The sequence below is a fragment of the Mesorhizobium sp. ORS 3428 genome, from assembly GCF_001854785.1.
Lineage (GTDB): Bacteria > Pseudomonadota > Alphaproteobacteria > Rhizobiales > Rhizobiaceae > Mesorhizobium.
Genome location: NZ_MDFL01000003.1, coordinates 1 through 57,671, shown reverse-complemented (window position 1 = coordinate 57,671; position 57,671 = coordinate 1). Strand labels below are relative to the sequence as shown.

Below are 57,671 nucleotides of genomic sequence, written 5' to 3'. Positions count from 1 at the left end.
CTCCGCGATCAGGCCCTTCTGCATGCTCACCCTCAGCGTCGCTTCGTTCAGGTCGGCTTCAGCCTGCTGCCGGCTTGCAGCGAGGTTGGAGTTGAGCGTGTTGCGGGCATCGATGGCATCCTGCGTCGCTTTGCTGATCGACTGCTTGGCCGTGAGGATGGCCGTCTCATAATCCAGGATCTTGCCCTGCAGGTCGGCGACGGTTTGTTTCGAATCCAGCAGTCGCGCGTTGTTGACCAATCCCTTCTGCGCCAGCGGGCCGATGCTGCTGAGCTGCTGCTGCGCTAGGTCGACCTGCTGCTGCTGATTTTCGATCTTCTTCTGCAGCGATTCGATTTCGCCCTGAAGAACGCCTTTCAGGTCMTCGAGCGCATCGAGCTTCAGCTTCAGYGCCTTCTGGTCGGCAGCAAGGATCTGCATTTCGTCGGCAACGATGGCCTGCACTCTCGGATCGCCTTCGACCTCTTTCGGAACGTCGAAGCTCGTCTTGCCGGCGAGATCCGCGTCGATGCGGGCACGCTTGACGAGCAGCCGCACCCGCTGATCGTCATAGATATCGAAATTACCCTTGGCGGTGACCAGGTCCTTGCCGAGCTGCGGACCGTAGTCGGCGTTGCGCCGGATGCCGCCGGCGATGCTGACCGCCTTCAGCACGGTCAGGTCGGGCACGTAAGGAAACTGGCCCGGGTTCTGGACTTCGCCCGAAATGTAGAACGGCCGGAACTGCGCCATTTCCACCGAGGCTTCCGGCTTGTCGGGCAGCGCCAGCTTGCGCTGCAACGCGAGCCCGATCGCAGTCGCGATCTCCGACGTTGTCTTGCCGGCCGCCTGCATCTCGCCGACGAACGGCACCGAGAGCGTGCCGGCAGGGCCGATCGAATAGTTGCCGTTGATGGCCGACCAGTCGCGGAACGTGCCGTCGACCGTCTGCCATTCGGCGACCCGGATGTTGAGCTTGTCTTGCGGGCCGAGACGATAGTCATCGGCCATCGCCATGGCCGGAGCCGCAAGAGACATGACAAGCGCCACGGCCGCGAACCGGCTTGGCGCTTTGGAAAAGAGTCCGAAGGGGTGTTTTTTCAATGAACGTTTCCCGATCCGTTTGGCCCCATCCGCCCGATGAGATCACTGCCGGATGCCTGCCCGAGTTCGGCGGGGCRGGCCTGACGGTCAATAGCAGCCGCGCGACATCCACACGGCAGGCACGGTCTTTATGATGATACGAATGTCCTCGACCATCGACCAGTTCTCGACATAGTGGCGATCGAAGGCGACGCGCGTGTCGTAGGACACGTCGTTGCGTCCGCTCACCTGCCACAGCCCGGTGAGACCGGGCCGCGACTTCAGATAATAGACGGCGGCACTACCGTAGATTTCGAGCTCGTCACGCACGACCGGGCGCGGTCCGACCAGGCTCATGTCGCCCTGCAGGATGTTGATGATCTGCRGCAGCTCGTCGAGGCTCAGCTTCCGCARCACCTGGCCGACCCGCGTCACCCGCGGATCGTTCTTCAGCTTGCGCGTCGCGATCCATTCGGCGTTGGCTTCCGGATTGGCAGCCAGATGCGCCGCAAGCACCTTCTCGCCGTCCTGAACCATGGTGCGGAACTTGAGGCAGGCGAAAATCCTTCCGCCGCGACCGATCCGCTTGTGGCCGTAGAAGATCGGGCCGCCATCGGAAAGCTTGACCAGCAGCGCGACCATCAGGAAGAGCGGACTGAGCAGCACAAGGCCGGCGAGTGAGCCGGCGATATCGAAACTGCRCTTGAGCAGGCCGCCGATGGGGGGTGGAAAATCAACGCCGGCCTGCGAAAAACCCGCATTGGCCGACTTGGCGACGTCCCTCATGCAGAAGCTCCATACGTTGAACGAATGGTTTACGGCACGATACCAAAAAAATGTTGCAGCGCAACACACAATTTCCCATCATCGTGAAATGTTCGCGTCATGAATTGACCAAATAATAAGCCTGCCATGCCAAAATTTTGGCCATTGTGGCATGTTTATGACAAGATGTGAGAAATTTTAGGAAATGTAGTGTCGCTTTCAGACTGTTTTTGGTTAGTGCATTCTTTGCTGCAGAAGATCAGTGGTTGCGGAACATCAGAATCACTCGCTGCGGTAAGTTGTTCGTTTAAAATACTGAGTGATATTGCAGGCAGCGCTATCCGAGATTTCGCTCAAATGGATAGGAGGCGATGCCGCAGTGTGCGTCGCAGCATGGCAGAGTCGATCACGCAAAACCATTCGAAATCACCTGCGCTTGGCATCGCGGCAAAGGTCTTGCCTTAATAGAGTCGCAAACTGTTTCTGTGATAGTCTGTCAGAAAGGCCGAAAGCAAACCGGCCGGATTGGGCAGCCAGAAATAGCTCTTGGCGGAACGRGGAGTTGCGCGGGTGGGTAAGTCACAGCTTTTGCATGCCTGTGTCGGTTGACGGGCCGGCGAGCATGTCTTTGCCAAAATTCATCWTTGGGATGATGTTCGCCCTCGCGATCGTGATCGGCTGGTCTTTTGCCGATGGYGCATCGCCTGGCACCATTGTCATGCGGGCCGTCATCTGCGCCGTTGTCATTCAGCTGGGCTATTTCCTTCTGGTCTCAGCCATGATCGCCAGGAGCACRCCGACGCCCGCCGGCAAGATCCGGGGCCGCAGCATCRAGGTGGCCGAAGGCGAAAACCTAACCGCCCGGCGCGGCAGCCTCAACTGACCGTTCAGCYGGCGCCGGGTCCGGCGCATTGTCGGCCGGCGCTGCGGATTCCCGTTCGGCCCGTTCGCCCGCGAGCATCCTGGCCAGCCGGCTGCCGGATTTCGCTGTCAGCCGCTGATATTGCCCGACCTCGACGATGCGGCCGTTCTCGATGGCCACGACCCAGTCGGCGAAGGCGATCATCGACGGCCGGTGTGCAATGGTGAGGATCGTCATCTGGCCGCGCAGCCCGTCGATCGATTGGGCGATCAGTGATTGATTCTGCCAGTCGAGCGCGCTCGTCGCCTCATCGAGAATGAGCAGCGAGGGCTTGCGCAAGAGCGCCCGCGCCAGCGCGATGCGCTGGCGTTCGCCGCCCGAGAGTCGGACGCCGCGGTCGCCCACCACAGTGCACAGACCCAGCTCCAGCCGCTCGACGAAATCGGCCGCGTGCGCCTTCCGCAGCGCCGCCCAAAGCTCCTCGTCGCGGGCCTGCGGCGCGGCAAGGCGCAGATTGGCGGCGATCGTGTCGTGCAGCAGGAACACGTCCTGCGGCACATAGGCCACTTGATCGCGCCAGGCCCGGCGATTCGCGGCGGTGATCTCGACGCCGTCTGTCAGGATCCTGCCCTCGGTTGGCTCGAGCAGTCCCAGCAGCATGTCGGCGATCGTGCTCTTGCCCGAGCCCGACGGGCCGATCAGCGCCGTCACCTTGCCGGCGGGAAGGACGAACGTGATGCCGCTGACCACTGGCCTTCCATCGCCATAGGCGAACGAGACGTCGCCGAGGTTGAGGCCGGTATCGAGCGACAGCCTGGCGCCCTGCGCGCCATCGCTGAGCTCCGTCTCGCGCTCGGCGTCGAAGCGCGCCTGCAGGGCCTGCATGGCCGTATAGGCCGGCAGATTGATCAGCACCTGCTGCGCCTGCGTCTGCATGTCCATGAAGCGCGGCGCCACCCGCATGAAGACCAGAAGCAGCACGACGATCTCGGCGAGCGACAGATGAAAGCGCACCAGCGCGATATAGATGAAGAGGCTGAGCCCGACCACACTCGCCACTTGGAACAGCGCGGTGCCGATCGTGCTGTTGCGGACATAGGCGATGTTGTCAGCCTTCATCTTCTCCAGTGTAGCGCGAAGCTGCGCGAAATAGCTCGCCTCGACATTCAGGCTCTTGGCGACCTTGATGCCGCCCAGGAACTCGGAGACCGTGCGGTATTGGTCCTGGCGGCTCGTGGTAAGAACGCGGCCGTAGGCTGTTGCGCGCGCACGGAATGGCTGCAGCGCGATGAACAACAGCACGCCGATGAGGATGGCGAAGGACGTCATCACCGGCGAGATGAACAGCGAGACCWCGAGATAGCCCGCCAGCAGCAGCACCGTCTGGGCGAGCATCAGCAGCGAGAAGGCGGCCGCCTGCACCCTGTCGATGTCGCCGGTCAGCGCATGATCGAGATCGGAGCCGCGCATGCGGGTGAAGACACCCCAGCGCGCCTTGCCGATGCTCTCGAACAGGTTCATGCGCACGCGGTTGACGAAGTCGTAGAGCAGCCGCGCCATGTAGACGGATTTGAAGCGGTTGAACATCGCCTGCAGCGCCACCAGAACCACCAACAGGCAGAGCACCGTCGCTAGCGACAGGCTGCCGCCGGGGACAAGCCAGCGCAACGCGCTCGGCACCCGCACGGCAAAATCCTGGTCGGCATTGCCGATCAGATGCAGGAGGGGGATGAGCAGCAGGATCGAGAGGCCTTCGGTCAGGCTTCCCAGGATCAGGAAAGCCAGTGCCGTCACCGCGCGCCGCCCGCCGATATGCGCCATCATGCCGCCGAAGCCCGCGATGTCTCGCAAAAGCGACAGGCGAAGTTTTGAGGACCAGGCCATGTCGCTGCTCACCCTGCTTGCGCGCAGGCCGCCAGATCGCGCTCGATCAGGGCGACGGCCTCATCGATCCGCTCCAGGCCGGTCGGCACTTCGAGGCGGCAGACACCGATCCCGCCGGCGAGTTGCGCGCACTGGCGCAAATGGATGGACGCGAAATCGCCAACCAGCGCCGGCAGGCCGAACCGTGTGACGTAGGAGAACTTGATGATGGCCGGCAAGGTTGYGGCGCCCGGCAGCGGCGCAATCGCCGCTCGCCTGCCGCGCTCGAGCACATAGATCCGCGCGACGGGCACTGCTTCATCTGAAAATCCGTGATGCAGGCGGTGCTGCGCCTTGTCGATCTGCGGATGCACCTGCGGGCGCACCACCGCTTGCCCGATCCTGATGGCGTCGGCGGCATCCGTTGCGAGCTTGAGCTGCGGAAACCCGGGCAGGATCATCGGCCGGGCGGGATTGGACAGGTCCAGCGCCACGACATCGTCGGCAAGCAGAAGGTGGCCGGCGCGGATCATCGCGCCCGCCTTCGTCGACTTGCCGGYGCCCTTGTCACCCATGAAGATCACGCTACGGCCGCCCAGGGCGACGGCGCTGGCATGCAGGATTAGCAGGCCGCGCTGATGCAGGAGCAGCGCCAGCACCGGGCCCAGAAGCGGGAAGGCGAGCAGCGGATCATCGATGCCCGGCGCCGGATCGACATCGATCCTGGAGGCGTCGCTGATCAGGAAAGTGCCGACGGCTTGCCAGGAAAGGTACTGCCGCGCCGGCTCGAAACGGAAGGCAGTGCCTCCCTCTGTCGCGGGCCTCGGAAAGTCGACCGGGCCGACTGCGATCACGATGTCGGGCGCCGATGGCGCCGCCGGCTCCAGCTCCGGCAGCGCCACCTCCGAGCTGATCGTCAGTCCATAGGCGCTGTAGAAGCCGGGAACGCGCCCGCTGAGGCCTGCGAGCCCCATACCGGGTTCCGGTCTGCCGGCGAGGGGAGYGATTGATACACTCATGCCAGGCTCCCCGTCGGCTGGACCTGCCGCAGCCAGAGCGACAGCGAGATCGAACGCCAGACATATTGCACGTCGAGCGGCACGGCTTCGTCCGGCTTCCGCAGCAGCCGCGCATAGGCCGCGTTGACTGCGCCCAGGTTGACGTAGGGCGCGATGCGATCGCCGTCCGACACCAGCACCATGYCCAGCAGGTCGCGATGGTTGCGGAGCATGCCTTCGACCAGGTTGGCGGTGAAATCGATCTTGTCCCGCCRCCACTGCACCGCCGGCGGCAGCACGCCATCCATCGCCCGGCGCAGCACATGGCGGCCGAAGCCGTTATGCAGCTTTTCCTCGCCGGGCAGCGCCAGGCAGAACTCGACCAGCCGCTTGTCCCAGAACGGATAGCGTGCCTCGACGCCGAAATTGGCGGCGGCCTTGTCGAGCACCTCGAAAGCGTGCTGCACCAGCCCTGTCGAGAGCACCCAGCGATGCGTGAGCGCCTCGCTGGCGCTTACGTTGGAAGGCATGTAGCCGGCCCGGTGGAAGCGCTCGACGAGGTCGGTTCGCCGGGCAAGCTCGGCATTGACCAGGCCGCTCCAGGCGGGTCCGCGTATCTCTGGGGTGGGTCTCAGCCGCAATCGGGACAGAAGCCGAATCATCCGGCTTCTCCATCTGGCGATCCTCCATGCCGGTCCGTAGATGCTCAGGAACCGGAAATACATTGCGAGCATGCCGTCGCCGTAGGTGTTCGAGGCACCGCGGAGCTCGCGCCACAGCGCCAGCCATCGGCCCGCATGGGCGAGCTCATGCAGGAGCCCATACCCGTGCGAAACGACCTCGTCGCCGCCATGGCCGTCGAGAAGCACCTTCACCCCCTTGGCGCCAGCAGTCCGGTAAATGCCGCGGGTCAGCRACAGGCCGGGCGCCAGGAACGTCCCTTCCTGCTCTTGCAGGATGCGCTCGAACTCGGCGAAGGGCGCGTAGTTGCCGACGGCGATCAGCGTCGCTTCGAGCCGGTGGCGTTCCAGCACCGCATCGATGAACGGCTTCTCATCCATCGGMGAGCCCTTCTCGAAGACCAGCGAGAAGGTCCTGAGCTTCGGCCTGTGCTCCGCAGCCGCCTGCAGGCCGGCAACGCAGGCGATCGAGGATGAATCRAGGCCGCCGCTCAGCATCGCGCCTATGGCCGGTGTGCCGCGCATCCGGTTCCGCACCGACTGGGAGAAGAGATGCCTGAATTCTTCGGCCGCATCCGGGCGAAGCGGCCGTGGCGAAGGCTCGATCTGYCAGTAGCGGCGAAGCGTCACCTGGCTGTCCGTCACCRTGAGCGTGTGGCGGGCGGGCAAGCGGAAGATTTCGAGATACGGGGTCGACTGCGGGTCGTCGGGCAATCCGGCAAGGAAGCCCGAAATCTGATGCTCGCTGATGCGCGTGCCGACGCCGTCGAGAGCAAGGAGCGGTCCGATCTCCGAGGCAAAGGCGAAGCGCCTGGTGGTCGAGTGATAGTAGAATGGCTTGATGCCGAAATGGTCGCGCGCGCAAAACAGCGCCCGGCGCCCGGCATCCCAGATCGCGAAGGCGAAATCGCCTTGCAGATAGGTCGGGCAGGCCTCGCCCCATCTGAGATAGGCGCGCATCAGAAGCATCGCGTCGGCRACCGACCGGTCGCGTATGCCGAGCTGGGCCAAAAGCTCGTCGCGATTGTCCAGCCGGCAATCCGCCGTGACGGCGAGCTTGCCGCCTGCCATCGTCAGCGGGCCGGGGCCGTCTTCGCCCGTCGTGTCGAGCCAGGCATGGCCAAGTGCTGCGCTTTGGTCCGTCCACCACGAGCTGCCGTCGCGGGTGCGGTGGCGCATGCTCGAAAGCATCTGCTGGATGTCTGCTGCGGCGGGCTTGCCGTCCTGCCTCAGCAGAATTCCGGCAACGCCGCTCATGGCCTATTGCCCAAGATCGACGAGATGGGCGAAGCCGCTCATCGAGCCGCCAAGCACGATGCGGTTGCCGCTGATCAGCCAGGCATGCGCCTTGAGCTTCGCGCCGCTGTCACACTCGATGCCGATGCGGATTCTCGAGGCATTGCCCTGGCGGGCAAGCAGATAATGTCCGGCGAGCGCCTGGGTGAGGCAGCTGGCGCCAGGAACGAACCGCRCCGCGGCGCCGACGCCCCAGGCGATGCGCCGCAGGTCAGCGATACCGGCGTCATTTCCTGCATCCATCCGCGTCGTCAGGCTGCGGATACGGTTGTAGGAGGAGAGCGTCAGCCCGAGCCGCACAGCGGCAACAACCGCGACGCAGCGCATCAGAAAAAGCACCTCGACAGCGCTGAGCGAGCGGAGCCTAGACCAGTTCCTCATGGTGGAACCTCACAAGCCCGGCTTCGATCAGGCCGTTGAGCAAGCCTATGACATCGGCCTTGCAGCGTTCGGCGTCGACATCGTAGCGCGCGAGCACGGCGCTTCGTATGTCGAGCAACGATCGCGGCTCCTGGATCAGTTCCCAGATGTAAGCGCCAACGCCGTTCAGGCTATAGTAGATATTGGATTTGAGATGGAGCAGCGCCAGTCCGCTGCCGAATTCGCAAGCCACCGCATCGCCGGTTGCGACCACGCGGTCATGGTCCGATGGGTTCCAGTGCATCCTAAAACCTCGTTTGAACGCCACGCGTCTTCCGACCTGAGCCGGGACCGGTTGCCTGCGATCGCCCGGTCAGGAAGCCGGGGGGCATCRGCCCCCGGCTCACCTGTAAGAAGGGCGCCCCGGAGCTCATCTGCGACAACGCCGGGCGCCAGTAAGCTCAGGAGAAGGTGAGCTGGTCGAACGGCGTGCCGGCCGGGAAAGACGCATCAAGCGACGTCGTACCACCCCSGCCCCTCGTGATCGTTTCAATCGAACCGTGAACAGTCAGGCTGGGAGTCTCGTACTCTTGCTTCTCAACATTCTGTTCCATTCTACTCTCCGATTAAGGACTGGAAGCGGCATTCACGATACCGCCAGCATATTGCTATGCTGCAATGCGATTGCTGCACGGCAACATTTATGAGTCAAGACTGATTTACCCGGCGTTAATCAATTAWAGGTTGTGGACGCCAGCGTTGACACTTGAGCCGGAGGCAGCCCATTCCAGCCGGGGCTTGCCGTTCGACCTCCGCGAGCGCTTCTTGCTTCCAAAGTAAGTATATGATCTGTCGACAGTTATTCTGTGGTATAGAGCATTTATCTCGCAATTGCGAAGAAATTGCTGAAAAGAGTGCGGATTGCTGAGTTGCGCTAGGACCGGCCAAAATTGTCTTCAAAAGTGATCGGCTGGCCGGTCGCGTTGAACGGAAAGGTTGCACGCTTCGAGCAGGTTCRCAGACCGGCTGAACGACCGGATCGATTTTTGGCGATGCATTTCTTCGCAGTTGCAGTATAACCGCCATGGGCGGTTTTTGCGGAGAACGACATCGGGCATGCCCGTGCAGGATGCTTCTTACGACAGGCTGCGAACTGCCGGCGCCGCCGACGAAGTCGCTTATGTGCAAGCCTGCCTGCGGCTGTTCTTCAACCCGGGTTCCGTCGAACGTGGCGGCATTCCGGCCCCGGCAATCTCAGTGGCCAACGTTGCCGACATTGCAAGGCTGAACAAGGTCGCGGTCTTCGTGCTCAAGGCTCTGGCGCGCGGCGCGACCGGAGCCGCGCCTCCCGAATTGCTCGCATGGCTCGACGGCTATCGCCGCCGCACCATGTCGATGAACGCCGCCTGCATCGGCGATTCGATTGCCATCCACCAGGTGCTGCGCGACAGGCGCATCGACTTCGTCTTTCTGAAGGGGCCGCTCCAGCAGCGCCTGCTCTACGGCGACCATTTCATCAAGCCGTCCGGTGACGTCGACATACTGGTTTCGCCCGCCGGCTTCTCCGCCGCCCGCAAAGCCCTCCGCTCGGCAGATTACGAGGTGGCGGCCAAATCCCGTTCGGTCTGGTGGGTGCGTTTCCTCGGCGAGCAGCATATGGTGCGCGACTATGGCGGGCGGGCGGCCACGGTCGATCTCCACCACCGGCTGCAGCAGCCGGGTTCGCCCAGCCCGCGCGACATCGACGGCTTCCTGCGACGCAAGCGCCAGGTCGAGATCGCCGGAACCGCCATGCCCTTGATCTCGGCCCCCGACACCTTGCTCTTGTCTTGCATCAGCGTTGCCAAGGCCTTCTTCAATCGCGAGCCTTGCGCCGGCTATGTCTGCGACGTCAGAGCCGCCGCCAACCGGCTGAGCGAGGCCGAGCAGCAGATGGCGCTCGATCTCGCGGCCGAGGTGGGCTTGGCGGACACGCTGCTGCTTGGCCTGCGCGCAGCCGATGTGCTGCTTGGCGGCACCGCCACGCTGCTTTCGGATCGCGCCACCCGGATCCTGGCGCGCATCGAAAATGTCGACCTCTTCCACATGGTGATCGCGCCCTGGCTTTCGTCGCTGCGCTGGCCGCAGCGCCGCACGCTGCTGTGGGAACTCTGCGGCCGCGAGCCCGTGCGTTATCTGGCCGAGGCCGGTTGGGCCGCCTCGGCCGATCTCAGCCGGCGCATCTTCGAGCGGCCGGCAGCCATTCCGCCGGCGCGGGGCGATCGATGAAAACCGGTTTTGCACAATCGAAAGGTGAACCATGCCCGTGACGACCCCCAGGGTCTGCGTCATCATCGCCGCCCGCAATGCGGCGCGCACCATACCGGTCGCCATCGCCTCGGCTTTGCGCGAGGCGGAAGTGGCGGAAGTCGTCGTGGTCGACGACGCCTCCACCGATGATACGCAGCATGCGGCGGGCGCCGCCGACGACGGCAGCGGCCGGCTCAAGGTGATGCGTCTCGACGTCAACCGCGGCCCGTCCTTCGCCCGCAATGCCGCGATCAAGGCCTCCACGTCGCCCTTCATCAGCATCCTTGACGCCGATGACTTCTTCCTCGAGGGCCGCTTCCGCCGGCTGTTCACCAGTGCCGACTGGGATTTTGCCGCCGACAACATCATGCTGATCAGGGACGATGCCGCGACCGATCTCACCAAGGTTTCGGCCCCGCCGTTCRCGCCCGAACCGCAATTCCTCGATTTCGAGCGTTTCATCGAAGGCAACATCTCCCGCCGCCGCGTGCTGCGCGGTGAACTGGGCTTCCTCAAGCCGGTGATCAGCCGGGCTTTCCTCGAGCGTAACGGGCTCAGCTATGACGAGAACCTACGGCTCGGCGAGGATTACGAGCTCTACGCGCGCGCCGTCGCCTGCGGGGCGCGTTTCAAGGTCATCAAGTCCTGCGGCTACGGCGCAATCGTGCGCGCCGATTCGCTGAGCGGCCGCCACAGGACGCAGGACCTGAAGCGGCTTGCCGATGCCGACCTGGCGCTGCTGACGCTGAGCAACCTGCCGGAAGGCTCGAAGGCCGCATTGCGGCGCCATGAGCGCCATGTGCGCGACAAATACCGGTTGCGCAATTTCCTCGATGTGAAGGCGGAGCGCGGCCTGGTATCGGCCGCCGCCTACGCCTTCGCCAGCCAGTCCAATCTGATCCCGATCCTTCGTGGCGTGGCCGCAGACAAGCTCGATGCATTGTTCCGCCGCGCCGGCATTGCTGCAGGGCAGCAAGTGCCGCCGATGCGCTTCCTGATGTCGGCGACGAGTGCTGCTGATGAATGATCCCACAGAGGCACGGGCGACGCGCCCATTTCCAAAAAATTCCGCTTTCCTTAACTAAAGGTTGCCTACTTGCCCCGACAATGGCAGTCTATGTTGCGGTGCAGCAATTTCGAAAGGCCGATCGTATGGCTTCGATTTTTGGCTTCAGATCCAGGGATCCGGCCCGCGACCGGCAGACCGACCTCCAGCGATTCGACCGTCTGGCCAAGCTGTTTGACCAGATCAGCGCCGAGATCGAGGCGGAGAAGACGGGGCTCGAGAATCGCTATCAGTCGACGGCAGCCAACGCGGCCTTCCTGGTCGAAGCAATGGAGAATGGCTCCGCCTCGACCAGCAAGTCTTCGGACGTCAGCGCTATGACCGGCGCGATCCTGAATTACGAGCGGCGCATCGCCGAGCTCGCTCGCCAGAAAACCATGATGAAGGAACTGCGTCATTCGCTCGATGCGATCGTCGACGATGACGCGCAGCAAGCCGGCTCGCCGGCCGGATTGGCGAGATCGGCGGGACGAGGCTGAAAGGCCCGTCCACAGACGCGTCATCGATACGAGACCAAAGGAGTTCAAAAGGGCGGAGGATCAGAAGCGGCGCGCTGGAGCGGCCAGGAGTGACTTTGGGTTGGGGCGGACAACACAAGGTGAGTTTGTTATGAACGCAGATCCGAACAACATCTCAACCGCGGCGGCCCACGGCATGCCGCGCGCGCATTCGAATGGGCCAGCGAGCCTTTGGCTAAGCCTGGCAGGTGCGCTGATCGCGGTTGTGGCCGCAATTGCGGCAGCCCCACATCCGGCACATGCCCAGGACATCCAGAGCGCGCCGTCATTCGTCGACAATTTTTCGAATTTTGACCGTTCGCGCTGGTACGTCTCAGACGGCTGGACCAACGGCAACCACCAGAACTGCATCTGGTCGAAGGATCTGGTCCGGCTTTCCGACGGCGTGCTTTCGCTCAGCTTCGAAAAGCGCAAGCTGAAGGACCGTGACTTCGCCTGCGCCGAGGTGCAGACCAAGCAGCGATATGGCTACGGCGTCTATGAGGCGCGGATGAAGACCGATACCGGCTCGGGCCTCAATGCAGCCTTCTTCACCTATATCGGGCCGCAGGACAAACAGCCCTGGGACGAGATCGACTTCGAAGTTCTCACCAAGGATCCATCGAAGGTCMAGGTGAACAGCTATATCCAGGGCAAGCCGAAAAACGGCAAGCTCGCCGATGTCGAGGGCGGCGCCGACAAGGGCTTCAACGACTACGGCTTCGTCTGGGAAAAGGACCGGCTGCGCTGGTACGTCAACGGCAAGCTCGTCCATGAGGTCACCAATCCGGATGAATTGCCGACCCATCYGCAGAAGATCTTCCTCAGCCTTTGGGGCAGCGACAAGCTCACCAACTGGATGGGCGCCTTCACCGATCCCGGCCGCAAGGTCACCATGCAGGTCAAGCGCGTCGCCTTCACCGCATTGGGCCAACCGTGCCAATTTCCCGAATCTCTGGCATGCAGCATAAGCAACAGTAACTAGGCAGGATCCCGAAAGTGGGAGCCGGTTTTCGGCTAGGATCGTGCTCTAACGAATAACCCGGGACGGCCTGGGGGACATCTGAACCGGCCGGGCCGTATCGCGGCCCGGCCTTGAACAGGAACAAAACCGAATGAACTTGACGGTGTTTGGAATTGGCTATGTCGGTCTCGTCCAGGCCGCGGTGCTCGCGGAGGTCGGGCACGAGGTGGTGTGCGTCGACATCGATGAAGCGAAGGTGGAGCGGCTCAACCAAGGCTTCATCCCGATTTTCGAACCCGGACTGGAAGCCCTCGTCAAGGAGAACCACGCCGCCGGCCGCATCCGCTTCACCACCGACGCGGCCGCGGCGGTCAAGCATGGCCAGATCCAGATGATCGCCGTCGGCACGCCGCCCGGCGAGGATGGCTCGGCCGACCTGAAATATGTGCTTGCCGTCGCCGAGGTCATCGGCCGCGAGATGGACGCGCCCAAGATCATCGTCGGCAAATCGACCGTACCGGTTGGCACCTGCGAGAAGATCAAGGCGAAGGTCACCGAGACGCTGAAGGCGCGCGGCCGCGAGGACCTGAAATTCGACGTCGCTTCGAACCCTGAGTTCCTCAAGGAGGGCTCGGCGGTCGCCGATTGCATGAAGCCGGACCGCATCATCGTCGGCACGTCGAGCGAGGACACTGAAGCGGTGATGCGCGAGCTCTACGCGCCCTTCAACCGCAACCACGAGAAGATGATCGTGATGGACGTGCGCAGCGCCGAGTTCACCAAATATGCGGCCAACTGCATGCTGGCGACCAAGATCAGCTTCATGAACGAGATGGCCAACCTCGCCGAGCAGTTGGGGGCCGACATCGAGGAGGTGCGCAAGGGCATCGGCAGCGATCCGCGCATCGGCTACCACTTCATCTATCCCGGCCTCGGCTATGGCGGCTCCTGCTTTCCCAAGGATGTGCGTGCGCTGATCAAGACCGCCGAGGGCGTCAAGTTCGATGCCAAGCTGCTGCGCGCCGTCGAGGAGCGCAACAACGCGCAGAAATCGGTGCTCTTCGAGAAGGTCAACCGCTATTTCCAGGGCAATCTCAGGGGCAAGACCTTTGCCGTCTGGGGCCTGGCCTTCAAGCCGAATACCGACGACATGCGCGAGGCGCCGTCGCRCACCCTGATGGAGGCGTTGTGGGCGGCCGGCGCCAAGGTGCAGGCCTATGATCCGGAGGCGATGCAGGAATGCCAGGCCATCTACGGCCTGYGCGAAGACCTCCTGCTCTGCGGCACCAAGGAAGCGGCCGTGCGCGGCGCCGACGCGCTTCTGATCTGCACGGAATGGAAGAGCTTCCGCGCTCCCTCCTTCGACGCGCTCAGGGATGCGCTGACCAGGCCGGTCATCTTCGACGGCCGCAACCTTTACGATCCGAACGTCATTGCGCGCTACGGCATCGAATATCACTCGATCGGCAGGATGGCGGCATGACGGTATCTGCGGCCAGCGTCCCGCTGAACGGCCCCGCCACACAACGGGGCCGACAATGATGGGGGGCCGACATTGATCGTGCGCGTTTCGGCAAAGGGTTCGATCTGATGGTGCTCGACGTTCAGCCCGAACAAATCGCCAACGAGCATTTCGATCTCGTCGTCATCGGTTCCGGTTTCGGTTCAGCCTTTTTTCTGCATGAGTTCCTGAAGCGGCGCAAAGCCCGCGTCCTGGTGCTGGAATGGGGGCGTCACAACACGCATGAATGGCAGCTCAACCAGAACGCCAACACCGACATTGAGGACGAGAGCACCTACAAGACCGACAACGCCGACAAGCCGTGGAACTACACGATCGGGCTCGGCGGCGGCACCAATTGCTGGTTCGCGCAGACGCCGCGCTTCCACCCCAGCGACTTCAAGCTGAAGAGCACCTACGGCGTCGGCAACGACTGGCCGATCAGCTATGACGAGCTCGAGCCGTTCTACTGCGACGCCGAGGAGGTCATGTCGATCTCCGGCGATCCCGACATGGCCCGGATGTTGCCGCGCTCGCGGCCGTTCCCGCAGCCGCCGCACCGCATGTCGGTGCCGGACCGGATGATGAAGGCGGCGCAGCCGGAGCAGCATTTCGTCATGCCGACCGCCCGCGCCCGCGTGGCGACGGCGCAGCGCACCTCGTGCTGCGCCAACCTCAGATGCTGGCTTTGCCCGGTCGACGCCAAATTCACCGTCAACAACGGTCTGATGCATGTATTTCAGCACGCCGACGTGTCGGTGTGCCTTGGCGCCGAAGTGCGCCGGCTCGACCATTCGAGCGGTTCGGTCCGCTCCGTCATTTTCGTGCGCAACGGCAAGGAATATTCGGTCAGCGGCGACCTCGTGATCCTGGGCGCCAATGCCATCCAGAGCCCGGCGATCATGCTGCGCTCCGGCCTCGGCGGCGAGTTCGTCGGGCTCGGCCTGCACGAATCCTATGGCTGGAACTACGAGGTCTATCTCGACGGCGTCGACAATTTCGGCGGCAGCACCATCACCACGGGCCTGAATTTCGGTCTCTATGATGGCCCCCACCGCGCCGAGCATGCGGCGGCGCTGGTCTATTTCGAGAACCGCTGGCAGCATGGCATGCGTGCCGAGAAAGGGCGGCTGAGACAAGTGCTGCCGCTGGTGATCGTCACCGAAAACCTGCTCGACCCGGAAAACCGGGTGATCCTCGATGGCGACGAGAACGCCTTCGTCAGCTTCAAGGGCGCCTCGGACTATGCCGTCAGCGGCATGGCCAAAGCGCTCGAGCGGCTGCCCGCGCTGCTCAAGCCGCTGCCGGTTGAACAGATCTTCGATCGCGGCATCCGGCCGACCGAGTCGCATGTACAGGGCACCTTGCGTATAGGCACGGGCCCGGCGGACTCGGTGGTCGACCGCGACATGATCCACCACCAGCTTCGGAACCTGGTCGTCGTCGGCACCAGCACCTATCCGAGCTGTTCCTGCGCCAACCCGAGCCTGACCGCCGCCGCCCTTTCGCTGCGGGCAGCGAGCCGGCTGGCATGAAGGAGGGGCCGATGAAGATCACGCGACGCACTGCACTGGCCGTTGTCGCCGGCGGCATTGCCTCGGCCGGCGCGGCCGCTGCCGCTATTTCCTCTTTCTCGGACGAGGATCTGGTCCGCATCACGCTGGAAAAATACTTTGGCCCGCTCAACATGCGTATCGAGCACCTGGAGCAATTCGTGCTCGAATTCCAAAACCGCAATCCGTGGGTTTTCCCGGGCGCGAAACTGGCCGATGCCGTGACGCTGGCCGAGACGGTGAAGCTCGGCAAGATGCTTGAGCTGCTGCCAAGTGAAAAGCAGAGCGATCTTAGCAATTTCGACCGCTGGGTCATCGCCGAGTTCCATATGCTGACCGACTATGCGTGGCGCAGCTCGCCCAGTGATCCGATCCGGTTCACTGGCTGGCATCCATGCACCAATCCTTTCGCCAATCTCGAGCAGCAGAATGCCTGAACCCGCCCGGCGGGCCTGCCCGCCGGCAAAACAGGCCAAGAAAAATGTGACAAGGAGCCGAACCATGAAAGTTCTATTCGCCGGCGGCAATGGCTATCCGCCGCAGTTCAGCGGCGGCGTCCAGTCGAGCACGCATCACCTGGCGGAGCAACTGATCGAACACGGCCACGAGGCCTCGGTGCTCGCTGCGTTGTTTGGCCAGGGCATGTTTGGCTACAAGGCGCGCGCCAAGATGAAGCTCCTGGGTCAGCGCGCCGTCATCGACAATTTCCCCGGCTATCCGGTGGTGCGGGCCTGGTTTCCGTGGGAAGCGGCCGCCTTTGCCGTCAAGAAGCTGCAGCCGGATGTCGCCGTGGTGCAGTGCCACAAGTCGGTTCCGCTGGGCAAGGCGCTGYAGGCCGAAGGGGTGCCRCTGGTCGTCTACCTCCGAAACGTGGAATTCCACGAGTTGGGTGGCGATCTGCGCGAGCTGAACTCGGCATTCTACATCGCCAATTCCGAATTCACGGCGCGCACTTACAAGCGGGAGTTCGGCATCGATTCCATCGTCATCCCGCCGACCATCAATCCGGCCGCTTACAGCACGCCGTCGACCRGCGAATTCGTCACCTTCATCAACCCTTATGAGGAAAAGGGATTCGAGCTGGCTGTGCGTATCGCGGCCGCCTGCCCGGAGATCCCCTTCCTGTTCGTCGAGAGCTGGAAGCTGGAGGACGACCATCGCGCCCGCATCGCTGAGACGATCGCGCCGTTCTCCAACGTCAAGCTGGAGAGCCGCACCGACGACATGAAGACCCTCTACGGACGCACAAGGATCCTGCTAGCGCCGAGCAAATGGGAAGAAGCCTGGGGCCGCGTTGCCTCGGAAGCCCATTGCAGCGGCATTCCCGTCATCGGCTCGCGGCGCGGCGGCCTGCCGGAGGCGATCGGCTCCGGTGGCGTGGTGCTGGACTATGACGCGCCGCTCGAGGACTGGGTCGCGACGGTCAGGCGGCTGTGGAACGACCGTGAAGAGTATGAAAGGGTCTCGGAGGCAGCACTCGCCTTCGCGCAGCGCCCCGAACTCGATCCCGAGCGCCAGTTCGCCMCCTTCTTCGCCTTGCTCGACAGGGCTGCCCGCCAGCGCGCCCGGCGCGCTGCATGATGCAGATTCGTAAGGTATTGCTTACGCAGGCCTTTTGACGCGGCTTTTCAGCATCTCGTAGGCGCGTTCGCCAAGYAGGGTGCGGGCGGCCGTCTTGATGGCGTTCTTTCGCCCGTCGGGCGATTTGATCTGCCTGAGCCGCGCCGGCAGGTTGCRCGCCGCCTGCTCCAGCGCCGGCARGGAAAGCGCGTCGGGAAAGCACACCATGTTGGTTTCGACGCACAGCACAGGCTTGCCCGACAGCTTGGCGATCCTGAGCGCCTGCTCGTGCTCGCTCTCGATGAACAGGATCGCGTCCGACTTGCGGTAGAAATCGGCCTTGAAGCTGCCATGCGCGCCGAGCCGTTGCCGCTCGGCTTTGCTCGGCAGGTCGAGCATGATGAGATGGTCGTATTTGACCTCGTGCTTGGAGAGCCACTCTTCGGTCAGCTTGCGGTATTTTTCCAGGCGGCTCGTCACCAGCCAGCCGATCTTGCGGGTCGGCCCRAGCAACGGCCGCGCCTCGGCGAGGAATTTCTCGTAGGCCGGGCCGTCGTCGTTCTCTTCCGCGGTCGGGTCGAGGCAGAGCACGCCGTCTATGTCGACGCAGCACCGCTCGAGGAAGACGTGGTGCATGAAGTTCCACTGGAACATCCTGGGATGCGGCACCACCTCGAAGACGATGTCGGTTTCCTTATGCTGCGACAGAAGGCCGAACACGGYGGCGAAGACGAAATTGCCCTGGATGCCGGCGGCCGCGATCTTGTTGCGCGCGTCGCGCATGGCGTTGCCGCCGCTGACGCTGTCGTCGATCACCAGGATCCTGCGCATTTCGGAATGCTGCCGATCGAGGACGGCGCGCCGCTTGGTGATCCCCGACGTGTAGATCTTGCCGGCGAGGAAGCTGTCGAGATCTGTCATCGGGATATTCGCCGTCAGGCTGACCAGCGTCGCGGCGAGGATGCCGCTTCTCRGCACGCCGACCACCAGGTCGATGTCGCGCGGCAGCCGGTGCAGGTTGCGCACGATCGCGTCGTTCATGTCTGAAATTGATCGGTAATTCATTGTTGCCTTACCCCCCTCAGATCAGCGGTTTCATAGGCTGTCCGGCTGCGACGGAACATTTGCATATGCGCCGAGCGAGCTCATTTCGCCTCGCTGGGTGCTGCGGAAAATCCGCGCGCCGGGATCAGCCGCAAGGCCTCCCGAAGCGCCTCTCGGCCCGGGCCGAAGGCGAGCGCGACGACGATGGTGACGACATAGGACAGCACCGCGCCACCCGCCAGGGCGATAACGGGTTGCGCCGGCAGCATCGGCTTGGYGAGCCAGACCAGGGCGAGCGCCAGATGCGCGCCGAGCACGAAGGGGGTCGCCACGTTAAGCACATGGCTGGCGCGCAACGGCCCGGCCTTGCCGACATAGAGCCACAGAAACGGCGTGCGCAGATATTCGCTGATCGCATAGACGACGGCGACGCCGAGCGCGCCATAGGGAAGACCGATGGCGAAGGCAAGCACCGAGGTCACGGCGGTGATGATGCCCCAGCGCATGAAGTCGCCCGACCGGCCCTGGCTGACGAAGAGCCATCCTGCAGGATTGTTGAGCGGCTGCAGAAGGCCCGCGAAACCCAGCGCCAGGAAGATGTTGGYGCTCTCCCGCCACTGCTCGCCGAGCACGAAGGGAATGAGCCTGTCAGACATGGCGGTGGCGAAGGCGACCCCAGGCAGCGCCACCAGGAGGATCAGCGGCATGACGCGCAGATAGGCGCTGCGATAGCGATCCGGCTCGTCCTTCAGCCGTGAAAGCGCCGGCACCATCACCTTCGACAGCGGATTGGTGATCTGGCTGAGCGGGAAGAGGAGCAGCTTGTAGGCGCGGTCGTAGAGGCCGAGCTGGGCCTCGCCCCAGTATTTGCCGATCAACACATTGTCGAGGTTGCGGGCGAAGAAATTGGCGAAATTGAAGCCGGTGATTCCGGCGCCGAAATTGATCAGCTGGCCGATGCCCTCGACCTTGCGCGGCAGCCCGGGACGCCAGTGCGAGGACGCCCAGTAGCAGAGCGTCGGCAGCACGGCACCGGTCAGCGTGCCGGCAAAGAGCGCCCAGTAGGAGCGGTCGATGAAGGTCCAGGCGATCGAAACGGCAAGGCCGCAAACAGCGCTGGCGACGTCGATGATGGCGAGCCGGGTGAACTCCATGCGGCGTGTCATGAGCGCCAGGTGCTGGGCGCCGAGGCCGTAGGCCATGATCTGCAAGCCGAAAGCGGCAACGAGCCCCGCCACGCGCGGCTCRCCGTAGAAGGCGGCGACGAGCGGGGCCGCCGCGGCAAGTACGCAGGCCAGGATCGCGCTCACRGCCGTGTTGATCCAGAAAAGGTAGTTGATCTCCTCGTGCCGGATGCCTGTCTTCTGGATCGTCGCCTGGGTCAGGCCGAAATCCTGGAACAGTGCGATGAAGGCCAGCACCGGCGCGCACATCGCCACGACGCCGAAATCCTGCGGYGACAAAAGCCGCGACAGCACGATGACGGAGACGATCTGGGTGCCGACCCGCACGCCCTGCGCCATCGCTGTGGCGAYGGYGCCGCGTCCGACCGACCTGCGCAGTGAGCCCTCGGGCGGATCGAATGCACTGGTTTCCAAATTCAGGATCCCTGATCTTACACCGATCCGACATCGTCGCGACCGGCGCCCGCCGCCATGCGTAAGCTACCGCAAGAGGTTTTTGCGGCGCAACAAAAAATTGTGCGGTATTTGCTACGCTGCACCAAAAATGTTGCGATGCAGCAAAAGCTGTACTAGCATTCTCGTGGGTGGCGGGCCCAACGCGGTCGAGATTCATGCTGCATGTCTTGTACCTTGTGCATGACCTGTCCGATCCGGCGGTACGCCGTAGGGTCAAAATGCTCAAGGCAGGTGGCGCCAGGATCACCCTGGCGGGCTTCCGCCGCACCACCAATCCCGTCGCCGAGATAGAAGGCCTGGAACCGGTCGACCTGGGCGCGACGCGCGACGGCCGATTCGCGCAGCGAATCGCCGCGGTGGCCAGGGCCGCCCTGTCGATCAGCGCCAGGCTTGCAGCCGTATCGCGACCCGACCTGATCATCGCTCGCAACCTCGAAATGCTGGCGCTTGCCCGCCGCGCGCGGCAAGCTTTYGGCGCCGGCGTGCCGATCGTCTACGAATGCCTGGACATCCATCGGTTGGTGCTTCGCAACGACCTGATCGGCAAGACGCTGCGCGGGGTCGAACGCCATCTCGCCCGCGATGTGAAGCTCTTGGTGACCAGTTCCCCCGCTTTCATCGCCAACTATTTCAAGCCGTTCGGGCAAATCGCCGCGCCGGTCGAGCTGATCGAGAACAAATATTTCGACACCATGCCGGTGCCGGCGCATCATCCGCCAGAAGGCAAAAGCCCGGCCGCGCCGCCCTGGCGCATCGGCTGGTTCGGCGCRCTCAGATGCCGCCGCTCGCTGGAGCTTCTGACCGAATTCACCCGCCGGCAAAAAGGACGCTTCGAGGTAGTGCTCAGGGGCCGCCCGGCGCTATCCGAATTCCCCGATTTTCATGCCTTCGTCGAAGCCGAGCCCTGGCTTTCCTTTGGYGGTCCCTACCGCAATCCGGAGGACATGGCGGCGATCTACCGCGAGGTGCATTTCTCCTRGGCGATCGATTTCTTCGAGCAGGGCCAGAATTCCGAATGGCTGCTTCCCAACCGCCTCTACGAAGGCTGCCGTTTCGGCGCCGTGCCGGTCTCGATGGCGACCACTGAAACCGGCCGGTTCCTCAAACGGCAGGACATCGGCGTGCTTCTGTCCGAAGCCACGCCCGAGGGGATCGAGGCTGTGCTGGGCGGGATGGACCAGGAACGCTTTGACAAGCTGAAATCCCGGGTGCTGGCCCGCAATCCGAGAACCTGGAGCTACGACCGCAGCGATTGCCTGGCTTTCGTCGACAAGCTGCGCGATCTGGCCGCCGTCCCCGGCGCCTTCGCAACAGAGGCGCTCGCATAGCATGGCGAAGGGAATGCAAACTCCGATGACACCGACCGCGGCATCGAGCCTGATCGTCATTCCGTGCCTCAACGAGGCCGACCATATCGGTGCGTTGCTCGAGCAGTTGCGGCCGGCGGCGGCAAGGCTCGGCGCGCACATCATCGTCGCCGACGGCGGCAGCACCGACGGCACGCGAGACATCGTCGAAGAGGCCGCGGCCGAGGACCCGCGGGTCGTACTGCTCGCCAATCCAAAGCGCATCCAGAGCGCCGCCATCAACCATGCCGTGGCGACCTTCGGCAACGGCGCCGAGTATCTGATCCGCATCGACGCGCATGGCGGCTATCCTGCCGATTATTGCGACAGGCTGATCGAGGAAGCGCAAGCCACAGGTGCCGATTCTGTGGTCGTCTCGATGCTGACCCGCGGCACCGGCGCGGTGCAGAAAGCGGTTGCCGCGGCGCAGAACTCCAAGCTCGGCACCGGCGGTTCGAAGCATCGCCACATGTCGGCCGGCGAATGGGTCGACCACGGCCACCATGCGCTGATGCGCATCGCCGCGTTCAGGGCGGTCGGCGGCTATGACGAAAGCTTCAGCCACAACGAGGACGCCGAACTCGACCATCGCCTCCGTCAGGCCGGTTACCGCATCTGGATGAGCGGCAGGACGCAGATGGTCTACTATCCACGCTCCACGCTGAAGGGCCTGTTCCTCCAGTATCTCGGCTATGGCCGCGGCCGCGCCAAGAACGTGCTGAAGCATCGCATGGTGCCGAAGCTGCGGCAGATGATCCCGCTGCTTGTCGCGCCGGTCGTGCTTTTGGCGCTGTTCTCCCTGTTCGACTGGCTGGCGGCCGTGCCTTTCCTGCTCTGGGCGGCCGTCTGCCTCGGCTACGGACTGAATACCGCCATCCGCCAGCGCAACCCCGGCGTCGCGCTGGCCGGCGTTTCGGCGATGGTCATGCATCTCGGCTGGTCTGTCGGCTTCTGGCAGCAGCTTCTGACGTCTCGATCGCAGCGGCGGGCGGCGTAATGACGGGCTGCTCGATCGACATCTGCATCTGCACCTTCCGCCGGCCGGAGCTTGCCGACACGCTGCGCTCGATTGCCGCGCTGGAGAAGCCTGCCGGCTTCGAGATCGGCGTCGTCGTCGCAGACAATGACGATGAGCCGAGCGCACAGGCGTCGGTCAAGGCGCTGGCGCAGGAACTGAAGCTGCCGATCCGCTATCGCCACGCGCCGGCGCGCAACATCTCGATCGCCCGCAATGCCTGCCTGGACGTCAGCGTTTCCGACTTCGTCGCCTTCATCGACGACGACGAGACGGCGTCGCCGGGCTGGCTCGTCGAACTCATGGCAACCGCGGAGGCGACTGGTGCGGCCGCCGTGCTCGGGCCGGTTCGCGCCAACTATCGCCCCGATGCGCCCGACTGGATGCGCAAGGGCGATTTCCATTCGACCTTGCCAGTCTGGGTGCGCGGCGAGATCCGCACCGGCTATACCTGCAATGTCCTGCTCAGGATGACCGACGAGAGCCTGCGCAACCGCCGCTTCAGCCTGGCGCGCGGCCAGACCGGCGGCGAGGACACCGAATTCTTTGACAGCATGGTCAAGGCTGGTGGGCGCATCGCCTATGCCCCGCAGGCCTTTGTCGACGAGGTGGTGCCGCGCTCGAGAGCGGCTTTCGACTGGCTGCGCCGCCGCCGCTTCCGCTTCGGACAGACGCATGGCCATCTCATCGGGCGCAACACCGGTGGYGTGCGCCGCGTCGGCCAGGTCGGTCTCGCGTCGGCCAAGGCGGCTTATTGCTTCGGCATGGCGCTTTTGATGGCGATCAGCCCGGTGCGACGGAACCGCAGAGTGCTGCGCGGCATTATGCATGTCGGCGTCGTCAGCGGCTTGGTCGGCGTCCGCGAAATCCGCCAATACGGCCTCACACCGCAGGAAGGGGACAAGCGTGCAGCCTGACGTCAGCTTCGTCATCGCCGCCTATAACGCCGAGACGACCCTCGACCGGGCAATCGCCAGCGCGATGGCGCAGCGCGACGTTACCGTCGAACTTATCGTCGTTGACGACCGGTCGAGCGACCGTACGCTCGACGTTGCACGCGCCTACCCTGAAGACATGGTGCGGGTTGTCGCGCTTCCCACGAATCGCGGCCCGGGCGGCGCCAGGAATGCTGGGCTCGATCTGGCCCGCGGCCGCTGGGTGGCGGTGCTCGATTCCGACGATGCYGTGCTTCCCGGCAGGCTGGCGGCGATGATTGCGCGGGCCGAGAAGGCCGGCGCCGAGATCGCGGTCGACAATCTCGAGGTCGTGCGCGAGGACGGTACGCCCAACTCGATCATGTTCCCGACCGAATATCTCGAGGAACTCAAGGAGATCTCGCTTGCCGACTACATCGCCGGCAACATCGTTTTCGAATCGCGCTTCAACTTCGGCTACATGAAGCCGATCTTCCAGCGTCGTTTCCTTGAAAAGCACCAGCTTCGCTATGACGAGAAGCTGCGCATCGGCGAAGACTACATTCTTTTGGCCAGCGCCCTCGCCAAGGGCGGCCGCTGCGTGGTCGAGCCGACCATCGGCTATATCTACCACATCCRCACCGGCTCGATCTCGCGCGTGCTCGAACTGCATCATGTCGAGGCGATGGCTGAAGCCGACGCCGCCTTCGCCGCGGCGCACTCCATGGACGACAGCGCCGAGGTGGCCTTCGCAAGGCGCAGCCGCAGCCTGCRCAGGGCGGCCACGTTCCTGTCATTGGTGCAGCACATCAAGGCGCGTGCGCCGCTCAAGGCGATACGCACAGTGCTCAGCAATCCGGCCGCGGTCAGGCATATGAGTATGCCGATCGCGGTCCGGCTGAGAAGGGTTGCGGCACAGTTTGBCGTTGGGGCGGGGAGGTGAAGCATGCGGGCGAATGGAGTTATTTTTCATAGCCGGCGATAGGTACAATCGATCCCCTCAGAAGGAACAAGCGATGCAGAAAGTCAGGAAGGCAGTCATACCGGTGGCAGGGCTCGGAACGCGGTTCCTGCCGGCGACCAAGTCGATGCCGAAGGAAATGCTGCCCGTCGTCGACAAGCCTGTCGTGCAATATGCGGTGGACGAGGCATTCGAGGCCGGCATCGAGCACATCGTCTTCGTCACCGGCCGCAACAAGGCGGTCATTGAAGACTATTTCGACCTGCATCCTGAACTGATCGGGACGCTCGAGCAGACCGGCAAGAAGGCGCAGCTCCAATCGCTGGAAAGCCTGCTGCCGGTGGCCGGCGCCACCAGCTTCATCCGCCAGCAGTCGCCGCACGGCCTGGGTCACGCCGTATGGTGTGCGCGCGATGTGATCGGCAACGAGCCCTTCGCCCTGCTGCTCCCTGACATGGTGTCCTTTGGCGCGCCGGGCTRCCTCGCCGAGACCGTCGACCTCTATCAGCGCACCGGCGGCAACGTCATTGCCGTCGAGCGCTGCGATCCTTCCGAAACCGGCAAATACGRCATCGTCGGCTGCGGCGCCGAGGTGGCGTCCGGCTTCGAAGTGACCRCCATGGTCGAGAAGCCAGCCCCCGCCAACGCGCCGTCGAACTTCTACATCAACGGCCGCTATATCCTGCAGCCGGAGATCTTCGCCCTGCTCGGCACCCAGCAGCGCGGCGCCGGCAATGAAATCCAGCTCACCGACGCCATGGTTCGCCTGGCCGAGAGCCAACCCTTCTATGCCCAGCCCTTCAACGGCCGCATGTTCGACTGCGGCTCCAAGGAGGGCTTCATCGAGGCCACCATCGCCTTTGCTCTGGCACGCGACGACATGAAAGGACCTGTCTTCAAAATGCTGCAGCAATTCGTCCGGTCGCACGAGCGCCGGGAAGTAGCCGCATAATGCCCAAATTTTGGGTGCATATGCGAAATCGCGATGGCGCGACAGCCATGCAAGCGCTCGGCCTTTCCGGCCGGGCGCCTTGTGGCATGAATGTCGCGTGGTCTTTTCTGGTAACGACGCCACTTTTCGAAGGCCGGTAGCGCCTGCAACCTGGAATTGGACCAAAGATGAATTATGCCAATTTTCCTCTCGACAAGAGGATGCCATTGCCCAGCACCGAAGCGGAAAAGGGCGAAGACTTCATCGACGTCGAGCGTCTGCTTGGCATGGCGTCCCGCCAGGCCAAGGTGGTGGCGGTCTGCGCCGTCATAGGCCTGGTCCTTGGCGTGATGTACCTGCAGACCACGCCCAAGCAATACACCTCGCTCTCGGGCGTGCTGATCGACGAGGGCCTGAACAAGGTCGTGGACKACATCTCGGCGGCCAATGTCACGCAGCAGACGGACGCGACAATCCTCAGCCAGATTGAAATTCTCAACTCTGCGCGGCTGGCGTCGGTGGTGGTCGACAAGCTGAAGCTCGATCAGAACGACGATTTCATGAACCCGCCGCAATCGCTCGTCGCCAAGGGCGTCGGTTTTCTGCGCGGCGTGGTCGCCTATTTTCGCGGCGGCTCCGGCGTGGATGACATTCCAGGCATACAGAATGTCGACGAAGCGACACGCCAGGCAATGATCAATGTCGCGCGGCACGACTATGCGGTCCTCAAGCTGCAGACCGAACTGATGGCGGATCGCAACGGCCGCAGCAACGTCATTACGATAGGCTACCAGTCGACAAATCCGRCTTTAGCCACGGCCATCACCAAGGCCTATGCCGACGCCTATCTCGCGGACCAGCTCAATGCCAGCTTCGACGCTACCGAACGCGCGGCCGTCTGGCTGCAGGRCAGGCTGAACGAGCTTCGCCAAAGCTCGCAACAGGCAGCCATGGAGGTCGAGAAATTCAGGGCTGAGCACGGGCTGTCCGCCAACAGCGAAGGCCAGTTGTTGAGCGGTAAGCAGCTCGCCGACCTCAACGCCCAGCTCATCATCGCTCAGGCCGACACGGCGCGCGCCAGCGCGCGCTACCAGCAGTACAAGGCGATCGTCGACAGCGGCTCCGAGAATGCTTTCAACGATTCGGCGATTGCATCCGATCAGCCGAGCAGCTCGGTCATCATCGCGCTCAAGACCCGCTATCTCGCCGTCTCGAAGCGGTTGCAGGATGTCGAGGCGAATTACGGCAAGGACCATCCTCAGGCCGTAGCGCTCGCCAAGGAGAAGGCCGACGTCTCGGCGCAGATCTTCGGGCAGCTGAAGCAGCTCACCGAAAGCTACCGCAACGACTTCCAGGTGGCGCAGGCGCGCGAGGCCGAGCTCAAGCAGAAGATCGCGACCGCTGCCGGCCAGAGCTCGGCCGACAATGAWTCGCAGGTGAGACTGAGAGAGCTCGACCAGCAGGCGCAGGCGCTCTCCTCGCTCTACCAGACCTTCCTCAGCCGCTATCAGGAAGCCTCGCAGCAGCAATCCTTCMCTGTCGGTAAGGTCCGCATCATCTCGGACGCGAACATGCCCCTTACCGCGTCAAGCCCGCGCACCCTCAGGGTGCTGGCGCTTGCGCTGGTGCTTGGCCTCATGCTCGGCGTCGGATTCGGAGGCCTGAATGAATTCAACGAGCGCTTCTTCCGCACGGGCGACGACGTCCGCGACCGCGTCGGCCTGAAGTTCCTCGGCTACCTGCCAACGATCGGCGGCGGCAAGGCCAAGGATACGAAGCCGGACGACCTGCCGGCCGACGGCAAGGTCACCAGCCTGTCGGCGGCCGAGAGGCGGGCGCGCATGCGGGTGAGCCTCGACGCGCCGGCCTCGATGTTCGCCGAGACGCTCCGCAACGCCAAGATCGCCTTCGACGTGGTGATGGAGGACAAGGGCAGCCGGGTGATCGGCGTCATCTCCGTTCTGCCCGGCGAAGGCAAATCGACGGTGGCGGCAAACCTCGCCGGTCTGCTCGCCRCCAACGGCGCCAAGACCTTGCTGATCGACGGCGACCTGCGCAATCCCGGCCTCAGCCGCAGTCTCGGCATGGAGACCGAGCATGGCCTGATGGAGGCGGTGGTCAAGGGCCAGACCTGGCAGTCTGTCGGCAAGGTCGACYGCCAGACCAAGCTGGCGATTATCCCCGCCGTGCTGCGCGGCCACTTCTCGCACACCGGCGAGCTTCTGGGTTCGGCCGGCATGCGGCGCTTCATCGAGAACGCCAAGGAGACGTTCGAATACATCGTCGTCGACCTGCCGCCRCTCGGGCCTGTGGTCGACGCCAAGGCTTTCGCGCCGTTGGTCGACGGCTTCGTGCTCGTCACCGAATGGGGCCGCACGCCGCGCGCCATGGTGCGCTCGATGCTGGAATCGGAGCCCTACATCGCCGACAAGATCGTCGGCACGGTGCTCAACAAGGTAGATCTGAAGAAGCTGTCGAAATACGGCTCGCTCGGCGGCTCGGAAAAATTCTTCGACAGCTACTCAAGCTACTATCTGGAGAAGTCGGAAGGACGCGCCAAGCAGGCTGCCTAAAAGCAATTCCAGGAAAAGTGCGCAGCGGTTTTCCGTCCGGAATTGYGAAAGACGAGAGCTCAATCCAGGAAAAGTGCGCAGCGGTTTTCCGACCGGAATTGCGCAAGACAAAAGCTCAATTCCAGGAAAAGTGCGCGGCGGGTCTGGCTTTGCGCAAAACATACGTTGGAGCAGTTGGCGTCTCGAACGATGCGGAGCTGCTCTAATCCCTGCTCGACAGCAGCCGGCCATATTTGCCGATGATCCTGATGGCGGTCAGCCGTCCCGTCCGGAAGGCGCCGGTGTCGATGTCGAGCCGGCGTCCGTCGAACTTCGGAACGTCGACGACGGTGTGTCCATGCACCACCCACCGGTCGAGGCGATGCGCGGTCCGGAAGAACTCCTCGCGGATATTGAGCAGGTCGGCCTCGTCCTGCGCTTCGAGCGCGACGCCGGGCCTGATGCCGGCATGGACGAAGACGAATTTCTCCGAGCAGACCATCACCGGCAGCGTGCGCATGAAAGCGACATGGGCGGCCGGAATGACCGCGCGGATGCGCGCATCCACCTCGTCGCTCGAACCATAGAGGTTTGAGAGCCGCGCCGGATCGACGCCGTAGGAAAACAGCGTCTCCATTCCGCCGACGCGCAGCCACGGCTCCCGCGGCAGATCGCCGTCGAGATAGGCGAGCATCGCCACCTCATGGTTCCCTGCGAGGCAGACACGCGTGAAGCCTTTTGGCGGCGGCGCCATGAGGTGCTCGATCACGCGCCGCGAGTTAGGCCCGCGGTCGACATAGTCACCGAGCATGATGATGATCTTGCGGCCGCGGAAAGCCTGCGCGTCGAGCTCGATCTTCTGCTCCAGCGCGCGCAGTTCGTCATGGCAGCCATGCACGTCGCCGACCGCGTAGACCACCGTGTCYCGCATATCCATCACAAGGCGTTCGCGCGGCTGGGGGCGGGGTCGTTTCGATCGCTGGAACAGACTCACGGATTTCGGCTCGGTACTCGCACGGGCATTGCGCCACAGGGCGCGGACCAAGCCTCGATATCAGCCGAATGCAAAGATTGCTACATTGGCCGGCGCTGCGGTGCCGACACGAGAACCGGCCCTATGTCGCAGCCTCAGGCGGCTTTCAGCCGGTAGCGGAAAAGCGTGTGGTCGAGCAGAAGCCGGATGCGCGGCTCGGCCTCAGCCGCCACCAGCCAGCTTGCCGCGATCACGGCAGCACCGGCGACCGGGATGGAAACGAGGTAGGGCACGCCCGCTCGGATCAGGGCGCCGAGCATCGCCGCGCCGACGACATCATGGATGAGGTAGAGAGGATAGGTCATCAGCCCGATGCGGCGCCAGCCGCGCCAGGAAAGATCGATCCAGAGCGACAACGCCATCAACGTTGTCGCCGCCAGGAAGATGATGATCGGCGGCGCATAGGGCATGGCGGCTTCCACCTTGATGCTGTGCACGTCGACCGAGCTCACGATCTGCAGCACGCCGCCGGCGAGGAACAGCGCCGTGAAGCCGAGACGGGGAATCGTCACGGCCTTGAAGCGCATCAGCCCGATGAGCACGCCGACGGCGAAGAAGGCGCCGTGATGCACCAGCGTGAGCTGCAGCCAGCGCGTCTCCGCGAGATCGGCCCAGCCGAAGGCGAAATAGAGGCACCAGAACAGCGTGCTCACGAGCCCGATGACGATGGCGACCTTTTCCATCAGGTAGAAGCGGCCAAGCCGCAGCAGGGTCCAGACGATGGCGTAGAACGCGATTTCGATGCCGAGCGTCCAGTACACGCTGTCCACCCATGGCTCGAAAGGCACGAACAGCGCAGTGCGGGCAAGCCRCACCACGGCATCGGTCGGCCAGGAAAGGTCGGCCAGCAAGAGCACGATCGCCGAGATCGGTGCGCAGACCCAGACCGCCGGCGCCAGCCGTCTGACGCGGGCCTCGAAAAATCGGAGCGGTGTCGAATTCTCGGCGCTGAAGGCGATGACAAAGCCGCTGATGACGAAGAACACCTGCACGCCGACCCAGCCGGAGCCTACGAAGGCCATTTCGGGATGGGGAGGAAGCCCTCCGGTGGCGCGCGCCGAGACGCCGTCGGGAAACGCCCATACCCAGAAGCCATAGTGATAGAACATCACCATCACGGCGGCCAGGAAACGCAATATGTCGACGCCGCCGAACGTCGTCCTGTGCTGGGCCATGCCCGTCCCTCCGGAATGGCCCCCCGGAGGAACACTAGGGACTATTGTTGCATTGCACAATAGACGATCGTCGCACGCGGCGAATTCGCAAAGTGCGACCTTCGGCCCGGTTTCGCAATRGCCTAAAGCCCGATGCCTCGGCTCTTCAGCGCCGCCGCGATCTCGTCGAGGATTGCCGGATCGTCGATGGTGGCCGGCATGGTCCATTCCTCCTTGTCGGYGATCTTCYRCATCGTGCCGCGCAGGATCTTGCCGGAGCGCGTCTTGGGCAGGCGCTTGATCGTCACCACCGTCTTGAAGGCGGCGACCGGGCCGATCCGCTCGCGCACCAGCCCCACCACTTCGCTTTCGATGGCGCCGGTGTCGCGTGACACGCCCGCATTGAGCACGACTAGGCCGAGCGGCACCTGGCCTTTCATCGGGTCGGCGATGCCGATGACCGCGCATTCGGCGACATCGGGATGCGCCGCCAGCACCTCCTCCATGGCTCCCGTGGACAGCCGATGGCCGGCGACATTGATGATGTCGTCGGTGCGGGCCATGACATAGAGATAGCCGTCCTCGTCGATCATGCCGGCGTCGGCCGTCTTGTAGAAGCCTGGGAACTCGTCGAGATAGGCCTGCCGGAAGCGGGCGTCGGCGTTCCAGAGCGTCGGCAGGCAGCCCGCCGGCAGCGGCAGCTTGACCACCACATTGCCGAGCGTGCCGCGCGGCACCTCATGGCCGGCATCGTCGAGCACGCGGATGTCGTAGCCGGGCATCGGCACGCCGGGCGAGCCGTATTTCACCGGCAGCAGGCCGAGCCCGGCCGGGTTGATGGTCATCGGCGAGCCTGTCTCGGTCTGCCACCAATGGTCGATGACCGGCCGGTTGAGCTTCTGCTCCGCCCATTTGATGGTTTCAGGGTCGGCGCGCTCGCCGGCGAGGAACAGCGTGCGGAATTTTGAAAGATCGTATTTGGGCACGAATTCGCCGCGCGGATCCTGTCCTTTGATGGCGCGGAAGGCCGTCGGCGCCGTGAACAGCGCCACCACGCCATGCTCCGATATCACCCGCCAGTAGGTGCCGGCGTCCGGCGTGCCGATCGGCTTGCCCTCGAACAGCACGCTGGTCGCCCCATGCAGCAGCGGCCCGTAGACGATGTAGGAATGGCCGACCACCCAGCCGACGTCGGAGGCTGCCCAGAACACTTCGCCCGGCTCGACGCCGAACTCATTGTCCATCGTCCATTTCAGCGCGACCATGTGGCCGCCATTGTCGCGCACGATGCCTTTGGGCTGACCGGTCGTGCCGGAAGTGTAGATGATGTAGAGCGGATCGGTGGCTAAGACCGGCACGCAGTCGACACTTGCCCCGGCCGCCCGCTCACGGGCAACCGCATCCGCATAGTCGATGTCGAAATTATCCTTCATCTCGCAGCGCAGCTGCTCGCGCTGCAGGATGAGGCAGGCGTCCGGCTTGTGCCTCGATATCTCGATCGCCTTGTCGAGAAGCGGCTTGTAGGCAACCACGCGGCCGGGCTCCAGGCCGCAGGACGCGGTGATGATCAGCTTCGGCTTGGCGTCGTCGATGCGGGTGGCGAGTTCATGCGAGGCGAAGCCGCCAAAGACCACCGAATGCACGGCGCCGATGCGCGCGGAAGCGAGCATGGCAATGGCCGCTTCCGCCACCATCGGCATGTAGATGATGATGCGGTCGCCCTTGCCGATGCCGCGGTTCTTGAGCACGGAGGCGAGCGCGACCACCTCGCGCTTCAATTCGGCATAGGTGAACTTCCGGATCGTGCCTGCAATCGCGCTGTCATGGATCAGCGCCAGCTGGTCGGCGCGGCCGCCCGCCACGTGGCGATCAATGGCGTTGAAGCAGGTGTTGCAGGTGGCGCCGGTGAACCAGCGGCCATAGACGCCGGCCGTCGGATCGAAGACCTGTTCGTACGGCGTATACCAGTCGATTGCCTTGGCGGCCTCGGCCCAGAACCCTATGGGGTCGCGTTTCCAGCCCTCATAGACTTCATGGTAGCGTGAGGGCATCGACTTTTCCTCCCCAGGAACATCTCGTCGTCTGGCTATAGCCTAAAGCATGTCTTCCGAAAGTGGGAACCGGTTTCAAGACGAAGACATACCTAAAATAATAACCTAAAGCGCACCAAGCGAGCGCACAGATCGCGATGCGCCTTATGTCGCCTTTGCCGGCCATGCCTTCCTGCATCCTGGTCGATGTCGCAACGTTCGCCCTGCCGATTTCGTGCGCTTGAAACTTGCACGATCGACCGATAGACAGCACGGGCAACGTCGCGGTAATTGCTCTGCAGCAAGGGAGTGGGCGCATGGTCGAAATCGYCTCTGGAACAGTCCTGCGCATGGCGGACGACGCCTCGGTGCAGCATGTCGGAGATGGTGCCGTGGTGCTTCTGGCGCGCAGCGGCCAGCTCTATACCTGCAACGGCACCACCGAGGCCTTTCTCGACAAGGTCGATGGCGCCCGCAGCCTCGATCAGATTGTCGATCTGCTGTCGGATGAATTCGAAGTCGACAAGGCAACGCTCGATCAGGACATGACGGCGCTTGCCGCCGAGCTGGTGGCGGAAGGCATCCTCGCCGACGCGGGCGCGTGATGGCGGACGGACCGCTTCTGCGCGCGCTATTCCGGGTCCATCTGTGGCTCAGCGCCCGGCTGATGCYGGTCCTGATCGGCCAGCGCGACTTCGAGACGGTGCTCAAATGGGCGCCGCTCGACGCGCCAACACCCTATCGGGGGCTGTCTTCGGCATACATCGTCACCCGCGTCAACCGCACGGTCCGGCATCCTTGGCTGATGCGCGACCGCAGATGCTTGCGGGAAGGGCTGTTAGGCTTTCGCTTCCTGCGCATGGCCGGTTTCGATCCCGAACTGCGCTTCGGCGTCGATTCGAAATCGATGCACGCGCCGCGCCTCTCGGCGCATTGCTGGGTCTGCCTCGACGGCAAGCCGGTGGTCAGCAACAGCCTGCCCGGCATGGTGGAGATCTATCGCCACCACGCCCATGCCCATACTGCCGGGGCGCGCGCCGCTTGACCACTGCCCCAGCCACTTTCTGCTATGACCTCAACGGCCAGGTCATCGCCATATCGGCATCGCGCGCCGAGCTTTGGCCAAGCTTCGACCTCATGCTCGGCAGCTTGCGCGTCAGCGAAGCGGTCGAGCTTGGCTTTCGCGTCAATATCGTCGAGACATCAGCACTGCCGGAAACCCCTCAAGGGAAGCTCGCCTTCGACGGCGAAGTACCGATGGATGGGCATTGCCGAATAATCGACAGCGGAGATGTCCTCCATCTGATCTTTCCTGGGCTGCAGATGGCTTCCATCCATGCCGATGATGGCTGGGCCGAGATCCGCGTTCATCCGGGCAGCAAGGTCAAATGGACGCTGCTGATGATGGTGCTCGATGCCGCGCTCGATGTGGGCGGGCAGCACATGCTCCACACCGCCGGTTTGACGCTTCCCGACCGCGAGGCGGTCGTGCTGATCCATGCGCCGAGCGGCACTGGCAAGTCGACGACGTCGCTGGCGCTTGCTTCGCAAGGCTTCGGACTTTGCTCGGACGATGTCATGATCCTGCGGGCGGCTCAGGATAGCGCCTCAGCCTGGGGCATGCCGCGAAAAGTGAAGATCCACCGCAACACCTCGGCGATGCTGCCCTTCGTCTCGCCCTGCCTCGGCGACACATGGGATGCCGAGGGTGAGCAGGCGGTCTCCCTGGAGCGGCTGGGCGAGATCATCCGCGTCGAGGAGGTTCACGCCAGACCCGTCGCGGCGCTCTTGCACCTTGCGCGCTCGGCCGACGGTCAGACCCGGCTGACGCCCATGGCGAGGACCGATGCGATGGTTGCGCTCGCCACCGACRATGTCAGGACCGGCATGACCGGCCTCCTGCCGATGCAGAAACGGCGGATGGCTGYGATCGCGGCGCTGGTCAAGGCGGTCTCGACCTTCACCCTGGAAGTCGGCTCAAGGCCGACCGATGCCGCATCGCTGATCCGCGCCGCGGTTGATCTGGCCTAGACAGATATCTTCAATCCCACCGAAGGATCCGGCTGAGCGGGCTCTCAGGCCGGATACGGCCTTGGCCGAGCCAGCCGCTGGACCCAGCGGAAGGCGTCGCGGCTAAGGCGCGAGCGCATCTTTTCCCTGGAATTCACGCGAAGCAGCATGTTCCCGGTGATCAGCCACTTGGCGAGCCGTATCGAGAGATCGGGCTTGATGCGGTTGGCAAGCTCGATTGCGCGCGGCTCCGCGAACAGCCGCCCGGTCACGTTGAGGACGGTGGCCAGCTCGAGCTCTATGCCGGTCATGCGCGCGGCCTCCAGCAGCCGCGTTTCCGCTTCCGGCGATTGCAGCGCGCGCACGCCTTGCAGCACATCGACGCAAAGCTGCAGCCGGTGGAACTTGTGGCCGCCGGCGGCGTGAACAATGGCGATGGTAAGCAGCGACGCCGGCGTGTCGACCTCGCCGCCGTCAATGTGCTGGAGTTCGCGGAAGCCGAGCGACAACCGCCGCCGCATGCCCGAATCATGCACCAGATTGCCGTGCAGCTCGACCAGCAGGCTGGAATTCTCCTGCTCCACCCATTTGAACTCCTGCATGTCGTGCGACTGTGCTTCGCCGCTTGCGAGGACAAATCCGCATTCGCCAATCACCGTGTTGGCCGCGCCGATATTTGCCGGGTCCACCAGTATGTCGATATCGGTGAACGGCCGGTCGGCGGCATGGCGGTAGAGCTTGCGCGCGAAGACCGGACCCTTGACGATCCGGGCCGGAACGCCTTTCTCCGCTAGCACCTTCATGATGCGGTCGCCGTGATATTGCAGCAGCATCGACTGGCCGGTCGCGATGGTTGCGCGGTCGCGAAGCTCGGTGAGCTTCTGCTGAAGGGCAGGATCCTGCGGCAGATCGGCAGCACCGATTTCCCGGAGCTTGCGCAGCATGATCGGCAGCACGCCGTGGAATTCCGCATTGGCAAGCAGCGCCGCCAAGCCGTTTGCCGAAAGCCTCCGGCCGCGAGCGGACGGCGCTTCGGGGTCGGCAAAATCGAGCAGCAGTTTTTCTTCGGCAGGTGAAAGCGGGGGCAGCATCAACCGGGCAATGGTGCGGACAAAGGGCAGGCTCTGCGAATATGGTCGCAGAAAAGCCCAGGCGACGCCAGCGCGGAAGTTACATCCGCCAGCGCAGCGCCGCCGTGTGTACCGGCGCGTCCCACAGCGCGGTCGTCTCGTCGTCGAGCATCGCCAGCGTGATCGAGCATCCAGCCATGTCGAGCGAGGTGACGTAGGAGCCGACGAGCGAGCGGGCCACCGTCACGCCCTGCCGTTCGAAGATTTTGCGGGCGCTGTTGTACATCAGGTAAAGCTCCATCGAYGGAGTGCCGCCGAAGCCGTTGATGAAARGCAGYGCCGGGCCTTTCGCTCGCTCGCCRAGGTCGCCGGCAATTGCCGCGCAGACCTCCTCGGCGATGGCGTCGGCGCTCTTCAAAGCATCGCGCCGCCGGCCGGGCTCACCATGGATGCCGACGCCGAATTCCATCTCGTTGTCGCCGATCTCGAAGGTCGGCCTGCCTGCCGCCGGCACTGWGCAGCTGGTCAGCGCCACGCCCATCGAGCGTGTCGCGGCGTTGAAGCGGTCGCCGAGCGACTTGAGCTCGGGCAGCGCCATGCCTTGCTCGGCCGCGGCGCCGACGACCTTTTCCACCACCAGCGTGCCGGCGACGCCTCGCCGCCCGGTTGTGTATGACGAGTTCTCGACCGCGACGTCGTCATTGGTTACCACCTGCAGCACGCCCTCGGACATTTCGGCCGCCATGTCGAAGTTCATCACGTCGCCTTCGTAGTTCTTGACGATGAACAGGCAGCCGGCGCCGGTGTCGACAGCCTGTACGGCCGCCAGCATCTGGTCGGGCGTCGGCGAGGTGAACACCTGACCGGGGCAGGCGGCGTCCAGCATGCCGTGGCCGACGAGCCCGCCATGCAGCGGCTCGTGGCCGGAGCCGCCGCCCGAGATCAGCGCCACCTTGCCCGGCTTGAGCTCTCTGCGGCGGACGAATTTGTGATCCTCGCCGAGCGCGAGGATGTCGGAATGCGCGGCGACGAAACCGTCGAGRCTTTCGGTCAGAACCGTGTCCACCGAATTCAAAAACTTCTTCATGGCAGTCCTCCCGAGTGGTCCTGGATTTACACAATTCCGAACGGAAAACCGCTGCACACTTTTCCTGGAATTGCTGTGGTCAGCCGCTGCCCTTGCCGGCGATGCTGGTGATCCTCTGGATGAATTCGTTGATCGCCCGATCGAGCGCGGCGTTCTGCTTGTCGTCGCYGAAATCCGGCACGATGAGCGAGACATGGCGCGTCTTGCGCTGACCGGAGGCTGCCGGGAGCTTGCCGGGGTGTGCCTGGTGATAGGCGGCGAGGAAATGGTCGCGCTCGGCCGGGCTGAAATGGCACACGGAAAAGATAGCCGGCAAATGCTTCGACGGGATCGGGATCGAATAGGCCGGGCTGGAGATCTGGGTGACGAAGCTGCGGTGCTTGCCGAGCGCATCGGCCAGGCGCTGGCGCATGCCGGAGGGTCGCTGGTCGATGACCTGCGACAGGATCGTCTTGTAGGCGCGGATCGCATCTTCCGAGCCGGCTTCGGCTATCTTGGCGGCCTTGGCCATGCGCTACACCGATACGTCCGCGATGGCCRCCTTGGCCATGGCAAGTTGCGCCGGCGCGACCGAAAGATCGCGCAGGCCGGCCTCGATCAGCGCCGGGATGGCGGCCGGATCGCCGCCTGCGTCGCCGCAAAGGCTGACCGGAATCCCGTTCTCCCGACCGAAGGCGGAGATCGACGCGATCAGCCGCAGCACCGCCGCATGGCGGACGGAATTCAGATGCGCGACAGCGGCGTTGTCGCGTGCCGCCGCCATCACATATTGCGTCAGATCGTTGGAGCCGATCGAGAAGAAGGYGACATCAGCGAAGGCTTCCGGCGCGATCGCGACCGACGGCACCTCGACCATGATGCCGAGCGGCGGCACCTTGTGCGCAACACCGTCAGCGGCGAGCGCCACTTGCTCCTCGGCAAACAGCGCTGCGGCTTGGGCATACTCTTCGGCGGTGGCGACCATCGGAAACATCACCTTCAGATTGCCGTGTACCGCGGCGCGCAGCAATGCCCGGATCTGCACGCGGAAGACATCGGGCCGAGCCAGCGACAGCCTGATGCCGCGCAGGCCGAGGAACGGATTGGCCTCCGCGACGGTGAAGCCGGGCACCGGCTTGTCGCCGCCAGCATCGACGGTGCGGATGGTCACCGGCCTGTCGCCTGCCCATTCCAGTACCTTGCGGTAGGCACGGTACTGCGTCTCTTCGTCCGGCGGCGCCTTGCCGAACAGGAATTCGGTGCGCATCAGGCCGACGCCGTCGCAGGTAGCGATGTCGATGCCGTCGACATCGGAAGGGCCGGCGATGTTGACCTGCACGTGCACGGCTGTGCCGGCCTTGGTCACTGCCGGCTGGGCCAAAAAAGTCTGCGCCTTGCCCTGGCGCGCCGCGAAGACGGCGGACGACTGCCGGAACGCCTCGACCTCCGCCGGCGAGGGCGAGAACAYGATACCGCCATGCTCGGCGTCGAGCAGCGCGACCCCGGCGGGCTTGTCCGGCGCGGCGCCGAGCCCCACCACCATCGGCACGCCGCGCGAGCGCGCCAGCATGGCGACATGACTGGCCGTGCTGCCGGCCTTGAGTGCTATGCCGCCGCCGCTGCTCCAGTCGGTTTCGAGGAAGCGCGTCGGCGCGATGTCCGTGCCATAGAGGATGGCGCCGGGAGGCGCGGCCGCCTCTCCGTCCTCGCTCAGCGCCCTGAGCACCTGGTCGCGAATGTCGCGCAGGTCGGCGGCACGCGCGCGGAAATAGTCCTGGTCGGAAGCTTCATAGCCGGCGATCTGGGCATCCAGCGCTTGTCGCCAGGCGACATCGGCAGGTTGCCCGGAACYGATCGACGCGAAAGCCGGATCGCTCAATGCGTCGTCCTRCAGCATGGCGATATGGAATTCGAGTATGCCGGCGGCATCGCCATCCRCGATCTCGACGAGCGAGGTCAACCGGCTCACCGCCTTGTCGATCGCCGCCTTCAGCGCTCCTTTTTCCTCCGCGGCRCTCGCCTTGCCGCTGTAGGCAGCCGGTGGCCGGTCGAGGTCGAACAGCGGACCCTCGGCATAGCCGGCAGAGGCGGGAATGCCTTCAATGCGCATGGCAGCCGTTCCTGGCGGGTTGGGCAGCAACGTAGCCCGTCTCACGCGGAGCGGACATGATCCCTGTCCTCATCGAAGTCGCGCTGCACCAGATCGACTAGCGCGCCGACCGCTTGCTCAGCGCTGTCGCCTCGCGCTCTTATGTGCAGCATGGTTCCCTTTGGCGCCTTGGCCGCCATGACCTTGACGATGCTCTTGGCGTCGAACCAGGGACCGTTGGCGGCCACCGCCACTTCCACCTCGGCTGCGAACGACTTGGCGAGCTTGGTGAACTTCACTGAAGGGCGCGCGTGCAGGCCGACCTCGTGGGTGATCAGAACCGTGGCTTCGGCGGATGCTGACATTCACTCGGTTCCCGTTCATTCACGATGGCGATAATTCATGYGCCGTCGCCACCACTTCCTTGAGCGAGGCGCCGCCGGAGGCCTCCGTCGCCGCCATCACCGCGCCTTCGACGATCGGTGCGTTGCAGACGACGATCTTGTGGGAGCGCGGCTCGYCGATCATCTCGACCGCCATCTCTGAGTTGGTCTCGGCGCCACCGAGATCGACCAGGATGGCGACACCCGCTTCCGACCAGGCCTTGTCGATCGCGCCCATGATCGCCTCGACGCTGGTGCCGAGCCCGCCATGGCCGTTTCCGCCGCACCATGCAAGCGGCACTTCGTCGCCCACCATCTGGCGCACCATGTCGGCTGTGCCTTGGGCGACCAGCGGCGAATGCGAGACGATGACGATACCGACATTGCTCATCAGGAACCCTCGATCGCTTGAGCGATTGCGCGCACCAGCAGCGCGGTCGAGCGCGCTCCGGCATCCATATRCCCGATCGAGCGCTCCCCCAGGAAGGAGGCGCGCCCGCGCAGGGCCTTCATCGGCACGGTGGCCTCGGCCGCCCTGTCAGCGGCATCGGCGATTTCGGCGGCCGGCTTGCCTTGCGCCAGCGTCTCATACACCGGCTGYAGCACGTCGAGCATGGTTTTTTGCCCGGGCTGCGATTTGCCGCGCGCTGAAACCGCCTCGATCGCCTTGCCGAGTGCCGCGGTCAGCGCGGCGCGGTCGGGCGTGGCGGGCAATTCCTTGCCAAGCGACATGAACAGCGTGCCGAACAAAGGGCCGGAGGCGCCGCCGACCGTCATCACCAGCTTGGTGCCGACCGCCTTCAACGCGTCCGGCAGCGGCTTCGCGGCGATTACGTCAGCCTCGGCAAGCACAGCTTCGAAGCCGCGTTTCATGTTCAGCCCATGGTCGCCATCGCCGATCGCCTGGTCAAGCGCGGTCAACTCATCGGCGTGCGCCGCGATCGTATCCGCCGCCGAAGCGATCAGTTTCGAGAAATCGGATGGGGCCATTCTCTGTCCTTCATGCCGGGGCGAACATGGCCGCCACGGCCGCGAACGCCTCTGCCACTGCAAAAGCGCCGGGATCCGCTATGTCAAGCTGCCGGCCGATATAGGCGGAGCGCCCGGCCTTTGCCTTCTGCATTGCGGCGGTAGCCTCCGCGCCATGCCGGGCGGCCCTGGCCGCGGCTTCCAGCCCGCTCGCGTCGAGCGCCTTGAGCGCCGGTTCCAGCGCATCGACCATGGTGCGGTCGCCGGGCTTGGCGCCGCCGTAGAAAGTCATGCGGTCGAGGCCTGCGAGCAGCGCCTTGGGCAAAGTTGCGCCGAAACCCAAAGTCTGCGCGGCAGCGGTGAAAAAGATCGACAAAAGCACGCCGCTGGAGCCGCCCATCGAGGTGCCCAGTGTATCGCCGATTGTGGCGAGAGTCGCGGCCTTGTCGGTAAGCGGAAGCGTGTCGATGCGCTCGAGCACGCTGCGCGCGCCCGTCGCCACTGTCGACCCGGTATCGCCGTCGCCGGCCTTGGCGTCGAGGCCGTTCAGCGTCTCTTCCAGCGAGATCAGCTTTTGGCAGATCGCGCTGATCRGTCGCTCCGCGCTCGCGTCGCGGCTCGCCGCCCTGGCGGCGCTGTGACTGGCAGGCTTGGCCGCTCCTACCACGACCGGCGGACGAACCGGCTTCGCCGGCAGCCAGGCATGCGGGCCGACCGGCGCGAGCAGCGCCGCCTCGCGCTCGGCRTCCAGCCCGATCAGCGACAGCGAAAAGCCGTTCATGTTGAGCGCGGTCATCAGATGCCCGGGGCCGATCGTCAGCGTCATCGCCTTTGCCAGCGGCGAGGACAGCACCGCATTGGCGATCAGCGACATTTCGAGCGGCGGCRCGGATCCGAGATTGTTGATCAACAAGGCGTAGCGGCTGCCGGCATCGAGCCGCGCGGCGAGGCGCTCCGCCATGATTGCGACCAGCTTGCCRGCGCTCTGCAAGGCGATGCGCTCGACGCCGGGCTCGCCATGAATGCCGAGGCCGAGCTCGCCATCGTCGGTRCCGAAGCGGTCCTCATGCGCTTGGCCAGGGATCGAGCAGGAAGAGAGCGAGATACCCAGCGAAACGATATCTTTCGCCGCCGCGCGCGCCGCCGCTGCGACCGACGCCAGATCGTGGCCGGTTTCGGATAGATGCCCGGCGATCTTGTGCACGAACAGCGTGCCGGCGACGCCGCGCGGCTGCGCGATGTCGGGAAGCGCAATGTCGTCGCCGACGATCACCATTTCGACCGCAAATCCCTCGGCGCGCGCCTTCTCGGCGGCGAGGCCGAAATTGAGCCGGTCGCCGGTGTAGTTCTTGACAATCAGCAGGCARCCGGCTGGGCCGGTCGTCGCGCGGATCGCCGCCAGCACCGCCTCGACGCTGGGCGAAGCGAAGATCTCGCCGGAGACTGCCGCCGTCAGCATGCCGGCGCCGACGAAGCCGGCATGCGAGGGCTCGTGCCCGGCGCCGCCGCCGGAAACGACGCTGACCCTCGTCTTGTCCCAGTCGGCGCGCAGCACGACCTTCACCTCCGGATATCCGTCGAGGCGCGCCAGCGTGCCCGAGCCTGCCGTGGCGAGAAAGCCGTCGAGCGCCTCGGTGACGATCGTCTCCTTGCGGTTGAAAAAGTGTTTCATGGATTTCGTCCAGTCCGTATCTGCTATTCGTCAATCGGTGTGCGGCGGATGCGACGTTCGCGAGCCGGCTACATCAGCCTTTGCCCGTCCGAGCCGAAATAAAGCGGCGCGCGGTAGCGGATCGTCACCCTGTCCCCCTTTTCCAGCGGTGTGTCGGGATCGGTGAGCGTCACCAGCTTCTTTGCCCCGACCGTAACATGCAGATGGTTCTGGTCGCCGAGATGCTCGACCCAGTCGACCACGCCGTCGGCATGGCCGTTTGCTGCTTTCTCGATCGACAGATGCTCGGTGCGCGCGCCGATCGTCGTCGTGCCGGTCGGCGCGCCGCCGTCCGGCAGCAGTCCGGCCGGCAACAGGTTGATCGCCGGCTGGCCGAGGCGAGCGGCGACATGAAGGTTAGCCGGCTCCGAATAGATCGTGCGCGGCGTGCCGATCTGCACGAGCACCCCTTCCGAGAGGATGCCGATGCGGTCGGCCATGGTCATCGCCTCGATCTGGTCGTGCGTGACATAGAGCATGGTGGCGCCAAGCTCGGACTGGATGCGCTTGAGCTCGAGTCTGRGATCGGCGCGCAGCTTGGCATCGAGCGACGACAGCGRCTCGTCCATCAGGTAGATCGCCGGCTTGCGCACCAAGGCGCGGCCGATGGCGACGCGCTGCATCTCGCCGCCCGACAGCCTTGTCGAACGGTTGTTGAGCTTGTGGTCGATGCGCACCATGCGCGCCACCTCCTCGACGYGGCGGCGGATCGCTTCCTCGGGAAAACGCCGCGCCGGCGATCGCAACGGGAAGGCGAGATTGTCGAAGACCGACAGATGCGGATAGAGCGAATATTGCTGGAAGACGAAGGCGGTGTCGCGCTCGGCCGGCGAGAGCGCCGTCGCATCGCGGCCGGCAATATGGATCGTGCCGCTGTCCGGCCGCTCCAGCCCGGCGACCAGCCTGAGCGTCGTCGTCTTGCCGGCGCCGGTCGGGCCGAGCAGCACGACGAACTCGCCGTCCTTGATCTCAAGGTCGAGATCGCCGACCGCGACGGTGTCACCGAAACTCTTGGTCACACCCTGGACGTGGACGTCAGCCATGGCGCGCCTCCACTGCCTGATCATGCATGGCGGTCCTGACCGCGCGGCCGGTGCCTTTTTCGAACAGCGACAGCCGCGCGCTGCTCAGCGCCAGCCMGACCTGCTCGCGGGGGTTCAGATGGATGYCGGCCGGCACGCGGGCCTTGATGATGCCGTCGGCGGTCTCCACCGCGACGATCTGCGTCGTGCCGAGATATTCGGTGCCGTAGACCGCGCCGCGCAGCGTCGAGGCATCGTCGAAGCGTATGTGCTCAGGGCGGATGCCAAGCGCCATGTCGGCGGGCGCGATATCCTCGCGCACTTCCGGCACCGCCACCTTGGCGCCCTGGACGATGATCTCCTTCGCGCCCCTGGCGAGACCGCCGCTGAAGCGCAAGAAATTCATCGGCGGCGAGCCGATGAAGTCGGCGACGAACATCGTCGCCGGCCGGTCGTAGATTTCGCGCGGGCTGCCGAACTGCTCGATGACGCCGTGGTTCATCACCGCGATCTTGTCGGCCATCGACATCGCTTCCATCTGGTCATGCGTGACATAGACCGTGGTGGCGTGGATGCGGTTGTGCAGCTCGCGCAGCTCATGCACCATCAGGTCGCGGAACTCGGTATCGAGCGTCCCAAGCGGCTCGTCCATCAGGAAGCACTTTGGCCGCCGCACGATGGCGCGGCCGAGCGCGACGCGCTGGCGGTCGCCGCCGGCAAGGCCGGAGACCGACTTGTCGAGCAGATGGTCGATGCGGAGCAGCTTGGYTGTTTCCTCGACCCTCGTGCGGATCTCGGCCGGCGCCATGCCTTGYGCCAGCAACGGGAAGCCGATGTTCTTGCGCACATTCATGTGCGGATAGAGCGCGAAGAGCTGGAAGACGAAGGCAATGTCGCGCTCGCKGGCCCGGCGCATGGTGACGTCCTCGCCGCCGAGCAGGATCTTGCCGCCGGTCGGCAATTCGAGGCCGGCGATCATTCGGAGCGTTGTCGTCTTACCGCAGCCGGAAGGCCCGAGCATGACGAAGAATTCGCCGTCTTCGACGACGAAGTTGGAATCCTGCACGGCGACGAATTCGCCAAAGGCTTTCCTCAGGTTCTGAACGCGGATCTCGRCCATGGCTAACCCGGGAATTTCGAGACGATGATGAACATGACCGTGCCGGCGAGCATGGTGACGAAGGAATAGCTGTAGAGCGACAGCGCGAAGGGCTGAAACAGCATCAGGAAGCCGCTGGCGATGATCGCGGTGGCGATGTTTTCCATCAGGCCGCGCCTCGCCCAGCGGGGCCAGCGCGATTTGCGTTTTGYAGTCTGGATCGTTCTCATTTGCGCACCGCGCCGAAGGTGATGCCGCGCAGCAATTGCTTGCGGAGCAGGATGGTGAAGACCAGGATCGGCACCAGGAAGATCGTCGTACCCGCCGCCACCGCCGGCCAGTCCTGGCCGCCCTCGCCGATGATGGTCGGGATGAAGGGCGGCGCGGTCTGYGCCGTGCCCGAGGTCAAGAGTGCGGCGAAGGCATATTCGTTCCAGGCGAAGATCAGGCAGAAGATGGCGGTCGCGGCAATGCCGGTGGTCGCCTGCGGCAGCACGGTGCGCCAGAAAGCCTGCAGCCGCGTATAGCCGTCGATCATCGCCGCTTCCTCGTATTCGCGCGGGATCTCGTCGATGAAACCCTTGAGCAGCCACACTGCCAGCGAGACATTGACCGCGGTATAGAGCAGAATCATGCCGAGCGCGGTGTCGGAAAGGCCGAGCTCGCGGTACATCAGGTAGATGGGAATTGCGACCGCGATCGGCGGCATGAAGCGCGTCGACAGAATGAAGAACAGAAGATCGTCCGCGAGCGGCACTTTGAAGCRCGAGAAGCCATAGGCCGATAGCGTGCCGAGGAACACCGCGCAGAAGGTCGAGCCGAAGGCGATGATGAGCGAATTGACGAAGCGCGGCAGGAAGTTCGAGGGCCCGGCGATGACCATGTTGCGCTTGCGCACCGTCGCGTCGCAGAGCCCCGTCGCCGGGCCCAGCGAGTTGATGTATTCCGGCGTCTGGCGGGTGCGGGTGGTGAACAGGTTGCAATAGCCTTCAAGGCTTGGCTGGAAGACGATCTTCGGCGGATAGGCGATCGAATCCGGCGGCGTTTTGAAGCTGGTCGCGAAGATCCACAGYAGCGGCACGATCGAGATCAGCGCGTAGCCGACGACGATCGCGCCGGCGATCCGCTTCRAGTTTGCCGAGGGCGCGACGACGGAATGGGCGGTGGTCAGGCTCATCTCTGCTTCACCTTGTTGAGCGCCTTGACGTAGATGTTGGCGAGACCGAACACCGCGACGAACAGGATAATGGCGAAGGCCGAGGAATAGCCGGTACGCCAGCTCTCGAAGGCCTGCCGCTTCAGCGTGATCGACGCGACTTCCGTCGTCGAGCCAGGCCCGCCGCCGGTGAGCAGGTTCACCATGTCGAACATCTTGAAGTTCTCGATGCCGCGGAACAGCACCGCCAGCATGATGAAGGGCAGCGCCATCGGCAGCGTGATCGACCAGAACTGCCGCCAGTTGGAGGCGCGGTCGACCTCGGCCGCCTCGTAGATGTATTCGGGGATCGAGCGCAGGYCGGCGAGGCAGATCAGCATCACGTAAGGCGTCCACATCCATGTGTCGACGATGATGATCGCCCATGGCGCCAGCTGCACGCTGCCCAGCATCTCGAAGGACGAAGGCGAGACGCCGCCGAAAAAGGCGACGATGTAGTTGAACAGGCCGGTCTGCGGTTGATAGAGGAAGCGCCAGAAATTGCCGACGACCGCGGGCGAAAGCATCATCGGGACCAATATGATGGTGGTCCAGAAGGCGTGGCCGCGGAATTTTCTGTCGATCAGCCAGGCCAGTGTGAAGCCGATCACCGTCTGAAGCAGGATGGTCCAGAAGACGAAATGTGCCGTGGTCTGCATGGCGATCCAGATGTCCTGGTCGCYGAGGATGCGCCGGTAGTTGGCGAGCCCGAGATTCTTCACCGCCTCGTTGGGCCGGTTGGCACGGTAGTTGGTGAAGGACAGGTAGATCGCCCAGAACAACGGAAAGATGTTGATGGCGAGCAGCAGCAGGATCGTCGGCGAGATGAACAGCCAGGCGAGGCCTTTGTCGCTGACGCCTCGGATCTTCTTGGCCAACGGCTCCGGTGTCGCCCGGGCAACGTTGTCCGCAGTCCGATCGAGCATGGTGAGTCCTGCTTCGGTCACTGGTTAGTCTCGACGTTGGAATTTATCTGAACCACGTCCCGTGCCAAGGCGGCACGGGACGCTCCGGGTCATGGCTCGGGAGGAGCCTTACATCTTGCCGTCGTCCTGGAAGACCTGGGTCCAGTCCTTGACCAGACTGTCGAGAGCTTCCTGCGCGGTACCCTTGTCGGCCACCACATAGTCGTGGACGCGCTTCTGCATTGCCTGCAGCAGGGTGGCGTAGCTCGGCTCGGCCCAGAAGTCCTTCACGATCTGCATCGATTGGAGGAAGTCAGGAGCGAAAGGAGYGCTCTTCGGGAAGGACGGCGCCTCGACGACCGCTTTCAGCGCCGAGTAGCCGCCGATCTCCCACCACTTCTGCTGGACGGCGGGCTGCGCGAACCACTTGATGTATTTCAGCGCCGCGTCCTGGTGGTCCGAATACGAAACCACTGAAATGCCTTGGCCGCCCAACTGGGTGAAATGAGCCTGCGGCCCCGCAGGATTGGGGAAGAACCCGATCTTGTCGCCGCCGACATTGGGGTCCTTGTAGAGGCCCGGGAAGAAAGCGAACCAGTTCATTTGCATGGCCACCTGGCCTGACTTGAAGGCGTCAAGTCCTTCCGACATGTAGGCGTCGGTCATGCCCGGCGCGGTGCAGCACTTGTAGAGGTCCTTGTAGAATTCGAGACCTTTCGCCGCTTCCGCCGAATTCACGAATCCCTGCATCGCGTATGGCTTCTTCGGGTCTTCATATTGGAAGCCATAGTCGTAAAGGACGTTCGTCACGCCCATGGTGATGCCTTCGGAGCCCCGCTCGGTGAAGATGTAAGCGCCGTAGACCTTCTTGCCGTCGACATTGCGGCCCTGGAAGAACTGGGCGATCTGCTTCAACTCGTCATAGGTCTTCGGCGGGGCGAGATCGCGGCCGTACTTCTCCTTGAATTCCTTCTGCAGTTCGGGCTTGGAGAACCAGTCCTTGCGATAGGTCCAGCCCACCGCGTCGGCCATGGCCGGCAGCGCCCAGTAGTTCGGCGTGTTCTTCGGCCATTCGGAATAGCCGACGACAGTCGCCGGCACGAAGTCGTCCATGCTGATGTGCTCCTTGTCGAAGAAGTCGTTCAGCTTGACGTAGTGCCCGTTCTCGGCGGCGCCGCCGATCCACTGGCTGTCGCCGATGATCAGGTCGCAGAGCTTGCCGTGCGAGTTGAGCTCGTTGAGGAAGCGGTCGGCGTAGTTGGTCCACGGCACGAACTCGAATTTCATGCCGATGCCGGTTTCCTTGGTGAAATCCTTGGACAGTTCCACCAGTGCGTTGGCCGGGTCCCAGGCCGCCCAGCAAAGCGTCAGGTCTTCCGCATGCGCGACGTTCGAGACGGCTGTCGATGCGAGCGTCGCCGAGGCCAGTCCCAACGCCAGTTTCCAGGTCGATTTCATGCCTTACCTCCCATTTGCGAAACGCGTCCGGATGACGGTTTCAAAAGCCCTAACCCTCRCTCCTCCAAGGGCCTGAACATGACGCGCGATGCGCTGCCGATGTTTAGTAATTTGTTTAGTAATGCTCGTTTTACTAAACAACGCAAGCGAATTCGTTGCTGCGGCGCAGCATGACGAAGCGGGTGCTTGAAATCGTTGGGAAATAACCGCCGGTCGATCCGGCCGCTCTAGCTGACGGTCGTCGTGCTCACCGTCACCGGCCGGACCGGCGGCGCCGGCGGAAGCAGTTCGCGGATGTCGGCGAAAGGAAAGACGGGTTCGAACCGGAAGGCTTCGGCCAGCGCGCCGGGCGCRCCGTTGCATTGGCCGGCGCGGAACTCGTTCTGCGTGYGCGCGCCGTCGACGAAGCGCTCCGGATCCTGCGAGCGGTGCGCGCGGATCGCTTCGGCCTTGATGCCCCAATGAGCGGAAATGTCGACATAGTTCGTCGGCGAGAAGCCGGTGCCGCCGAGCGTGTCGGCGTGCAGCACCGGTGCAGCAAAGGACGCCGCGATGCGAACGCCGTCCGACAGCGCGCGATGGTCGCCGTGATAATCGTTCGGCGCATGGGTGATCGCCAGATCGGGCTTCACCTCGCCAATCAGCGCCTTCAGCGCAGCAATGAGCGCGGCGTCCGCGACCAGCGCGCCGTCCGGGAAATCGAGGAAGCGCGGCACGACCCCGAGCAGGCTGGCCGCCGCGATCGCCTCCTCGCGTCGCGCCCTGGCAAGTGCTAGGGGATCGCCCCTGCCACCCTTGGCGCCGTCCGTGGCTATCRCAAAAGTGAGCTCTGCGCCTAGCGCGGCATAGGCGGCCATCGTACCGAACATGAATATCTCGATGTCGTCGGGATGAGCCCCCAGCGCCAGTATCTTCACTGTTTTCTCCCGGAAATGAAACGTGCCGAACGGAATTCTGCTCGCCCTGATCGCCTACGCAAGCTACTCGTGCAGCGACGCCGTCATCAAGAGCCTGGGCGGGCAGTTCACGGTCTTCGAGATCGGCTTCTTCATAACCTTGTTTGCCGGCTGCTTCCTGTTCTTCACCCGCCCGGCCGGTGAGCGTTGGYGCGACTTCTGGCGCACCGGACGGCCATGGGCCGTGCAGGCCCGCGCCTGGGCAGGCATCGCGTCCGGCGTGCTCAGCGTCTATGCCTTCACCACCATTCCGCTGGCGGAAGTCTACGCCCTGATCTTCCTGGCGCCGCTGTTCGTCACCATCCTCTCCACCCTCATCCTGAAGGAGAAAGTCGGCCCCTGGCGATGGCTGGCCGTGGTGGCCGGCTTCGCCGGTGTCATGCTGGTTGTAAGACCAGGCTTCCGCGAGCTGCATCTCGRCCACCTCGCGGCCTTCGCGATCGCCTTCCTCGCCGCTGCCAGCGTGATCTTGATGCGCTCGCTGGCGCAGCAGGAAAAGCGCACCACGATGCTCGGCGTGCTAGTCGGCTATGGCCTGCTCTTCAACGGCCTTGGCGCGGCGGCAACGTCGTTCACCGTGCCGGACGGCAGGCAGCTGATCTGGCTGGTGATGGCCGGCGCCTTCACTGCCTGCGGCCAGCTGCTACAGCTTCTGGCGGCCAAATACGCGCCGGCCAACCGGATCGCGCCGACGCATTATTCGCAGATTGTCTGGGCGGTGGTTCTCGGCTCGCTGTTCTTCGAGGAACATCCCGACGCGTTGACGCTGGTCGGCCTCGCTGTGCTTGGCGCCTCAGGCCTGCTCACCATGGTGCGCGAGGAAGTGCGGCTTGGCACTGTGCGCTGGAACCCGTTCACGCGCACCCGCCTGTGATTCGTCGGGGCGGTTGCGCGCTGTGCATGGCCGCTGATATGCGGGCGCCATGAAGACAGGATCGCTGCCGGAACTCCCGGTATCCGCCGTGCTGCTGGCTCTCGGGCAGACGCTCGCCGAGCGCAGCAGCGCCGTGCTGGTGGCGCCGCCCGGCGCCGGCAAGACGACGCTGGTGCCGCTGGCGCTGCTCGGCGCGCCGTGGCTTGGCGACGGCAAGATCGTGCTCCTGGAACCGCGCCGGCTGGCCGCCCGCGCCGCTGCGCGCCGCATGGCCGAGCTTCTCGGCGAGGAGCCGGGCGGCACCGTCGGCTATGCCATGCGCATGGAAAACCGCACCTCGGCGCGGACGAAAATCCTCGTCGTCACCGAGGGCGTGCTGTCGCGCATGATCCTCGACGATCCGGAACTGCCGGGCGTTTCGGCGGTGATCTTCGACGAGTTCCACGAGCGCTCGCTTGACGGCGATTTTGGCCTCGCGCTGGCGCTCGACGTGCAAGGCGCGCTCCGGCCGGACCTGCGGCTGCTCGTCATGTCGGCGACGCTCGACGGCGCGCGCGTTGCACAGCTCCTGGCCGGGGCGCCGGTGATCGAAAGCGAGGGCCGCGCTTTCCCGGTCGAGATCCGCTATGACGAGCGGCCGGCGGGCATGGCGGTCGAGGACGCCATGGCCAAGGCGGTCCGCGCCGCGCTGGGCACGGAGCAGGGCAGTGTGCTCGCCTTCCTGCCCGGGCAGCGCGAGATCGAGCGCACCGCCGAGCGGCTTCAAGGCAATGTCGGCGGCGATACCGACATCGTTCCGCTCTACGGTCAGCTCGACAACAGGGCGCAGGATGCGGCGATCAGGCCGGCCCCGCCCGGCCGCCGCAAAGTGGTGCTGGCGACCTCGATTGCCGAGACCTCGATCACCATCGACGGTGTGCGCGTCGTCATCGATTCCGGCCTGTCGCGCCTGCCGCGCTACGAGCCGGCAAGCGGCCTGACCAGGCTGGAGACGGTGCGCGTCAGCAAGGCCTCGGCCGATCAGCGCGCCGGCCGCGCCGGGCGCACTCAAGCTGGCGTCGCCATCCGGCTGTGGCGCGCCGAGCAGACGGCAGCACTTCCCGCCTTCACGCCGCCGGAAATCCTGGAGGCCGATCTGTCCGGCCTGCTGCTCGACTGCGCCGCCTTCGGCGTCGCCGACCCGTCGAGCCTTTCTTTCCTCGACCCGCCACCGGCGCCTGCGCTCAACGAGGCGCGCGCGTTGCTCAGAGCGCTGCACGCCATCGACGACGCCGGCCGGCTGACGGAAGCGGGTGCTGCGATGCGCAAGCTGGCGCTGCCGGTGCGGCTCGCGCATATGGTGGCGGAAGCGGCGAGAGCCGGACAGGCGCCCGAAGCGGCGACCCTTGCCGTGCTTTTGACGGAGCGCGGCCTTGGCGGCGACAGCGCCGATCTCGAACGACGGCTGATGCGCTTTCTCAGTGAGAAATCGCCGCGCGCCAATGCCGCCCGGCAGCTCGCCGAGCGCCTGGCCGGGCAGGCCACCTCACCCTCCCCCTTTCGGGGAGGGTCGATCCGCGAAGCGGAGCGGGGTGGGGGTAGGCCGGGCGCGCCACCCTCACCCAATCTCTCTCGCATTGCGACGCAAGGCTCGCTCGCCGACCCTCCCCACAAGGGGGAGGGCAGCGCCGGCTCCCTTCTCATCCATGCCTGGCCGGATCGAGTCGCGAGAGCCCGCGGCGAGCGCGGGCGCTTCGTGCTTGCCAACGGCTCCGGCGCGATGGTCGACGCCGCCGATCCGCTGGCCGGCGAGGCCTGGCTGGTCGTCGCCGACATCCAGGGCAAGGCGCAGAATGYCCGTATCACGGCCGCAGCCCCTGTCGACGAGGCYGACATCCGCGCGGCCCTTGCCGATCGCATCGAGACAAAGCGCGAATTGAGCTTCGACCGCGAGCGGCGCGCCGTGCGCGTGCGCGAGACCGCGCGGCTTGGTGCCATCACGCTTTCCGAACGCATGCTGCCGGCCCCTTCCGGCGCCRATGCGGATCGGGCCATCCTGGACGCCTTGCGCGAGCACGGCCTGTCGCTGCTCRACTGGGGCAAGGAGGCCGAAACGCTGCGCCAGCGGCTCGGCTGGCTCAATCGCGGTCTCGGCGCACCCTGGCCCGACGTTTCGGATCAGTCGCTTTTCGACCGCCTCGAAGACTGGCTGCTGCCCTTCCTCGAAGGCAGCGCCTCTTTCGCGGCGATCAAGCCGGCAACGCTCATGGCGGCCCTGATGTCGCTGGTCCCGCACGACCTGCAGCGCAAGGTGGATTCATTGGCGCCGACCCATTTCGATGCGCCTTCGGGCAGCCATGTGCCGATCCGTTATGACGGCGAATGGCCAGTGCTTTCGATCCGCGTGCAGGAGCTGTTCGGCCTCGACCGCCATCCTTCGATCGCGGGCGGCACGGTGCCGCTCACGCTCGAACTGTTGTCGCCGGCGCATCGCCCGATCCAGACCACGCGCGATCTTCCCGGCTTCTGGCGCGGCTCGTGGGCCGATGTGCGCACCGATATGCGCGGCCGCTATCCCAAGCACGTCTGGCCGGAAAATCCGCTGCTGGCGGCCGCCACCAGCCGCGCCAAGCCGCGCGGGACGTAGGAGAGGTCACGTTGGTCTATCGTTTCCGCGCCAGCGGCTGTAATCCTTGGCCATGATCAACATTGTGCGCCCGCCCGATACCCAGCAGAGCCAGCGGCTGCGGCTCAACACGCTGATCCGCCTGCGCTGGCTCGCCATTGTCGGCCAGAGCCTGACCGTGCTTGTCGTCGCCTACGGGCTGGAATTCCCGCTGCCCGTCCCGACATGCTTCGCGCTGATCGCCTGCTCGGCCTGGATGAACCTCTGGCTCACCTTCCGCTATCCGGCGGCACATCGGCTCGCCCCRCTCGCCGCCTTCGCCATCCTGACCTTCGACAGCCTGCAGCTCGCCGGCCTGCTCTACATGACGGGTGGGCTGACCAACCCGTTCTCGGTGCTGCTCTCGGTGCCGGTTGTCATCTCCGCCGCATCGCTGCCGCTGCGCCTCACAGCGGTGCTGGGCACGCTCGTCATCGTGGCGGCAACGCTGCTGGTGTTCTTCCATCTGCCGCTGCCCTGGTACCAGGGTTCGCCGCTGCCGATGCCGTTCATCTATGTCGCCGGCATGTGGATGGCGGTGTTCGCCTCGATCGCCTTCACCGCGATCTATGCCTTCCGCGTCGCGGCGGAGGCGCGTCTGCTTGCCAATGCGCTCGCCGCCACCGAGCTGGTGCTGCAGCGCGAGCAGCATCTCTCCGCGCTCGACGGGCTCGCGGCCGCCGCCGCGCATGAGCTCGGCACGCCTTTGGCCACCATCACCGTCGTTGCCAAGGAAATGGAAAAGGCGCTCGGCGGGGATCCGAAATTCGCCGAGGACGTGAAACTGCTGCGCTCGCAGAGCGAGCGTTGCCGCGAGATCCTGAAGCGGCTCACCAGCCTGTCCACGGAAGGCGAGCAGCACCTTTCGCGGTTGCCGYTGACCTCGCTGGTCGAGGAGGTGACGGCGCCGCATCGCGATTTCGGCATCTCGATCCGGCTGCGTCCCGGCGAGCGCATCGGCCCGGAGCCGATCGGGCAGCGCAGCCCCGGCGTCATTTATGGGCTCGGCAATCTGGTCGAGAACGCCGTCGACTTTGCCAGGAGCAGCGTCACCGTCAGCTGGACATGGGACGAGGACGAAGTCGCCTTCGCCATCACCGACGACGGCCCGGGTTTTCCGCCCGAGATCATCGATCGCATCGGCGAGCCCTATATGTCGACGCGCCAGGGCACCGAGGCCGGCGGCGGCCTTGGCCTCGGGCTCTTCATCGCCAAGACCTTGCTGGAGCGCTCCGGCGCGACGCTCGACTTCCGCAATTCGAGCGGGCTCGGCGAGGGCGCGGTGGTGCAGATCACCTGGCCGCGCAGCGTCTTCCTCAATCCCGAGCAGCTGTCCGGGACCATATTCGACAATGCCTGAGCCTATGCATTTGGCGCATGGCAGCTTTGTTGCCGGCTCTAAAAATTGGACATTGCTGTTGCAGAATTGTATCTGCGTAAAATTAACGCATGTCATCCTGAACCGCGCAGCGGTTTGGGAAACCGCATGCATGGAAACAAGGACTTAAAGCGCGCCTTCCGAAATCCGTTCGACCGACGCGCTCTAAGGCAGCAGGAACTCTGAAGGCGATGAGCGCAGAAGAACCCACCGGCGCAATGGTAGAAGGCGAGGACACCTCGCTGCTGATCGTCGACGACGACAAGCCGTTCCTCACCCGACTTGCCCGCGCCATGGAAACCAGGGGATTCGCGGTCGAGACGGCGGAGAGCGTAGAAGAGGCCGTCGCCAAGGCGCGCGCCCACCCGCCGGCCTATGCGGTGGTCGACATGCGGCTGGGCGACGGCAACGGCCTCGACGTGGTCGCCGCCATCCGCGAGAAGCGCAGCGATGCCCGCGCCGTCATCCTGACCGGCTACGGCAACATCGCCACCGCAGTGACGGCGGTGAAGCTCGGCGCCGTCGATTACCTGTCGAAGCCGGCCGACGCCGACGACGTCTTCGCCGCGCTCACCCGCACCGCGGGCGAACGCGCCGTGCCGCCAGAAAATCCGATGTCGGCCGACCGCGTGCGCTGGGAGCACATCCAGCGCGTCTACGAAATGTGCGACCGCAACGTTTCCGAGACCGCGCGCCGGCTCAACATGCACCGCCGCACCTTGCAGCGCATCCTCGCCAAGCGCGCGCCGCGCTGAGGATCGCCAGGCGCTCAGACGATGGCGCTGCCCCTCATCCGCCTGCCGGCACCTTCTCCCCGTATAGTGACGGGGAGAAGGGCGCTAACGCTGACAGTAGGCGAAACGGGCGATGAGAGCGCCCCTCTCCCCGTTGAATGGGGAGAGGGTGCTGGCAGGCAGGTGAGGGGYGGCGCCGGCGCCCGGCAAGGTAAGATGAAAGGGCCGAGCCAATTGCGGAGATTAGGYTGCCCATGCTTGCCCGCCCGTTGAAGTTTGAGCATCATCGCGCCGGCGGACAGGCGGYACGAGAGGCGGCATGCAGGATTTGGACCAACGGCCGAAATCGATCCTTCGCGAATTTCTCGACAGCGAGGCGGCCGGCGGCATCATCCTGATGGCGGCTGCCGCGCTTGCTCTGATCGTCGCCAATTCACCGCTCGCCGAAACCTATTTCGCCGTCCTCCACGCCTATCTCGGACCGCTCAGCGTCTCGCACTGGATCAACGACGGGCTGATGGCGGTGTTCTTCCTGCTGGTCGGGCTGGAGATCAAGCGCGAGATGYTGGACGGCCAGCTCTCGACCTGGCCGCGCCGCGTGCTGCCGGGCATCGCGGCCGCCGGCGGCATGCTGGTTCCGGCGCTGGTCTATGTCGCCGTCAACCGGAACAACCAGGCCGCCCTGGCAGGCTGGGCGATCTCGACCGCCACCGACATCGCCTTCGCGCTGGGTGTCCTGTCGCTGCTCGGCAGCCGCGTGCCGGCTTCGCTGAAGGTGTTCCTCACCGCTTTGGCCATCATCGACGATCTCGGCGCCGTCATCATCATCGCGCTGTTCTATACAAGCGGCCTGTCGCTCGCCTATCTGGCGGCGGCCTTCGCGGCCATTGCCGTGCTTGTCGCGCTCAACCGCATGCGGGTGATGAACCTCTTACCCTATCTCGTGCTCGGCGCGCTGCTTTGGGTGCTGGTGCTGAAATCCGGCGTGCATGCCACGCTTGCCGGTGTGGCTCTGGCGCTCACCATTCCGCTCGAGCGCGCGCCCGGCATCAGCCACGATCAGGAGCATTCGCCGCTGCACCGGCTGGAACACGGCCTGCACAGRCTGGTGCCGTTCATCGTCATCCCGATCTTCGGCTTCGCCAATGCCGGCGTGTCCCTCGGCGGCCTGAGCTTCGCCGCTTTGATCGAGCCGCTGACATTGGGYGTTGCGGCGGGCCTTGTGCTTGGCAAGCTGGTCGGCGTCTTCGCCTCCTCGGCCATCGCCATCCGGCTCGGCCTCGCCGACCTGCCGGCCCATGCCGGTTGGCTGCATATGATCGGCATTTCGCTGCTGTGCGGCATCGGCTTCACCATGAGCCTGTTCATCGGCCTGCTCGCTTTCGCCAATGACGCGGCGCTTCAGGACGCGGTGAAGGTCGGCATCCTCGCCGGCTCGCTGGTTGCCGCACTCCTCGGCGCTGCCGTGCTRCTCGCCGCGCCGGCGGCGGCTGGGGCGGAGGAGGACGTGGAGTAGGGCGGCCCTCGACGCTCATTTCCTTGCCCCCGCGAAAGCGGGGGAGAGGTGGCCCGGCGAAGCCGGGACGGAGCGGGGGACGACCTCAGCGACGCGAGGAACTGGGGCGTTATTCGCTCTCGCCGTCCAGCGCCGGCACCGCCACGCCGGCGAGTTCCGCCGCAAGCAGCCTCGCCGCGCCCGCGCGCGCGATCCTCAGCATCAGCGCCTTGCGCGTCGCCGCCGCCATGCGGTGCTCCGGCGCATCGCGCAGGATCTCCGCGCCGTAGCCGTCGGAGAGGATGAAGCCGCATTCCTCCGGAAAAATCTCCTGCGGCACGCCGGGATGGGTGGCGAAGAAGAAGCGATCGGAATGCAGCCGGTAGTCCGGCCATTTGCGGTCGACCCGAAAATCCTCGATCGAGGATTTGATCTCGATGATCCAGATGTCGCCCTGCCGGGTCAGCGCGACGAGATCGGCGCGACGGCCGGTTGCCAAGGACAGCTCCGGYAGCACATGCGCGCCCATTTCGGTGAGCAAGCGCTGCACGCCGCGCCGCACCAGCATGGCGCGCTCCGACTRGCGGCCGTCGATCAGAGGGTTGAGGGGAATCGGGGAAACGATAGGCATGGCAGCCACCATGCCAGATTTTGTTCACGGTTTGAACCCGCCTAGCGACGGCGATTATATATTTGACAAACCCAACGAATGATRCGATAACGAATCCAAGGAGTTATCGCCATGTCCATCCTGTCCCGCCCCTACTTCCACGACGAAGCCGCCGCATTTGAGCATGTCGAGGGCATGTTGTGGCCGCAGGGTCCGGTCTGCCCGAAGTGCRGTTCGATGGACAAGCACTACAAGCTGGCCGGCGTCCGCTCGAAGCCCTCGAAGAAGAACCCGCACGGTGTCGAGCGCCACGGCCTCTACAAGTGCGGTGCCTGCCGTTCGCAGTTCACCGTCCRCATGGGCACGATCTTCGAGGAAACCCACCTCCCGCTCCACAAGTGGTTGCAGGCCATCCACCTTATGTGCTCGTCCAAGAAGGGTATCAGCGCCCACCAGATGCACCGCGTTCTGGAATGCACCTATAAGACAGCCTGGTTCCTGTGCCATCGCATCCGCGAAGCCATGCGCTCGGATGACTTCACCCCCATGGKCGGCGTCGGCAAATTCGTAGAGGTGGACGAAACCTACATTGGTCGTCTCGCCGGTACGCCTGTGAAGAAGGGCGGCAGCGCTCACAAGAACACGGTCGTTACGCTGGTCGAACGCGGCGGCAAAGCCCGTTCCTTCCATGTCGATACGGCCCGCATGGGCAATGTCATGCCTATCGTCCGTGCCAACATCGCCAAGGAAAGTGCGCTCATGACCGACGAGAGCGGCATCTATCGCCGCGCTAGCCAGGATTTCGCCTCGCATGAGTTCGTCACGCATTCCAAGGACGAGTACGTTCGCGGCAACATCCGCACCAACACGATTGAAGGCTATTTTTCGATCTTCAAGCGCGGCATGAAGGGCGTCTATCAGCATTGCGCCGAACACCATTTGCACCGCTACCTGGCGGAATTTGACTTCCGCTACAGCCATCGTACTGCCATGGGCATTGATGACGCGGTGCGGGCGCTGGTGGCCCTGAAGGGCGCCAAGGGCAAGCGRCTCACCTATCAGGGGCCTCGTTACCGCGAAGCATAATCACTACCGGAAGCCGGTCCAGCTCGACCTACCACTTTGGAAAGGCGAGGCGCGCTGGCGAAACAAACGGCGAAAGTTTCGGTAACGGAACGAAAACTTGTGGGCGGCGCGCCGATATTAGGGACTTTTTTTACTATGTCAAGCCTAATGGTCTTGAATCGGGCCGAAAACGCTATATCTTGAGTCGTGAGCCCTGCTTTGGTCGAAGCTTCTAGTTCCACTAGGAGTATTTACGTAGGCCTTAGCGGGGCTTTACCGCTTCCTCGTCAATGTCGAACTCCTTAGGCACAAATCGCCAATGGCGATAAGGCTGCTCCCATCGGTCGATATAACCATTCGGCGTACCAGTGTTCGCGCCGATATTGAAGTTCGGGTAGATCCCACGAATTAGCCGGTTAATTTCCTTGTAGACGACCTCCTTTGCCAACGTGCGTTTGCCGCGACGCTTGGCACCGTCTGGTTTCGCTTTATGGAGATCGTTGAGGCGGAAAAACATGGAACCCAGGATGATATCCAAGCCTTGCAGGATATCGTGCTCATGGGAATTGACATGCGCTATCTGGTCCTTCGGGAAAAACACGCCGCAACCCGAAAAGGCGCTGGTCTGCGATATGCTGCATATGTAATTGCGGAAGCGCTCAATCTTCTCTTTGTTGTCCGGCATGTCGTCCAACAGGGTGGCGATAAAAACCCTGTCGATTCCATTCGGGTTGCAATGCCTCAGTCCGAACGCGTGCTTTAGCATCTGATAATAGAGTAGATAGTACTCGTTTTCGCGGTGCTCGTCGGTCAGATTCTTTGGCTTATGATAGTTCTGGGTAAACATGATTCGAATTTTGATTCGACCGCTCGCCACAAAATCGAAAAACAATCGGATAAACTCAACGTATTTCTCTTGATATTCCTTGGTAACCTTGGTCCATTTCATCTCGCCAAAGATATTTAGCTCTTCCTTTTTCTCACGGAGAACCTTTTCGATGG

54 protein-coding genes (1 of these 54 running past the window's edge) are annotated in these 57,671 nt (G+C 64.2%); 24 read left to right on the top strand and 30 right to left on the bottom strand.

Annotation, left to right across the window (positions count from 1 at the left end):
* Together ORS3428_RS02705 and ORS3428_RS02700 are read right to left on the bottom strand one after the other, a co-directional pair.
* On the bottom strand, positions 1 to 1,017 hold the 5' portion of the coding sequence (locus ORS3428_RS02705) for a polysaccharide biosynthesis/export family protein (protein ID WP_083354968.1). It extends 192 nt beyond the left edge of the window; 1,017 of the gene's 1,209 nt are visible here — the first part of the coding sequence; the start codon lies at positions 1,015 to 1,017; its stop codon lies beyond the left edge, outside the window.
* 153 nt (positions 1,018 to 1,170) lie between these two features.
* The gene (locus ORS3428_RS02700; protein ID WP_071094278.1) at positions 1,171 to 1,848 is read right to left on the bottom strand and encodes a sugar transferase; all 678 of its coding nucleotides are present in this window, start codon (positions 1,846 to 1,848) and stop codon (positions 1,171 to 1,173) included.
* A 601-nt stretch (positions 1,849 to 2,449) separates the two neighbouring features.
* On the opposite strand from ORS3428_RS02700, the gene ORS3428_RS02695 reads away from it, so the two are divergent.
* Positions 2,450 to 2,710, top strand: a complete 261-nt coding sequence (locus ORS3428_RS02695; protein ID WP_071094276.1) for an exopolysaccharide production repressor protein — start codon at positions 2,450 to 2,452, stop codon at positions 2,708 to 2,710.
* On the opposite strand, the gene ORS3428_RS02690 is transcribed toward ORS3428_RS02695, so the two are convergent.
* From ORS3428_RS02690 to ORS3428_RS32110, 6 genes are all read right to left on the bottom strand, one after another.
* Positions 2,681 to 4,573, bottom strand: coding sequence for an ABC transporter ATP-binding protein (locus tag ORS3428_RS02690; protein WP_071094275.1), 1,893 nt, complete (start codon positions 4,571 to 4,573; stop codon positions 2,681 to 2,683). The genes ORS3428_RS02695 and ORS3428_RS02690 overlap by 30 nt on opposite strands.
* Positions 4,574 to 4,581: 8 nt before the next feature.
* The gene (locus ORS3428_RS02685; RefSeq protein WP_338011906.1) at positions 4,582 to 5,571 is read right to left on the bottom strand and encodes a serine kinase; all 990 of its coding nucleotides are present in this window, start codon (positions 5,569 to 5,571) and stop codon (positions 4,582 to 4,584) included.
* The gene (locus ORS3428_RS02680) at positions 5,568 to 7,487 is read right to left on the bottom strand and encodes a lasso peptide isopeptide bond-forming cyclase (protein ID WP_071094272.1); all 1,920 of its coding nucleotides are present in this window, start codon (positions 7,485 to 7,487) and stop codon (positions 5,568 to 5,570) included. The genes ORS3428_RS02685 and ORS3428_RS02680 overlap by 4 nt, the downstream gene beginning before the upstream one ends.
* A 3-nt stretch (positions 7,488 to 7,490) precedes the next feature.
* The gene (locus ORS3428_RS02675) at positions 7,491 to 7,907 is read right to left on the bottom strand and encodes a lasso peptide biosynthesis B2 protein (RefSeq protein ID WP_083354962.1); all 417 of its coding nucleotides are present in this window, start codon (positions 7,905 to 7,907) and stop codon (positions 7,491 to 7,493) included.
* Positions 7,891 to 8,190: a PqqD family protein gene (locus tag ORS3428_RS02670; protein WP_071094270.1), complete on the bottom strand. Its 300-nt coding sequence runs from the start codon at positions 8,188 to 8,190 to the stop codon at positions 7,891 to 7,893. The genes ORS3428_RS02675 and ORS3428_RS02670 overlap by 17 nt, the downstream gene beginning before the upstream one ends.
* A 157-nt stretch (positions 8,191 to 8,347) precedes the next feature.
* Entirely contained in the window at positions 8,348 to 8,500 is a 153-nt protein-coding gene (locus ORS3428_RS32110; RefSeq protein ID WP_108722956.1) for a lasso RiPP family leader peptide-containing protein, read from the bottom strand.
* Between the two features lie 502 nt (positions 8,501 to 9,002).
* On the opposite strand from ORS3428_RS32110, the gene ORS3428_RS02665 reads away from it, so the two are divergent.
* The 8 genes from ORS3428_RS02665 (at position 9,003) to ORS3428_RS02630 (ending at position 17,337) form a co-directional block, all read left to right on the top strand.
* On the top strand, positions 9,003 to 10,154 hold the full coding sequence (locus tag ORS3428_RS02665; protein ID WP_071094269.1) for a nucleotidyltransferase family protein: 1,152 nt from the start codon (positions 9,003 to 9,005) through the stop codon (positions 10,152 to 10,154).
* A gap of 31 nt (positions 10,155 to 10,185) precedes the next feature.
* Positions 10,186 to 11,202 carry a glycosyltransferase family 2 protein gene (locus ORS3428_RS02660; protein ID WP_071094268.1) on the top strand — a complete coding sequence of 339 codons (1,017 nt, stop codon included), beginning with the start codon at positions 10,186 to 10,188 and terminating at the stop codon, positions 11,200 to 11,202.
* Between the two features lie 125 nt (positions 11,203 to 11,327).
* Positions 11,328 to 11,720 (top strand): hypothetical protein, encoded by a 393-nt coding sequence (locus ORS3428_RS02655; RefSeq protein ID WP_071094547.1) that lies wholly within the window; start codon positions 11,328 to 11,330, stop codon positions 11,718 to 11,720.
* A 130-nt stretch (positions 11,721 to 11,850) separates the two neighbouring features.
* Positions 11,851 to 12,723 carry a family 16 glycosylhydrolase gene (locus tag ORS3428_RS02650; protein ID WP_071094267.1) on the top strand — a complete coding sequence of 291 codons (873 nt, stop codon included), beginning with the start codon at positions 11,851 to 11,853 and terminating at the stop codon, positions 12,721 to 12,723.
* A gap of 130 nt (positions 12,724 to 12,853) precedes the next feature.
* Entirely contained in the window at positions 12,854 to 14,185 is a 1,332-nt protein-coding gene (locus ORS3428_RS02645) for a UDP-glucose dehydrogenase family protein (RefSeq protein ID WP_071094266.1), read from the top strand.
* 107 nt (positions 14,186 to 14,292) lie between these two features.
* The gene (locus tag ORS3428_RS02640) at positions 14,293 to 15,738 is read left to right on the top strand and encodes a GMC oxidoreductase (RefSeq protein WP_071094265.1); all 1,446 of its coding nucleotides are present in this window, start codon (positions 14,293 to 14,295) and stop codon (positions 15,736 to 15,738) included.
* A gap of 11 nt (positions 15,739 to 15,749) precedes the next feature.
* Positions 15,750 to 16,193 carry a hypothetical protein gene (locus ORS3428_RS02635; protein WP_071094544.1) on the top strand — a complete coding sequence of 148 codons (444 nt, stop codon included), beginning with the start codon at positions 15,750 to 15,752 and terminating at the stop codon, positions 16,191 to 16,193.
* 64 nt (positions 16,194 to 16,257) lie between these two features.
* Positions 16,258 to 17,337 (top strand): glycosyltransferase, encoded by a 1,080-nt coding sequence (locus tag ORS3428_RS02630; RefSeq protein ID WP_071094264.1) that lies wholly within the window; start codon positions 16,258 to 16,260, stop codon positions 17,335 to 17,337.
* A 21-nt stretch (positions 17,338 to 17,358) separates the two neighbouring features.
* On the opposite strand, the gene ORS3428_RS02625 is transcribed toward ORS3428_RS02630, so the two are convergent.
* Together ORS3428_RS02625 and ORS3428_RS02620 are read right to left on the bottom strand one after the other, a co-directional pair.
* A complete protein-coding gene (locus ORS3428_RS02625) occupies positions 17,359 to 18,381 on the bottom strand; it encodes a phosphoribosyltransferase (RefSeq protein ID WP_071094263.1) in 1,023 nt (340 codons plus the stop codon).
* Positions 18,382 to 18,461: 80 nt separating this feature from the next.
* Positions 18,462 to 19,958 (bottom strand): lipopolysaccharide biosynthesis protein, encoded by a 1,497-nt coding sequence (locus ORS3428_RS02620; RefSeq protein WP_071094262.1) that lies wholly within the window; start codon positions 19,956 to 19,958, stop codon positions 18,462 to 18,464.
* 197 nt (positions 19,959 to 20,155) lie between these two features.
* On the opposite strand from ORS3428_RS02620, the gene ORS3428_RS02615 reads away from it, so the two are divergent.
* The 6 genes from ORS3428_RS02615 (at position 20,156) to ORS3428_RS02590 (ending at position 27,740) form a co-directional block, all read left to right on the top strand.
* Positions 20,156 to 21,328 (top strand): glycosyl transferase family 1, encoded by a 1,173-nt coding sequence (locus tag ORS3428_RS02615; RefSeq protein ID WP_071094261.1) that lies wholly within the window; start codon positions 20,156 to 20,158, stop codon positions 21,326 to 21,328.
* A gap of 25 nt (positions 21,329 to 21,353) precedes the next feature.
* Positions 21,354 to 22,343, top strand: coding sequence for a glycosyltransferase family 2 protein (locus tag ORS3428_RS02610; RefSeq protein WP_071094542.1), 990 nt, complete (start codon positions 21,354 to 21,356; stop codon positions 22,341 to 22,343).
* On the top strand, positions 22,343 to 23,278 hold the full coding sequence (locus ORS3428_RS02605; protein ID WP_071094260.1) for a glycosyltransferase: 936 nt from the start codon (positions 22,343 to 22,345) through the stop codon (positions 23,276 to 23,278). Before ORS3428_RS02610 ends, ORS3428_RS02605 begins: the two co-directional genes overlap by 1 nt.
* Complete coding sequence (locus tag ORS3428_RS02600; RefSeq protein WP_071094259.1) at positions 23,268 to 24,218, top strand: glycosyltransferase family 2 protein; 951 nt, start codon at positions 23,268 to 23,270, stop codon at positions 24,216 to 24,218. Before ORS3428_RS02605 ends, ORS3428_RS02600 begins: the two co-directional genes overlap by 11 nt.
* 73 nt (positions 24,219 to 24,291) lie before the next feature.
* Positions 24,292 to 25,188, top strand: coding sequence for a UTP--glucose-1-phosphate uridylyltransferase (locus tag ORS3428_RS02595; protein WP_071094258.1), 897 nt, complete (start codon positions 24,292 to 24,294; stop codon positions 25,186 to 25,188).
* A 167-nt stretch (positions 25,189 to 25,355) separates the two neighbouring features.
* The gene (locus tag ORS3428_RS02590; RefSeq protein ID WP_071094257.1) at positions 25,356 to 27,740 is read left to right on the top strand and encodes a polysaccharide biosynthesis tyrosine autokinase; all 2,385 of its coding nucleotides are present in this window, start codon (positions 25,356 to 25,358) and stop codon (positions 27,738 to 27,740) included.
* A gap of 202 nt (positions 27,741 to 27,942) precedes the next feature.
* Here ORS3428_RS02590 and ORS3428_RS02585 read toward each other — a convergent pair whose 3' ends face one another.
* From ORS3428_RS02585 to ORS3428_RS02575, 3 genes are all read right to left on the bottom strand, one after another.
* Positions 27,943 to 28,656, bottom strand: coding sequence for a metallophosphoesterase family protein (locus tag ORS3428_RS02585; protein WP_071094256.1), 714 nt, complete (start codon positions 28,654 to 28,656; stop codon positions 27,943 to 27,945).
* A gap of 191 nt (positions 28,657 to 28,847) precedes the next feature.
* Positions 28,848 to 29,927, bottom strand: a complete 1,080-nt coding sequence (locus ORS3428_RS02580; RefSeq protein WP_071094255.1) for an acyltransferase family protein — start codon at positions 29,925 to 29,927, stop codon at positions 28,848 to 28,850.
* A 122-nt stretch (positions 29,928 to 30,049) separates the two neighbouring features.
* Complete coding sequence (locus ORS3428_RS02575) at positions 30,050 to 31,957, bottom strand: propionyl-CoA synthetase (protein WP_071094254.1); 1,908 nt, start codon at positions 31,955 to 31,957, stop codon at positions 30,050 to 30,052.
* 296 nt (positions 31,958 to 32,253) lie between these two features.
* Between ORS3428_RS02575 and ORS3428_RS02570 the strand changes: the two genes are divergently transcribed.
* From ORS3428_RS02570 to ORS3428_RS02560, 3 genes are read left to right on the top strand one after another with little or no spacing between them, the layout of a single operon-like run.
* Positions 32,254 to 32,541, top strand: a complete 288-nt coding sequence (locus ORS3428_RS02570; protein ID WP_071094253.1) for a PqqD family protein — start codon at positions 32,254 to 32,256, stop codon at positions 32,539 to 32,541.
* Positions 32,541 to 32,981 carry a lasso peptide biosynthesis B2 protein gene (locus tag ORS3428_RS02565; protein WP_071094252.1) on the top strand — a complete coding sequence of 147 codons (441 nt, stop codon included), beginning with the start codon at positions 32,541 to 32,543 and terminating at the stop codon, positions 32,979 to 32,981. Before ORS3428_RS02570 ends, ORS3428_RS02565 begins: the two co-directional genes overlap by 1 nt.
* Positions 32,978 to 33,967: a serine kinase gene (locus ORS3428_RS02560; RefSeq protein ID WP_071094251.1), complete on the top strand. Its 990-nt coding sequence runs from the start codon at positions 32,978 to 32,980 to the stop codon at positions 33,965 to 33,967. Before ORS3428_RS02565 ends, ORS3428_RS02560 begins: the two co-directional genes overlap by 4 nt.
* 44 nt (positions 33,968 to 34,011) lie before the next feature.
* Here ORS3428_RS02560 and ORS3428_RS02555 read toward each other — a convergent pair whose 3' ends face one another.
* The 15 genes from ORS3428_RS02555 to ORS3428_RS02485 all read right to left on the bottom strand — a co-directional run bounded on the left by ORS3428_RS02555 (position 34,012) and on the right by ORS3428_RS02485 (position 47,830).
* Entirely contained in the window at positions 34,012 to 35,037 is a 1,026-nt protein-coding gene (locus ORS3428_RS02555; RefSeq protein ID WP_071094250.1) for a nucleotidyltransferase family protein, read from the bottom strand.
* A 79-nt stretch (positions 35,038 to 35,116) separates the two neighbouring features.
* Positions 35,117 to 36,103 (bottom strand): dihydroxyacetone kinase subunit DhaK, encoded by a 987-nt coding sequence (gene dhaK, locus ORS3428_RS02550; protein ID WP_071094249.1) that lies wholly within the window; start codon positions 36,101 to 36,103, stop codon positions 35,117 to 35,119.
* 79 nt (positions 36,104 to 36,182) lie between these two features.
* Positions 36,183 to 36,614, bottom strand: coding sequence for a hypothetical protein (locus tag ORS3428_RS02545; RefSeq protein ID WP_071094248.1), 432 nt, complete (start codon positions 36,612 to 36,614; stop codon positions 36,183 to 36,185).
* Positions 36,615 to 36,617: 3 nt separating this feature from the next.
* A complete protein-coding gene (gene ptsP, locus ORS3428_RS02540; protein ID WP_071094247.1) occupies positions 36,618 to 38,192 on the bottom strand; it encodes a phosphoenolpyruvate--protein phosphotransferase in 1,575 nt (524 codons plus the stop codon).
* A 41-nt stretch (positions 38,193 to 38,233) separates the two neighbouring features.
* On the bottom strand, positions 38,234 to 38,536 hold the full coding sequence (locus tag ORS3428_RS02535; RefSeq protein ID WP_071094246.1) for an HPr family phosphocarrier protein: 303 nt from the start codon (positions 38,534 to 38,536) through the stop codon (positions 38,234 to 38,236).
* Positions 38,537 to 38,555: 19 nt separating this feature from the next.
* Positions 38,556 to 38,945 (bottom strand): dihydroxyacetone kinase phosphoryl donor subunit DhaM, encoded by a 390-nt coding sequence (dhaM, locus tag ORS3428_RS02530; RefSeq protein WP_071094245.1) that lies wholly within the window; start codon positions 38,943 to 38,945, stop codon positions 38,556 to 38,558.
* Positions 38,945 to 39,544: a dihydroxyacetone kinase subunit DhaL gene (dhaL, locus tag ORS3428_RS02525; protein ID WP_071094244.1), complete on the bottom strand. Its 600-nt coding sequence runs from the start codon at positions 39,542 to 39,544 to the stop codon at positions 38,945 to 38,947. The genes dhaM and dhaL overlap by 1 nt, the downstream gene beginning before the upstream one ends.
* A gap of 10 nt (positions 39,545 to 39,554) precedes the next feature.
* Complete coding sequence (locus tag ORS3428_RS02520) at positions 39,555 to 41,195, bottom strand: dihydroxyacetone kinase subunit DhaK (RefSeq protein WP_071094243.1); 1,641 nt, start codon at positions 41,193 to 41,195, stop codon at positions 39,555 to 39,557.
* A 68-nt stretch (positions 41,196 to 41,263) separates the two neighbouring features.
* Complete coding sequence (locus ORS3428_RS02515) at positions 41,264 to 42,277, bottom strand: ABC transporter ATP-binding protein (RefSeq protein WP_071094242.1); 1,014 nt, start codon at positions 42,275 to 42,277, stop codon at positions 41,264 to 41,266.
* A complete protein-coding gene (locus ORS3428_RS02510; protein ID WP_071094241.1) occupies positions 42,270 to 43,376 on the bottom strand; it encodes an ABC transporter ATP-binding protein in 1,107 nt (368 codons plus the stop codon). Before ORS3428_RS02510 ends, ORS3428_RS02515 begins: the two co-directional genes overlap by 8 nt.
* 2 nt (positions 43,377 to 43,378) lie before the next feature.
* Complete coding sequence (locus tag ORS3428_RS02505) at positions 43,379 to 43,585, bottom strand: hypothetical protein (RefSeq protein WP_071094240.1); 207 nt, start codon at positions 43,583 to 43,585, stop codon at positions 43,379 to 43,381.
* Positions 43,582 to 44,532 (bottom strand): carbohydrate ABC transporter permease, encoded by a 951-nt coding sequence (locus ORS3428_RS02500; protein ID WP_071094239.1) that lies wholly within the window; start codon positions 44,530 to 44,532, stop codon positions 43,582 to 43,584. Before ORS3428_RS02500 ends, ORS3428_RS02505 begins: the two co-directional genes overlap by 4 nt.
* Positions 44,529 to 45,476, bottom strand: a complete 948-nt coding sequence (locus ORS3428_RS02495) for a carbohydrate ABC transporter permease (protein WP_071094540.1) — start codon at positions 45,474 to 45,476, stop codon at positions 44,529 to 44,531. Before ORS3428_RS02495 ends, ORS3428_RS02500 begins: the two co-directional genes overlap by 4 nt.
* A 108-nt stretch (positions 45,477 to 45,584) precedes the next feature.
* Positions 45,585 to 46,913 (bottom strand): ABC transporter substrate-binding protein, encoded by a 1,329-nt coding sequence (locus tag ORS3428_RS02490; RefSeq protein WP_071094238.1) that lies wholly within the window; start codon positions 46,911 to 46,913, stop codon positions 45,585 to 45,587.
* Between the two features lie 227 nt (positions 46,914 to 47,140).
* The gene (locus tag ORS3428_RS02485) at positions 47,141 to 47,830 is read right to left on the bottom strand and encodes a PIG-L deacetylase family protein (RefSeq protein WP_071094237.1); all 690 of its coding nucleotides are present in this window, start codon (positions 47,828 to 47,830) and stop codon (positions 47,141 to 47,143) included.
* Positions 47,831 to 47,852: 22 nt separating this feature from the next.
* Here ORS3428_RS02485 and ORS3428_RS02480 point away from each other — a divergent pair, with 22 nt between their 5' ends.
* The 5 genes from ORS3428_RS02480 (at position 47,853) to nhaA (ending at position 55,015) form a co-directional block, all read left to right on the top strand.
* Entirely contained in the window at positions 47,853 to 48,743 is an 891-nt protein-coding gene (locus ORS3428_RS02480) for a DMT family transporter (protein WP_071094236.1), read from the top strand.
* 49 nt (positions 48,744 to 48,792) lie between these two features.
* On the top strand, positions 48,793 to 51,369 hold the full coding sequence (gene hrpB, locus ORS3428_RS02475) for an ATP-dependent helicase HrpB (protein WP_071094235.1): 2,577 nt from the start codon (positions 48,793 to 48,795) through the stop codon (positions 51,367 to 51,369).
* Positions 51,370 to 51,421: 52 nt separating this feature from the next.
* Positions 51,422 to 52,747 (top strand): ActS/PrrB/RegB family redox-sensitive histidine kinase, encoded by a 1,326-nt coding sequence (locus ORS3428_RS02470; protein WP_071094234.1) that lies wholly within the window; start codon positions 51,422 to 51,424, stop codon positions 52,745 to 52,747.
* Between the two features lie 209 nt (positions 52,748 to 52,956).
* Positions 52,957 to 53,520 (top strand): ActR/PrrA/RegA family redox response regulator transcription factor, encoded by a 564-nt coding sequence (locus ORS3428_RS02465; RefSeq protein ID WP_071094233.1) that lies wholly within the window; start codon positions 52,957 to 52,959, stop codon positions 53,518 to 53,520.
* A gap of 298 nt (positions 53,521 to 53,818) precedes the next feature.
* Positions 53,819 to 55,015 (top strand): Na+/H+ antiporter NhaA, encoded by a 1,197-nt coding sequence (gene nhaA, locus ORS3428_RS02460; protein ID WP_071094232.1) that lies wholly within the window; start codon positions 53,819 to 53,821, stop codon positions 55,013 to 55,015.
* Between the two features lie 109 nt (positions 55,016 to 55,124).
* Here the strand turns inward: nhaA and ORS3428_RS02455 are convergent, their stop codons facing one another.
* Positions 55,125 to 55,625, bottom strand: a complete 501-nt coding sequence (locus ORS3428_RS02455; RefSeq protein ID WP_071094538.1) for an MmcB family DNA repair protein — start codon at positions 55,623 to 55,625, stop codon at positions 55,125 to 55,127.
* 111 nt (positions 55,626 to 55,736) lie between these two features.
* Between ORS3428_RS02455 and ORS3428_RS02450 the strand changes: the two genes are divergently transcribed.
* Positions 55,737 to 56,690, top strand: coding sequence for an IS1595 family transposase (locus ORS3428_RS02450; protein WP_071094231.1), 954 nt, complete (start codon positions 55,737 to 55,739; stop codon positions 56,688 to 56,690).
* A gap of 241 nt (positions 56,691 to 56,931) precedes the next feature.
* Here the strand turns inward: ORS3428_RS02450 and ORS3428_RS33175 are convergent.
* The coding region (locus ORS3428_RS33175; protein WP_071094230.1) for a DUF3800 domain-containing protein at positions 56,932 to 57,671 on the bottom strand (740 nt) is incomplete at its 5' end.

Coding starts and splice junctions, on each gene's coding strand:
- ORS3428_RS02670 (WP_071094270.1), bottom strand. CDS start 8,190: ATGCACTGGAACCCATCGGACCATGACCGCGTGGTCGCAACCGGCGAT.
- ORS3428_RS02665 (WP_071094269.1), top strand. CDS start 9,003: ATGCCCGTGCAGGATGCTTCTTACGACAGGCTGCGAACTGCCGGCGCC.
- ORS3428_RS02655 (WP_071094547.1), top strand. CDS start 11,328: ATGGCTTCGATTTTTGGCTTCAGATCCAGGGATCCGGCCCGCGACCGG.
- ORS3428_RS02640 (WP_071094265.1), top strand. CDS start 14,293: ATGGTGCTCGACGTTCAGCCCGAACAAATCGCCAACGAGCATTTCGAT.
- ORS3428_RS02635 (WP_071094544.1), top strand. CDS start 15,750: ATGAAGATCACGCGACGCACTGCACTGGCCGTTGTCGCCGGCGGCATT.
- ORS3428_RS02610 (WP_071094542.1), top strand. CDS start 21,354: ATGACACCGACCGCGGCATCGAGCCTGATCGTCATTCCGTGCCTCAAC.
- ORS3428_RS02555 (WP_071094250.1), bottom strand. CDS start 35,037: ATGCTGCCCCCGCTTTCACCTGCCGAAGAAAAACTGCTGCTCGATTTT.
- ORS3428_RS02535 (WP_071094246.1), bottom strand. CDS start 38,536: ATGTCAGCATCCGCCGAAGCCACGGTTCTGATCACCCACGAGGTCGGC.
- ORS3428_RS02465 (WP_071094233.1), top strand. CDS start 52,957: ATGAGCGCAGAAGAACCCACCGGCGCAATGGTAGAAGGCGAGGACACC.